This window comes from Kitasatospora sp. NPDC088134 (assembly GCF_044741705.1).
Classification (GTDB): Bacteria; Actinomycetota; Actinomycetes; order Streptomycetales; family Streptomycetaceae; genus Kitasatospora.
This window is the reverse complement of record NZ_JBIUTD010000040.1, coordinates 1-54,163: the sequence shown is the minus strand read 5'-3', so window position 1 is coordinate 54,163 and position 54,163 is coordinate 1. Positions and strand designations below refer to the sequence as shown.

The following is a 54,163-nucleotide window of genomic DNA, read 5'->3' as shown; positions in this document are numbered from 1 at the left end:
GAACCGGCCCAACGACGTCCACACCGGCGCCGCGGACCCGCTCGTCCCCAACTTTCCCGAACCCGAAAACCTGCCAACTGCTTGACGCGGGACAAGAACGACGGCTGCTGATAGCTTCGTTGCACTTCGGAGCACTGGAGTGCAGCGCCGGCCCAGGTCGGGAGATAGGTGTGCCAGATCCTCCGCAACAAGCGCCAGGAGTGGGAGGAGTACCGCTCCGAGGTCACCCCGTTCGAGCTCCGCAAGGTCCTCCAGGTCCTGTAGCGGGTACTCCTGAGCGGCCGTCGGGCCCCGGTCGAGCCGTCGTGCTCGGCCGGGGCCGCGGTCGTTCTCGGGGCGAGGGCGCCGGGTTGCGGTAGCTTCGCGCGGAGGGACCGGTGGAAGGGGAGCGGCATGCCCGGATGGGGACGCGACGAGCTGGAGTGGAACGAACTCGTCGAGGCGGCGCGGGAGTTCCTGATCGAGGTGGCAGCCCGGCGGGGCGGGACCACCTACGGCGAGCTGAGCGCGGAGCTGGTGGCGCGGACGGGGCTCCCAGGGTTCGACTTCTCGCGGCCGGACGGCCGGGCCGCGATGGGGCACCTGCTGGGGCTGGTGGTCGAGCGGGACGCGAGCGAGAACCCGGACCTGATGCTGTCGGCGCTGGTCGGTTACGCGGGCGGGAACGACGCCGGGTCGGGCTTCTACCAACTCGCCCAGGAGCGGGGCCTGTTGTCGAAGGGCGCGTCGAAGGACGAGCGGATGGCGTTCTGGGTCCGGCAGACGAACGAGCTGCACGCGCGCCACGCCCGGGGCCGGGACGCCGTCAGCGGGTGATCCGGGCGCGGAGTTCGGCCGGCGTGGGCCACGGGGCCCGGCGGTGGATCATCCGGTGGCAGTTCGCGCAGATCAGGGCGAGGTCGGCGAGGCGGGTGGTGCTCTCGTCGGCCAGGTGCAGCGGGACGACGTGGTGGCACTCGATGTAGCCCTCGCCGCGTTCGCCGTAGACGGTGGCGAAGTCGAAGTCGCAGACCTCGCAGGCCAGGGGGCGGCCGGCGGCCAGGACGGCGGCGATCTTGCGGCGGCGCAGGCCGCGGTCGCGCTCGCGGGTGAGGTGGGTGCGGAGCAGCAGGCGGCCCTCGGGGGTCTCGTACTCGTCGCTCCCGGGCTCGTCCGGCGGGAGTTCGACGAAGGCGCCGGTGCGCAGGCCGGTCCGGAGGAGTTCGGCGGCGGCCGCCAGCTCCAGCGGGCTGTCCCGGAAGGCGCGGACGACCTGCTGTTCGAGCGTGGCGCCGGTACCGGTGCCGGGGGCGACGTCGGCCGCGGTCGCGGCGAGGGCCCGGCCGGCGGAGGCGACGGCGGCGGGGCTGCGGAGCCGTTCGTCGCGCAGGGTGTCCGGGGGCAGCGGGAGGGCGGTGAGCAGCGCGGAGAGTTCGGCGACCGCCGGGTCGTCGGCCGGCGCGGGCCGCCAGCCGTTGGCGTCCAGGAGCGCGCAGAGCAGCAGAAGTTCGTCCCGGGTCCAGTCGGGTCGCTGCGGGGAGGAGACCTGGAAGCCGAGGCGCCGGAGCCAGTGGACGGCGGCGGCCCGGCCGCCGGAGAACTCGTCCGGGTTGAGCGGTCGGCCCTCGGTGTGCCGGTGGGCGACGCCCGCGACGGCCTTGGAGTCGTACCGGCGGCCCTCGTGCACCAGGAAGTAGTCGCGGGCCGGACCGTAGCCGTAGTGGGCGCGGAAGGCCGCCGGGCCGCGCCGGTCGTACTCCTCGATGGTGCGCAGGACCGCGTCCCGGCTGATGTTCCCCCGTCGCATGGAGGAAGGGTAGCGGCGCGCCCACTGATGGCGGAAGGTGACGGAAATATGACTATCGGTTGGTTTTGATGGGAGGTGGACGACTGTCCGACCGAGAGAGGACGAGAGGGAGACATGGGTTCCACTGCACGTCGGATCGGCATTTCTGGTGCCGTGCTCACGACGCTGGCCGCGCAGGTCCTGCTGGGCACGGGGAGCGCGGACGCGCGGGGCTCGGGGCGGGCGACGCACCGGGCGGAGACGCTGGCCTCCAATCCGTTGCCGTTCACGACGCGGTTCTCGGGGGACTTCCACGGGTCGATCACCCGGATCAGCAACACACTGATGACCTGCGACGAGACCAAGGCCCCGCTGGACCCGGCGCAGCCGCCGTGCACCGAGGCGCGGACGGGCGCGGGCACCCGGCCGATCAACAACAACTACGAGATGAAGTACGTCAACATCGACCCGGGGACGATCGGGCCGCTCGGTGACCCGATCTACTCGGCGAGCTCGGCCGACCTGGGCCTGATCGACGGCTCGACGGTGAAGTACGCGCGGCTGTACTGGGGCGGCACCCGGGGCATCGGCGACACGGTATTGCCGGAGAGCCAGATCGACGAGGTGTACCTGAAGCTGCCGGGCGACGCCACGTACACCAACATCGCCAACGACCAGCCGTCGATCGGCTACATCACCACCAGCGAGGAGAGCAGCTACCAGGCCTCGGCGGACATCACCGAGCTGGTGAAGGCGCACGGCAACGGCACCTACACGGTGGCGAACATGGACTCGGTGGTGAAGCCGCACAGCTGGGGCGGCTGGACGATCGTGGTCGCGTACGAGAACCCGTGCAAGCCGCTGCGGCACATCAACCTCTGGGACGGCTTCCAGGTCGAGCTGCCGGACAGCCCCGAGCGCGCGTTCAAGCTGGACGGCCTGAAGACGCCGACCGACCTGGCGAAGGTCAGCGGCAAGCTCGGGTTCGTGGTCTACGACGGCGACCTGAAGTGGACCGGCGACACCCTGAAGGTGAAGTCGACCAACGGGCCGGAGACGCCGTTCAGCGACCCCAACCACCAGCCGGACGACGCCTTCAACTCGACCATCGAGGAGCTGACGCCGGCCGACCAGTTCGTCCGCACCCCCTACTACCGCAACAACTTCGGCTACGACTCCAACCGCTGGGACATCTCGAACTACCTGCGCCCCGGCGACACCGACCTGACCATCAAGTTCGACACCGACAAGGACGGCTACGACCTCGGCGTGTTCTACGCCTACGTCAACGAGGACGACTCCTCGGACATCTGACCGCCCCGCCGGGGCCGCACCACCCGCCCGCCCGGCGGACGGTGCGGCCCCGCCGCGCGCCCCGGCCGGTCGCGGAGCAGCCGCTCCAGCGGGCGCTCGACCCAGCGGTACAGGGCGCCCGCGAGCAGGAGGGAGGCGGTGGCGAGGAGCAGCCAGGCGGCGGCGGTGGGCAGGCCCGGGGCGGGGTGGCCCCAGCGGTGCAGCCAGCAGCGGAACCCGATCTCGTGGACCAGGTACCAGGCGAAGGACCACTCGCCGAGCCGGACGAGGAGGGGGCGCCCCAGCAGCCCCCGGCCGCGCAGGTCGGACCGGGCGGCCGCGGCGATCAGGGCGGCGAACAGCGGAGCGGAGAGGAGCTGGGAGGCGCTGTAGGGGCCGTACCAGGAACCGTCGGGGACGGCGCGGTGCCACGGGACCAGCGCCAGGTGGAAAGCGGCGACGGCGAGGGCGGCCGGGAGCAGCGGGACGGCGGGCAGCCGGCCGTGGCGCAGCGCCAGGCCGAGCGCGACGCCGAGCAGGAACTGCGGGGTGCGGGTCAGCGGCAGGTAGTCGAGCAGCCAACTGCGCAGCGACGGGTCGGCGACCGTCGAGCCCGCCAGCCAGAGCAGCGGGCCGGCGGCGCAGCACAGGGCGGCGGTGCGCAGGCCCGGCCGCAGCCGCAGCAGCAGGGGGAACAGCAGGTAGAACCAGGCTTCGTCGCCGAGCGACCAGCCCGCCGGGTTGCCGCCCATCACGGTGCCCCGCCCCCAGGGGTGCAGCAGCGGCAGCGACCACAGCGCGGCGGTGACCGGGACGGTCACGCCGATCGCCGCGTACACCGCCAGCGAGACCCCGGTGGTCAGGGCGTGCAGCGGCCAGATCCGGGCCAGCCGGCGGCGGTGGAAGCGCAGCGCCGGGACGGGGGAGTCGGCGTACGTCCAGGCGAGCACGCAACCGGACAGCACGAAGAAGAAGGTCACGCCCGAACGCCCGTACCAGGCCAGCGGGCTGAGCACCGGCAGCGGTCCGACCTGGCGGGACAGGTGGTAGCAGACCACCAGCAGCGCGGCCGGGAAGCGCAGCCCGGTGAGCGAGGGCAGCCGGGCCGGGAGGGAGCGGGAGGGCGTCACCCCGTGGCCAACGACCCCGGACGGCGCAACGTCACGCCGCGGGGGAGGGGCGGGAGAGCCGCGGGGGAGGGGCACCGGGGCTGACGGGCCGTCACGGGGCGCGGGGCGGGCGGCCGGGAACGTACGCTTCGGAGCAGGGAACGCACTCTTCGGGGGGCGGGGGCGAGCGACGGGAGGCGGGCAGCGGTGGAGGAACGGGCCGGGAGCCGGATCAGCCGGTTGGAGACCCGCCTGGTGCGGCGGGGGTTCTCCGACCCCGACCAGGCGGTGCGGCTGCTCGACGAGCCCGCGCTGCACGGCCTCGCCGCCGACCCGGTGCTGCTGGACGCGCTCGGCGCCGCCGCCGACCCGGACCAGGCGCTGTTCGGGCTGGCCCGGCTGCTGGAGGCGCTCGACCCGCACGAGCGGCACACCCTGCGCGACACCCTGACCACCTCCAAGCCGCTGCGCGACCGGCTGCTCGGGGTGCTCGGCGCGTCCGGCGCGCTCGCCGACCACCTGGCCCGGCACCCCCGGGACTGGCACGCCCTGGTCGCCTTCGAACTGCGCGACATCCACCCGGGCCGGGGCGAGTTCCTCGGCGAACTCGCCCGCCGGGTGCGCTCCGAACCGGACGCCGACCGGGCCGACGCGCTCCGGGTCGCCTACCGGCGCTGCCTGCTGGCCATCGCCGCCCGCGACCTGTCCGGCACCACCGACCTGCCGCAGGCCGCCGCCGAACTCGCCGACCTGGCCGGCGCCACCCTGCAGACCGCCCTGGACCTCGCCGCCGCCGAGGACCCGGAGGCCGCGGCCGCCTGCCGGCTCGCCGTCATCGGCATGGGCAAGTGCGGCGGCCGGGAGCTCAACTACGTCTCCGACGTCGACGTGGTCTTCGTCGCCGAGGCCCGCGAGGGCGCCGAGGAGCACCAGGCCCTGCAGGCCGCCACCCGGCTCGCCGCCCGCACCATGCGGCTGTGCTCCGACACCACCGGCGAGGGCACCATCTGGCCGGTCGACGCCAACCTCCGCCCCGAGGGCCGCAACGGCCCGCTGGTGCGCACCCTCGCCAGCCACCTCGCCTACTACCGGCGCTGGGCCAAGACCTGGGAGTTCCAGGCCCTGCTGAAGGCCCGCCCGATCGCCGGCGACGCCGAACTCGGCCGCGCCTACGCCGAGGCGATCGCCCCGCTGGTATGGCAGGCCGCGGCCCGGGAGAACTTCGTCGCCGACGTCCAGCAGATGCGCCGCCGGGTGGTCGACGCGATCCCGGCCGGCGAGGTCGACCGGCAGCTGAAGCTCGGCCCCGGCGGCCTGCGCGACGTCGAGTTCGCCGTCCAGCTGCTGCAGCTGGTGCACGGCCGCACCGACGAGTCGCTGCGCAGCGGCAACACCCTGGAGGCGCTGGCCGCGCTCAGCGCCGGCGGCTACGTCGGCCGGGCCGACGCCGCCTCGCTGGACGCCGCCTACCGCTTCCTGCGCGCCCTCGAACACCGCATCCAGCTGCAGCGGCTGCGCCGCACCCACCTGATGCCCACCGACCCCGCCGACCTGCGCCGGCTCGCCCGCAGCATGGCCGCGCCGGCCAACGGCGACACCAAGGACGACCCGGTCGCCGCCCTGCAGCGGGAGTGGAAGCGGCACGCCGTCGAGGTCCGCCGGCTGCACGAGCGGCTGTTCTACCGGCCGCTGCTGGACGCCGTCGCCGAACTCCCGGTCGCCGAACTGCGGGTCACCGGCGCCGGCGCCGCCGGGCTCTCCGCCGGGGCCGCCAAGCAGCGGCTGGCCGCCCTCGGCTTCGCCGACCCGGCCGCCGCGCTGCGGCACATCTCGGCGCTCGCCTCCGGGGTCAGCCGGAAGGCCGCGATCCAGCGCACCCTGCTGCCGGTGCTGCTCGGCCGGTTCGCCGACTCCGCCGACCCCGACGCCGGGCTGCTGAACTTCCGCCAGGTCTCCGACGCGCTCGGCCGCACCCCCTGGTACCTGCGGCTGCTGCGCGACGAGGGCGCCGCCGCCGAACAGCTCGCCCGGGTGCTCTCGGCCGGCCGGCTCGCCCCCGACCTGCTGCTGCGCGCGCCCGAGGCGGTGGCCGTGCTCGGCGACCCGAACGGTTTGGCCCCGCGCGGCCGGGCCGCCCTGGAGGCGGAGGTGCTGGCCGCCGTCGGCCGGGCCGGCAGCCCCGCCGCGGGCATCGCCGCCGTCCGCGCTGTTCGCCGCCGGGAGCTGTTCCGGACCGCCGCCGCCGACGTGCTGGGCCGGCTCGGCGACGACCCCGCCGAGGCGCTGGACGCCGCGGGCGAGGCGCTGACCGCGATCACCGCCGCCGCCCTGCAGGGCGCGCTGCGGGCCGCCGTCAACGGCTGGGAGGCCCGCAACGGCGAACTCCCCACCAGGCTCGCCGTCATCGGCATGGGCCGGTTCGGCGGCCACGAACTCGGCTACGGCTCGGACGCGGACGTGCTGTTCGTCCACGAGCCGCGGCTCGGGGCGCTGGACGAGGACGCGGCGAAGGCCGCCCGGGAGGTGATCCACGAGCTGCGCACCCAGCTGGCCGCGCCCTCGGTCGAACCCCCGCTGGAGGTCGACGCCGACCTCCGCCCGGAGGGCCGCAACGGCCCGCTGGTGCGCACCCTGGCCTCGTACGCCGCCTACTACGCGCGCTGGTCGCACGCCTGGGAGAGCCAGGCGCTGCTGCGGGCCGCGCCGATGGCCGGGGACGCCGAGCTGGGGGAGCGGTTCCGGCGGCTGGTCGACCCGCTGCGCTACCCCGGGCAGGGCGTCCCGGAGCGGGACCTGCTGGAGATCCGCCGGATCAAGGCCCGGATCGAGGCCGAGCGGCTGCCGCGCGGCGCCGACCCCACCACCCACACCAAGATCGGCCGTGGCGGGCTGGCGGACGTCGAGTGGACGGTGCAGCTGCTCCAGCTCCGGCACGGGCACGAGGTGCCGGAGCTGCGCACCACCCGGACCAGGGCCGCGCTGGCCGCCGCCGCCCGGGCCGGGCTGGTCGACCGGGAGGACGCCGAGGTGCTGGACGCGGCCTGGGTGCTGGCCTCCCGGGTGCGGGCCGCGGTCATACTGGTCCGCGGCCGGGCCGGCGACTCCTTCCCCGGCGACGCCCGGGAGCTCGCGGGCGTGGCGCGCTACCTCGGCTACGGCGTCGGGCACTCGGGCGAGCTGGTCGACGAGTACCGGCGCACGACGCGCCGGGCCCGGGCGGTGGTGGAGCGGCTGTTCTACGGCGGCGAGGAGTAGGCCGCGGGCGCCCGCGCGCTACGCGCTGACCTTGGTGTCCCACTGGACGGGGACGGTGAGCTCCTGGCCGACCGGGCCGCCGGGCTCGCGGGGGAGGCGGTACGTCCAGGTGTGGTAGAGCAGGCGGGCGGCGAGGAAGCCGACGGCCAGGCAGATCAGGCCGCCGACGGCGTCCAGCCAGAAGTGGTTGGCGGTGGAGACGATCACGCCGAGGGTGACCACGGGGTAGGCCAGGCCGAGGGCGCGGACCCAGGGGCGGCGGGCCAGGAAGAAGATCGTCAGGCCGCACCAGGTGGACCAGCCGATGTGCATGGACGGCATGGCGGCGAACTGGTTGGAGACCTGCGCGCCGGCGCCGGAGGCCATCGAGCCCCAGGTGTGGTGGGCCGTGACGGTGTCGATGAAGCCGCCGTCCGTCATCAGGCGGGGCGGGGCCAGCGGGAAGCAGTAGAAGCCGACCAGGGCGATGCCGGTGGTGACGAAGAGCACGGTGCGGGCGGCGGCGTACCGGCCGGGGTGGGAGCGGTACAGCCAGACCAGGACGCCGATGGTGACGATGAAGTGCAGCGTCGCGTAGTAGTAGTTCATCCCGACGATCAGCCAGGTGACCGAGTCGACGCCGTGGTTGATCGAGCGCTCGACGGCGATCCCGAGAGTGTGCTCGAAGTCCCAGACCCAGCGCGCGTGCTTCTGGGCGACCACGGCCTGCTCGGGGACGGCGTTGCGGACCAGCGAGTAGAGCCAGTAGCTGAGGCCGATCAGGGCGAGCTCGAAGACCAGGAGCGGTCGGCGCGGTGTGCGCCGCTGCTCGCGGACGCGGCCGCGGAGCGCGGCGCTCCGGGAGCGGGCGACGCGGGTGGCTCCGCCGGGCGCACGGGCGGTGTGGTCCGTGCCCGGGTCGGAACCGTCGCGCGTGGTCCGGCCGGCGCGGTCGGCGCCGGCGGCGTGGATCTCGGTCGGTTCCCCCATGGACGAAGAGTCTGCCAGACCGGATGTGGTCGCCTGCTCATCCTGTGGTCGGGGATTCTTCACCGACCGTCCCCCTGCGGGGCTAGGGGTCGGTCGGTCGTCGGGGCGCATGCGCTCCATTGTGACCCGCGGGTTACCGGGGGTCGAACCGGGGTCTCGTTCGTGTCCCCACGGTGCGGGGGCGAAGCACCGGCCGAACGAACGGGGCGTTTCGGGCGGGCAGGTCACGACTCGGTACGACTCGGGCCCGAAACAGCTTTCACATCTTGCTGAAACATCTTGCAGGGCGCTAGGTTCCACGCCACCCACCCCTGCCCGAGCGCCCCTAGGGAGAGCCCAGCCGTGGCCGACGCCCAGTCCCGAACCCCGCGCCGCACCACCCCCTACCGCCGCCCCGGACGCGCCTCCGTCCTGGTGGCCGCCTCGCTGATCGCCGCCACCCTGGGCGCCGTCCCGCTGGCGGCGGCCGCGCCCGCGACCCCGCCCGCCCCGCCCTCCGACAAGGCGCTGGCGGCCACCGCGGCCCGGCACGACCTGACCCGGGAGCAGTTCTACTTCGTGCTGCCGGACCGCTTCGCCAACGGCAGCACCGGCAACGACACCGGGGGCGTCACCGGCGGCCGGCTGGACAACGGCCTCGACCCGGCCGACAAGGGCTTCTACCACGGCGGCGACCTGCAGGGCCTGATCGACAAGCTGGACTACATCCAGGACCTCGGCACCACCGCGATCTGGATGGCGCCGATCTTCAAGAACCAGCCGGTGCAGGGCGCGGGGGCGGACGCCTCGGCCGGCTACCACGGCTACTGGATCACCGACTTCACCCAGGTCGACCCGCACTTCGGCACCAACGAGCAGCTCAAGCAGCTGATCGACAAGGCGCACAAGCGCGGCATCAAGGTCTTCTTCGACGTCATCACCAACCACACCGCCGACGTGATCGACTACGCGGAGAAGACCTACGACTACCGCACCGAGGGCGCCTACCCGACCCTGGACGCGGACGGCAACCCGGTGGACGAGACCGCGGTCGCCGACGCCCGGGCGCAGTGGCCGAGCACGAGCAAGGACTCCTTCCCCTACACCCCGGTGTTCCGCGACCCGGCGGGCACCACCGCCAAGACGCCGTCCTGGCTCAACGACCCGTCGCTGTACCACAACCGGGGCAACTCGACCTTCGTCGGCGAGTCCGCGACCGAGGGCGACTTCTCCGGCCTGGACGACCTGGACACCCAGAACCCCAAGGTCGTCGCCGGGATGGAGAAGATCTACCAGAAGTGGGTGGCCGACACCGGGGTGGACGGCTTCCGGATCGACACCGTGAAGCACGTCAACCTGGCGTTCTGGGAGCAGTGGGCGCCCGCGCTGAAGCAGTTCGCGGCGCAGCAGGGCAACAAGAAGTTCTTCATGTTCGGCGAGGTGTACTCGGGCGACCCGGCGGTCACCTCCCCGTACGTCACCAAGGGCAAGCTGCAGGCGACGCTGGACTTCGCGTTCCAGGAGGCGGCCCGCACGTACGTGTCGCAGAACGGCTCGGCGAAGGCGCTGTCCGAGCTGTACGCGCAGGACTACCGCTACACCACGGCCGACACCGACGCGTACGAGCTGCCGACCTTCCTCGGCAACCACGACATGGGCCGGTTCGGCTCCTTCCTGCAGAGCGACAACCCGGGGGCGTCGAACGAGGCGCTGCTGCAGAAGGACCGGCTCGCGAACGAGCTGCAGTTCCTCACCCGCGGCCAGCCGGTGGTCTACTACGGCGACGAGCAGGGCTTCACCGGCGCGGGCGGCGACAAGGACGCCCGACAGGACATGTTCGCCTCGAAGACCCCGTCGTACAACACCGACGCGGTGATCGGCGGCACGTCCGGGTCGAAGGACCGCTACGGCACCGACGGCGCGCTCTACCAGGGCATCGCGGGCCTGGCGAAGCTGCGCAAGGACAACCCGGCGCTGGCGGACGGCGCGCAGGTCGAGCGCTACGCGGCGGACGGGCCGGGCGTGTACGCGTTCTCCCGGATCGACGCCAAGGAGCAGGTCGAGTACCTGGTAGCGGTGAACAACGCCGCCGAGGCGAAGACCGTCACGCTGGACACCTTCTCGGCGGGCATGGACTTCGACGGCCTGTACGGCTTCAAGGGCAGGGTCACCAGCGGCGCGGACGGCAAGGTGACGGTCACCGTCCCGGCGATGTCCTCGGTGGTGCTGAAGGCGGCGCACAAGCCGGCCAAGCCCGCCGACGGCCCGTCGATCACCGTGAACGCGCCCGCCGACGGCGCGTACGGCACGGCCACGCTGGGCGCGAGCGTGCCCGGCGGCGGATTCCACCGGGTGACCTTCGCCGCGCAGGCCGGGGACGGCGAGTGGAAGACGCTCGGCACCGCCGACAACGGCGTGGACAAGGTGACCCAGGACCTCGGCGGGGTCGCGCCCGGCACGGTGGTGCGGTTCAAGGCCGTGGTCGAGGACTCGGCGGGCCGACTGGCCTCCGCCACCGGGCAGTTCACCACCGGGCAGCAGCCCGCCACCCCGGTGCCGAGCGCGGTCTCGCGGCCTTACGCGGTGGTGCACTACCAGCGCAAGGACAACGACTACGACGGCTGGAACCTCTACACCTGGGGCGACATCGCCGACGGCGAGTCGACCACCTGGCCGGCCGGGCACGGCTTCGTCGGGCGGGACGCCTACGGCGCGTTCGCGTACGTGAAGCTGAAGGGCGGGGCGTCCGACGTCGGGTTCGTGGTGGAGAAGAACGGGACCAAGGACGTCGACCAGGACCGGCACATCGACATCTCCGCCACCGGCGAGGTGTGGATCAAGGAGGGCGACGCCGCCGTCCGGACCGCGAACCCGGACGGGGCGCAGCCGGTGCCCGAGGGCAAGGCGGTCATCCACTACCGGCGGGCCGACGGGAACTACGCCGGCTGGGGCCTGCACGACTGGACCGGCGCGGCCACGCCCACCGACTGGGGCAACCCGCTGCTGCCGGCCCGGCAGGACGCGTTCGGCGCGGTCTTCGAGGTGCCGCTGGCGGCGGGCGCGACCAGCCTCAGCTACATCATCCACAACGGCGGCGACAAGGACCTGCCGCAGGACCAGTCGCTGAACTTCGCCGCCTCCGGCCGCGAGGTGTGGGTCATCGGCGGCCAGGAGGGCTACCTGCTGCCGCAGGCCGGCGGCACCTCCTCGCAGCTCGACCTGGGCTCGGCCAAGGCCCAGTGGATCGACGCGCGGACCGTGGTGGTTCCGGCCAACTACGGTGCGGCGGACGCCCAGTTGAAGGGCGGCACCAGCGCCCAGCTGATCTACGACCCCGCGGGCGGGCTGACCGTCGACAAGGGCGTGCTGTCCAAGCCCGGCCACTGGCTCCGGCTGAACCCGGCCGCCGGGCTGACCGACGCGCAGAAGGCGAAGTTCCCGCACCTGGCCGGGTACCGGGCCTTCACCGTCGACCCGCGCGACGCCGGCCGGATCACCGCCGCGCTCCGCAGCCAGCTGGTCTTCACCGAGCACCTGCCCAACGGCGCCGCGCTGGCGGCCACCGGCGTGCAGATCCCCGGCGTGCTGGACGACCTGTACGCGGCCAAGGCGGCGACCGCGCAGCTCGGCCCGGTGTACTCGGTGCAGAAGGGCCACGGCTGGTTCGACCGCGACCGGCGCAAGGTGACGCTCTCGCTCTGGGCGCCGACCGCGACCGAGGTGTCGGTGCAGCTGTTCGACGAGGCCACCGGCGGCAGCCCGAAGACCGTCCCGCTGAAGCGTGACGAGGCGTCGGGCGTCTGGTCGCTGACGAAGGACGCCGAGGAGCTGGACGGCAGGTACTACCTGTACCAGGTGAAGGTCTGGGCGCCGAGCGTCGGGCAGAACGTGGTGAACACCGTCACCGACCCGTACTCGACCGCGCTGTCGACCGACTCGAAGCGCAGCCTGGTGGCGGACCTGTCCGCCGACGCGACCAAGCCCAAGGGCTGGGACCGGCACCGCAGCCCGGAGGCGATCCCGGCGACGCAGCAGCAGATCCAGGAGCTGCACGTGCAGGACTTCTCGGCGGCCGACAGCACCGTGCCCGCCGACGAGCGCGGCACGTACCTGGCGTTCACCCGGTCGAAGTCCGCGGGCATGCAGCACCTGAAGGAGCTGGCCAAGGCCGGGGTGACGACCGTTCACCTGCTGCCGACCTTCGACATCGCCACCATCCGGGAGAACCGGGCCGACCAGAAGCTCCCCGCCTGCGACCTGGCCGCGCTGCCCGCCGACTCGGACCAGCAGCAGGAGTGCGTGGCCGCCGTGCAGGCCGACGACGCCTACAACTGGGGCTACGACCCGCTGCACTACAACGTCCCCGAGGGCTCCTACGCCACCGACCCGAACGGGACGGCGCGGACCGTGCAGTTCCGCGAGATGGTGCAGGCCATGCACGAGGCGGGCCTGCGGGTGGTGCTGGACGTGGTCTACAACCACACCGCGGCCGCCGGGCAGGACGACAGGTCGGTGCTCGACAAGGTCGTTCCGGGCTACTACCAGCGGCTGAGCGACAGCGGGAAGGTCACCACCGACTCCTGCTGCGCCGACACCGCGCCCGAGCACGCCATGATGAACAAGCTGGTCGTCGACTCGGTGGTCGGCTGGGCCAAGCAGTACCGGGTGGACGGCTTCCGGTTCGACCTGATGGGCCTGGACCCGAAGTCGACCATGCTGGACGTGCAGTCCGCGCTGCGCGCGCTGACCCCGCAGAAGGACGGCGTCAGCGGCAAGGACGTCTTCCTGTACGGCGAGGGCTGGAACTTCGGCACCGTCGCCAACGACGCCCGGTTCGTCCAGGCCACCCAGGCCAACATGGCCGGAACCGGCATCGCCACCTTCAACGACCGGATCAGGGACGCCGGGCGGGGCGGCAACTTCATGCTCTCCTCGGCCCCGCAGCAGGGCTTCGCCTCCGGCCTGTTCACCGACCCGAACGGCTCGGCGGACAACGGCACCCCGGCCGAGCAGAAGGCCCGACTGCTGCACCAGATGGACCAGATCAAGGTCGGCCTGACCGGCAACCTGGCGGGCTACGGGTTCACCGACAGCGCCGGGAAGGCCGTCACCGGCGCCGGCGTCGACTACAACGGCTCGCCGACCGGCTACGCGGCCAACCCCGGCGAGGCCGTCGAGTACCTGGACGCGCACGACAACGCCGACCTGTACGACGCGCTGGCCTACAAGCTGCCGCAGGGCACCTCGCCCGCCGACCGGGCCCGGATGCAGGCGCTCGGCCTGTCGCTGACCGCGCTGAGCCAGGGCCCGGGCTTCGCCCAGGCCGGCAGCGACCTGCTGCGCTCCAAGTCGCTCGACGCCAACTCCTTCGACTCCGGCGACTGGTTCAACGCGATCTCCTGGGACTGCACGCAGGGCAACGGCTGGGGCCGCGGCCTGCCGATGGCCGCCGACAACAAGGCGATGTGGGACCGGGCCAAGCAGCTGCTGGCCGACCCGAAGCTGCGGGCGGGCTGCAACGAGACGGGCAGCTCGACCGCGATCTACCAGCAGTTCCTGAGGATCCGTCAGTCCTCGCCGCTGTTCGCGCTGTCGAGCGCGGCCGAGGTGCAGCGCCGGCTGTCCTTCCCGCTGTCCGGCACGGCGGGGGAGAACCCGGGCGTGATCACCATGCACCTCGACGGCACCGGGCTGAAGGGCGCCGAGAAGGGTCTCACGGTGGTCTTCAACGCCACGCCGACCGCGCAGACCCAGACCGTGGCGGCGCTCCGCGGCACCCGCCAGGAGCTGCACAAGGTCCAGGCGAAGGGCGCCGACCCGGTGGTGAAGCAGGCGGCCTTCGACCCGGCCACGGGCACCTTCACGGTGCCGGGCCGGACGGTGGCGGTGTACGTCCAGAACTGATGGTTTCCCCGCGGTAACAGGGGCCTCACCTCCGGGTGGGGCCCCTTGCCGCATTGGCCGAAAATCGCCCCTCGCGGCCGGGTGCCGGTGGGGGCCCCGTCGACGGCGTCCCACCTGCCGGACCATGAGCGGCGGTTGAACAGCTGTTGGCCGAGTCGTGGCGCGGTCATTAATCGGTCATTCAGTGGCATGCATCTGTCATTCGCCCGGCCTTTGCTGCCAGGATTCCCCCGGTTGCGGACGGACAGGTAGCCCCAACACCCGCCGGTGGAGCCCTCCCCAGGCCACCGGCAGCCCGCAGCCCTGAACCGCGCACGTGCACCGCACCCCGCGCCGCGAACCGGCGGCAAGGGGCCCCCGCTGCGCCGCAACCGCGGCCAGATTCTCTCCACCGCTCGTGACCCCGCGACGGTCGGTAAAGGAGTCCCGCATGTCTCGCTACACGCATGCCCGCGTGAGCATGGCCGCCCTGGCCGCCACCACGGCCCTGCTGGTCACCGCGATCCCGGTGGCGGTGGCCCAGGCCGCCCCCGCCGCGCCCGCCGCCGGAGCCCAGGTCGCGGACCAGCAGGCCGCCGCCGGGCACGCCCAGCTGATCTCCGACGCGGGCACGCGTTCCGCGCAGTTCGCGCAGAACCTGGGCCTGGGCTCCGCCGAGAAGCTGGTCGTGAAGGACGCGTTCAAGGACGCCGACGGCACCCAGCACTTCCGGTACGAGCGCACCTACAACGGACTCCCCGTCCTCGGTGGCGACCTGGTCGTCCACCAGGCCGCCAACGGCACCACCAAGGGCGTCGACCGGGCCTCCACGGCCGCGCTGACCGGCCTGTCCACCACTCCGAAGCTGGCCGCCGCCAAGGGCCAGGCCACCGCGCTCGCCGCGCAGTCGGGCTCCGCCCTGGAGACCGCGCCCCGCCTGGTGGTCTGGGCCGCCGACAACAACCCGCGGCTGGCCTGGGAGACCGTGGTCTCCGGCGTCGAGGCCGACGGCACCCCGAGCAAGCTGCACGTGATCACCGACGCCACCACCGGCGACGTGATCAACAAGTTCGAGGGCGTGCAGACCGGCACCGGCAACGGCGTCTTCGTCGGCAACGTCACCATCGGCACCTCGCTGTCCGGGTCGACGTACCAGATGAAGGACCCGACCCGCGGCAACATGTACACCACCAACCTGAACAACGGCACCAGCGGCAACGGCACCCTGTTCACCAAGTCGACCGACAGCTGGGGCGACGGCACCGCTTCCAACAAGGAGTCCGCGGCCGTCGACGCCCACTACGGCGTCTCGATGACCTGGGACTACTACAAGAACACCTTCGGCCGCAACGGCATCCGCAACGACGGCAACGGCGCGTTCAGCCGGGTCCACTACGGCAGCAACTACGTCAACGCGTTCTGGGACGACACCTGCTTCTGCATGACCTACGGCGACGGCTCCGGCAACACCCACCCGCTGACCGAACTCGACGTCGCGGGCCACGAGATGACGCACGGCGTCACCTCCAACACGGCCGGCCTGAACTACTCGGGCGAGTCCGGCGGCCTGAACGAGTCCACCTCGGACGTGTTCGGCACCATGGTCGAGTTCTACGCGAACCTGCCCAAGGACAACCCGGACTACCTGATCGGCGAGCTGATCGACATCAACGGCAACGGCACGCCGCTGCGGTACATGGACAAGCCCTCCAAGGACAGCTCCTCGGCCGACTCCTGGTACAGCGGCGTCGGCAACCTGGACGTGCACTACTCGTCCGGCGTCGGCAACCACCTCTTCTACCTGCTGTCCGAGGGCAGCGGCGCCAAGGTGATCAACGGCGTCTCCTACAACTCGCCGACCGTCAACAGCATCACCGTCACCGGCATCGGCCGGGACAAGGCCGCCGCGATCTGGTACCGCGCGCTGACCACCTACTGGACCTCCACCACCAACTACGCCAGCGCCCGGGCCGGCATGCTGTCCGCCGCGACCGACCTGTACGGGGCCAACTCGGCCGAGTACAACGCCACCGCGACCGCCTGGGCGGCCGTCAACGTCGGCTCGCTGCCCAGCACCGGCGGCCCGACCGTCACCAGCCCCGGCAACCAGTCGACCGCGCTGAACGGCACGGTCAACCTGCAGATCGCGGCCACCGGCGGCACCGCGCCGCTCAGCTACTCGGCCACCGGCCTGCCCACCGGCCTGTCGATCAACGCCTCCACCGGCAAGATCACCGGCACCGCCACCGCGGCCGGCACCTACAACGTGACCGTCACCGCGAAGGACGCCGCCAACAAGACCGGCACCGCCTCCTTCACCTGGACCGTCACCTCCGGTGGCGGCGGCGGCTGCACCCCGGCGCAGCTGCTCGGCAACCCCGGCTTCGAGACCGGCACCGCCGCGCCGTGGACCGCCTCCTCCGGCGTGGTCGACAACTCCTCCTCCCAGGCCGCGCACGGCGGCACCTGGAAGGCGTGGATGGACGGCTACGGCTCCGCCCACACCGACAGCGTCTCGCAGACCGTCACCATCCCGGCCGGCTGCAAGGCGACGCTGAGCTACTGGCTGCACATCGACACCGCCGAGACCGGCACGACCGCGTACGACAAGCTGACCGTGACCGTCAACGGCACCTCGGTCGCCACGTACTCGAACGTCAACGCCGCCACCGGCTACGCCCAGAAGAGCATCGACCTGTCGGCCTACGCGGGCCAGAGCGTCACGGTGAAGTTCAACGCGGTCGAGGACTCCTCGCTGCAGACCTCCTTCGTGATCGACGACACCGCGATCCAGACCAGCTGACGCACCCTCAGGGCCCGGGCCCGGCAGCCGCTCCGGCTGCCGGGCCCCGGCACGTCCCCGGCCCGGCGGCCGGATGTCCGGACGGTGAGGTCCCGGAAACGCGCGGGCAACACGAAACACCCCGGAAACACCCGTGACGGCGGAGCGAAATCCGGCCCGGCGACACTCCCCGCATGCTCCTCGCTGACTCCCCACCCACCCCGGACAGCGGCGACACCGCCTGGCTGCTGGCCTGCACCGCGCTCGTCCTGCTGATGACCCCGGGCCTCGCGCTGTTCTACGGCGGCATGGTGCGCACCAAGAGCGTGCTCAACATGATCATGATGAGCTTCGTCTCGATCGCCGTGGTCACCGTGGTCTGGCTGCTGGCCGGCTACAGCCTGGCGTTCGCCCCCGACGCCGGCTGGGGCCTGATCGGCTCGCTCGACCACCTCGGCATGGCCGGGATCACCCCGCGCAGCCTCACCGGGCACGTCCCCACCCTGCTGTTCGCCACCTTCCAGCTGACCTTCGCGATCATCACCGCCGCGCTGATCTCCGGCGCCATCGCCGACCGGGCCAGGTTCGGCTCCTGGGTGGCCTTCACCGCGGTCTGGACGCTGCTGGTCTACGTCCCCGTCGCGCACTGGGTGTTCGCCCCCGACGGCTGGATCCTCAAGTACCTCGGCGCCCTCGACTTCGCCGGCGGCACCGTGGTCGAGGTCAACTGCGGCGCCAGCGGCCTCGCCCTGGCGCTGCTGCTCGGCCCCCGCCTCGGCTTCCGGAAGGAGGCCATGCGCCCGCACAACCTGCCGCTGGTGCTGCTCGGCGCGGGCCTGCTCTGGTTCGGCTGGTTCGGCTTCAACGGCGGCTCCGCGCTGGGCGCCAACGGCCTCGCCGCCGCCGCGGTCCTCAACACCCAGGCCGCGGGCTGCACCGGCCTGCTCGGCTGGCTGGTGGTGGAGAAGCGGCGCGACGGCCACGCCACCACGCTCGGCGCCGCCTCCGGCGCGGTGGCCGGCCTGGTCGCCATCACCCCCTCCTGCGGCAGCGTCGACCTGCTCGGCGCGCTGGTGATCGGCCTGGCCGCGGGCGTGGTCTGCTGCTACGCCGTCAGCTGGAAGTTCCGCTTCGGCTACGACGACTCGCTCGACGTGGTCGGCGTGCACTTCGTGGCCGGCGTCATCGGCACCCTGCTGATCGGCGTGTTCGCCACCGCCGTGATGACCGGCGGCCCCGCCGGGCTGCTGCACGGCGGCGGACTCGCCCAGGGCGGCAAGCAGCTGGTCGCGGTGCTGGTGGTGGCCGGGTACGCGTTCGGCATGACGTACGGCATCGGCCGGGCGATCGACCGGGTGATGGGCTTCCGGGCCGCCCCCGAGCACGAGCGCACCGGCCTGGACCTCGCCGTGCACGCCGAGACCGCGTACGATCACGGCGTCCTGGGCCTCGGCTCCGCCACCGCCCACGCCAGCGTGCACCCGCACGGTGCGCCCGCCTCCGACAGGACCCGCCCCGCATGAAGCTGATCACCGCCGTCGTCAAGCCGTTCAAGCTGGACGAGGTCAAGACCGCGCTGCAGGAGCTCGGCGTGCACGGACTGACCGTCACCGAGGCCAGCGGCTACGGGCGGCAGCACGGGCACACCGAGGTCTACCGGGGCGCCGAGTACCGGATCGACCTGGTGCCGAAGGTGCGGATCGAGGTCGTGGTCGAGGACGAGGACGCCGAGCGGGTGCTGGAGGCGATCGTGGCCGCCGCCCGCACCGGCAAGATCGGCGACGGCAAGGTCTGGGCGGTGCCGGTGGACACCATCGTCCGGGTCCGCACCGGGGAGCGCGGCCCCGACGCCGTCTGACGGCAGGTCAGGGCCACTGCGGCCCCCGCCCCTTTCCACCGGGGCGGGGGCCGTTGCCGTGCCCGGCTCCGGGACTCTTGACGGGTGCCCGGGCGGACCCTATGGTCATGCCACTGAAAGTTTCCAGCAAGTTTCAACGCCTTTGCAGGGACTTGCAGTAGCGACCGTTCCCCGTCGCGCTGACGGCACCACCGGCGCCGTCGCGGCCCCCCACCCAGCCGCCTCCCGTTCCGCGCCCTGCGCCCGCGGTCCGGGCTTCCCCCAGGAGTGCTCCCTTGCCCGTCTCCGCCCCCGGACGGCGCCTCGCCGCCGCCAGCACCGCGCTCGCCGCGCTCGGACTCTCGATCGGCGCGGGCCTGACCCTCGCCCCGACGGCCACCGCCACCCCGCCCGGCACCAAGGACGTCACCGCCACCCTCTTCGAGTGGAAGTTCGACTCGGTGGCCAGGGCCTGCACCGACACCCTCGGCCCCAAGGGCTACGGCTTCGTCGAGGTCTCCCCGCCCCAGGAGCACATCCAGGGCGCCCAGTGGTGGACCTCCTACCAGCCCGTCAGCTACAAGATCGCCGGCCGGCTCGGCGACCGCGCTTCCTTCCAGAACATGGTCAGCACCTGCCACGCGGCCGGCGTCAAGGTGATCGCCGACTCGGTGGTCAACCACATGAGCGCGGGCAGCGGCACCGGCACCGGCGGCACCAACTACACCAAGTACAACTACCCCGGCTACTACCAGGACCAGGACTTCCACTCCTGCCGCCAGGCGATCAGCAACTACAGCGACCGCTCCAACGTGCAGAACTGCGAACTGGTCAACCTCGCCGACCTCAACACCGGCTCCACGTACGTCCAGCAGACCATCGCCAACTACCTCAGCGACCTGCTCTCGCTCGGCGTGGACGGCTTCCGGATCGACGCCGCCAAGCACATCGACGCGGGCGAACTCGGCGCCATCAAGGCGAAGATGAGCAACCCGAACGCGTACTGGGTGCAGGAGGTCATCTACGGCGCGGGCGAGCCGATCCAGCCCGCCGAGTACACCGGCAACGGCGACGTCGACGAGTTCCGCTCCGGCACCTGGCTGAAGAGCGCCTTCAACGGCGGCAGGCTGGCCGACCTGCAGAGCTGGGGCAGCGGCCTGCTCGGCTCCGCCCAGGCCCGCACCTTCGTCGACAACTGGGACACCGAGCGCAACGGCTCCACCCTCAACTACAAGTACGGCTCCGCCTACACGCTGGCCAACGTCTTCATGCTGGCGAACCCGTACGGCTCGCCGAACGTCTACTCCGGCTACGCGTTCAGCTCCAACGACGACGGCCCGCCGAACGGCGGCACCGTCAACGCCTGCTACCAGGACGGCTGGAACTGCACCCACGCCTGGCGGCAGGTCGCCAACATGGTCGGCTTCCGCAACGCGGTCTCCGGCACCGGCCTCACCAACTGGTGGTCCAACGGCAACAACGCGATCGGCTTCGGCCGCGGCAGCAAGGGCTACGTGGCGATCAACCGGGAGTCCGGCGCGATCACCCAGACCTTCCAGACCTCGCTGCCGGCCGGCAGCTACTGCGACGTCCAGCACGGCGACCCGGTGAACGGCGGCTGCACCGGCCCGACCTACACCGTCGGCGCGGACGGGAAGTTCACCGCCACCGTCGCCTCCGGCGAGGCCGTGGCGCTCTACGTCGGCGCCGGCGGCAGCAGCACCGCCACGCCGACGCCCACGCCGACCTCCCCGGCCGGGGGCAACAGCGCCACCGTCTTCTACTCGACCGACAAGAACTGGGCGGCCTACGACCTGCACTGGGCGCCCACCGGCGGCAGCTGGACCACCGCCCCCGGCGTGGCGATGGCCGCGGCCTGCACCGGCTGGGTGAAGAAGACCGTCGACCTCGGCACCGCGACCGGGCTCGCCGCCACCTTCAACAACGGCAGCGGCACCTGGGACAACAACAACGGCGCCAACTACGCCCTGGGCACCGGCAACGTGACCGTCAAGGACGGCGCGGTCGGCAGCGGCGACCCGTGCGCCACCGCGAGCCCGACCCCGACCCCGACCGCCAGCGCGACCCCCGTCGCCACCGGCGCCTCCTTCGCGGTCAACGCGACCACCGTGGTCGGCCAGAACATCTACGTGGTCGGCGACGCCGCCGAACTCGGCGGCTGGGACACCGCGAAGGCCCTGCCGCTCTCCTCGGCCGCCTACCCCGTCTGGAAGCTGGACGTGGCGATCGGCGCCGGCACCGCGATCCAGTACAAGTACTTCCGCAAGGACGCCGCCGGGACCGTCACCTGGGAGAGCGGCGCCAACCGCACCGCGACCGTCCCGGCCGGTGGCAAGGTCGCGCTGAACGACACCTGGCACAGCTGACGCCCCGTCGACGCCGCCGCGGCCGATGTACGGCATGGCGGTGGCCAGCACCGTGGCGAACTGCACGTTCGCCTCCAGCGGCAGCTCCGCCATGTGGCGCACCGTCCGGGCCACGTCCGCGACGTCCATCACCGGCTCCGGCGCGGTCCGCCCGTCCGCCTGCCGGACCCCGGTGGACATCGCCGCCGTCATGTCGGTGGCCGCGTTGCCGATGTCCAGCTGCCCGCAGGCGATCCGGTACGGGCGGCCCTCCAGCGAGAGCGCCTTGGTCAGGCCGGTGACGGCGTGCTTGGACGCGGTGTAGGCGATCGCGTGCGGGCGCGGCGCGTGCGCCGAGACCGAGCCGTTGTTGACGATCCGGCCGCCCTGCGGGTCCTGCTCCTTCATCCGGCGGAAGGCGGCCCGGGCGCACAGGAAGGCGCCGGTGAGGTTGAGGTCCAGCACCGCCCGCCAGTCCGCCGCCGCGACCTCCTCCACCGGGGCGGTCGGGCCGAACGTCCCGGCGTTGTTGAACAGCAGGTCGAGCCGGCCGAAGTGCGCCGCCACGGCGTCGAACACCTCCTCCACCCGCCGCTCGTCGGTGACGTCGGCGGGCAGCACCAGCGCCCGGTCCGGGCCGAGCCCGGCGGCGGTCTCCGCCAGCGGCCCGGGCCGCCGGCCGACCAGGGCCAGCCGCCAGCCGGCCGAGGCGAGTTCGCGGGCCACGGCGCGGCCGACGCCGCTGCCCGCCCCGGTGATCACGGCAACCTGCTGGGACACGCGCACACTCCTCGGTCGGTCCGGAGCCCCATGATCGCCGCGGCCGGGCCGCCCGTCAGTAGGAGGACCCTCCAAAGCCGCAGGTCGCCGTCCGCGCCGTGGCCCGCTCCGCCCCTGCCCGTCGCTCTCCGTGCCCGACCCCCGCCGGTCGGCCGGAGCGACCCCCGCCGACCGGCGGGCAGCCGGACCCGCCGCAACCGGGGGTGTCTCCCGCACGTCGTAAGATCCCGGATGGCCGGACGTTCGCACACCGCGGCGGAGGGCCGATCCCGGGGCTGCCGGTGACCAGAGCGAGGCCGCCCCGGACCGCCACTGAACAGGGCTCGGACCCGGCCGCCGGGCCGGCCCCCGCCCGGAGAGACCGACCGTGCTGCCGCAGCCCCGATCCGCCGCCGCCCGCCGCCCGCTGGCGGCCGCCGCCCTGCTCGCCCTCGCCGTCCCGCTCGCCGCGTGCGGCAGTTCCGGCGGCGGCGCGAACGACGCCCGGGCGGCGATCTCCACCGGCCAGGGCGGCGCCTCCGGCTCCGCGAGCGGCAGCCCGTCGTCCGCGCCGCCGTCCCCGTCCAAGCCGTCCAAGGTGCTGCTGCCGACCGGCCCGGCCGCGCAGTTCAGCAAGGCCCGCGACACCGGCGCCGGGCCGATCCTGGTCACCACCGTGGCCGGCCCGAAGTCCGGGGTGAGCGGCAAGGTCTGGGTCTGGCTGCCACCGCAGTACAACGACCCGAAGTACGCGAAGACCGGCTTCCCGGTGCTCACCCTGTACGCGGGCGGGCAGAGCGCCGGCTACAACACCTGGACGGACAACCAGCTGCCGATCCAGGAGGTCAACCAGCAGCTGGTGGCCGAGGGCAAGGCCCACCCGTTCATCATGATCATGCCGGTGCAGAACCTGGACTCCAACGAGGCGAAGGCGCTGGAGTGCGCCGACATCCCCGGCCAGCCGAAGATCGGCACCTGGATGTCCCAGGACATCCCGGACTTCGTCCGCGCCAACTTCCGCACGGTGAAGGGCCGGGACGGCTGGTCCGTGATGGGCGCCTCCACCGGCGCGTTCTGCAGCGCCAAGCTCGCCCTCCAGCACCCCGACGTGTTCCGGGCCGCGGTGCCGATCGACGGCTACTGGAACCCCGACTCGCCGCTCTGGAAGGGCCACGAGCAGGAGCGCCTGGCCAACAGCCCCGACCAGCTGATCGGGGCCGGCACCGCCGACGTCAAGATGCTCGCCACCGCGGGCGGCGCCAACCCGTACGAGATCAAGCTGGTGAAGAACTGGGTGGCCAAGGCCAAGGCGCCCACCACCGTCGAGTACTACGAGCAGCCCGGCGGCAAGCACCTCACCTCCGACTTCAAGAAGATGATCCCGAACACCCTGGAGTGGCTCTCCGCCAACACCGCCGGGCCCGAGGCCGACTGATCACGGACGGTCGTGGGTGATCTTCGGAAAGTGGCCGCGACCGGGGCTGGAACGCGCTGACCTGCGCATCAATCGGTCGTTCATTCGCCCCTGATGCACTGGGGTCACCCTGGAGCCGTGAACCGGAGTACTGGACCGGGGTGCCGCGCCGCGGCCCCCCGCTCCGGCCAGCCCCAGCCAGTCGTGAAGAGAGCGCCATGTCCCGTCACCTGCTGCCCGTAGTCCCCGCGATCCCCGCCCAGCGGGCCGTCGAGCCCACCGCCCCGGCGGTCGAGCCGATCCCGTTCGCCGGACTGCGCCTGGTGCACGCCGCCGTCCGGCGCGACCTCGCCCGCCTCCCGCAGGCCCTGCGGCTGCTCCAGCCCGACGACTTCGAGTCCGCCCGGGCGCTCAAGCGGCACTGGGACTTCGTCACCGCCATGGTCACCTGCCACCACGAGCAGCAGGACACCCGGCTCTGGCCGGTGCTGCGCCGCTTCGCCCCCGAACTGCGGCTGCTGCTCAACTGGTTGGAGTCCGACCACCACAACCTCGACCAGTGCTTCACCCGCACCACCACCCTGGTCGGCATCGCCACCCGCGACCCCGCCAGCGCCTGGCCGGTCTCCTACGCGGTCGAGGAGCTCGCCGCCCGGGTCGAGACCCACCTGCGGATCGAGGAGCGCCAGCTGCTGCCCCGGATGGCCGGCGTCTTCCCGCCCGGCTCGCGGATCGGCACCCTGCCCGAACTGCTCGACCTGCTCCGCTCCGCCGACGGCCCGGCCTCCTCCGACGCCCTGGTGTGGCTGCTGGAGGGCGTCGACCCGGCCCAGGTCGAGCGGCTGCTCGCCGACTGCGACGACGAGACCGCCCGCCACTGGCCGCACTGGCGCGACACCTACGCCCGCTGCACCGACCTGCTCTGGGGACCGTCCGCCCAGTAGACCCCCGCAGCAGGCCGGTCCGGGACGTGAGCAGCACGCCCCGGGCCGGTGTCGGCGGACCGTTCTACACTCGCCCGCATGGAGACCTACATCGCCTTCCTGCGGGCGGTCAACGTCGGTGGCCGGACGGTGAGGATGGACCGGCTGCGGGAACTGTTCGTCGGGCTGGGGCTGGCGGACGTGCGGACGTACATCCAGAGCGGGAACGTCTTCTTCCGGACGGCGGAGACCGACCGGGCGGCGCTGACCGCGCGGATCGAGGCCGGGCTCGCGGAGGGGCTGGGCTGGCCGGTGCCGGTGATGCTGCGGACGGTCGAGGAGGTCGAGGCGCTGCTCGCGCTGGACCCGTTCGCGGGGGTCGAGCCCGGCGAGGACAAGCGGCTGTGCGTGCTGTTCCTCTCCGAGCCGCTGCCCGAGGGCGTCGAGCTGCCCGCCGTCTCACCGAAGGGTGACTGGGAGATGATCGGCGCCACGGCGGACGCCGCGTTCGTGGTGATGCACGTGCGCAACGGGCGACTGAACGGGAATCCGGCCACCGCCTTCCCCAAGTCCTACCGGGGGCAGGCGACTTCGCGGTTCTTCCACACCACGGCGAAGATCGTCGCGGCGGCCCGCAAGGGCTGATGGAAGGTCAACTGTCGGGTTCGGCAGTCGACTCGGCCAGTCGTTCGGCCAACTCACTCACCAAACGGCGTAGTTCGGCAGGCTCCTCGATCCGGAACGGCCGGTCCAGGGACGCCAGCACCCCTGGGAGCCAGTCGAGTGCGGCGACCCGCAGTTCGACGGTGCGCCAGCCCTCGGCGTCCGGCCCGGAGACCACGGCCAGTCCCGCCGGGACGTGCGCGCCGATCAGCTCGGCGTCGGCCCGGACGCGCAGCCGCACCCGGTGGCGGTGCGGCGCCCTTGCCAGCGCGCGCAGCACCCGGGTGGCCGGGTCGGGGCCGCCCGGCGCGGCGAAGGTGCCCGGCAGCGGACGGGGCGCGGCCAGCCGGTCCAGCCGGAACAGCCGCTCGGCGCCGGCGGCGGTGTCCCACCCCGTCAGGTACCAGCGGCCCGCGTGCGCGACCAGCCCGTACGGCAGCAGCGAGCGCTCGCTGCCGCGCCCGTCGGCGGAGGTGTAGTGGAAGGCCAGCGGGCGGCGGTGGCGCACCGCGTCGGCGACGGTCAGCAGCACCTCCGGGTCGGGCGCCGGGGCGGGCGCGGGCGCGGCGGTGAACGCCACCGCCTCCAGCAGGGCGTCCAGCCGGGCCGCGAGCCGCCGGGGCAGGACGCGCCGGATCTTCGCGGCGGCCGTCCCGCCCGCCGTCCCCGAGGCCGCCGACAGCCCGGCCCGGTGCGCGGCCGCCAGCCCGAACAGTGCCGCCAGCGCCTCCTCGTCGGTGAGCATCAGCGGCGGCATCCGGTGCCCCGGGGCGAGCCGGTAGCCGCCGTGCCGGCCGCGCACCGACTCCACCGGCAGGTCCAGCTCGACCAGTTGCGCGACGTACCGGCGGACGGTCCGCCCGTCCACCGCCAGGTGCTCGGCCAGCTCGGCGACGGTCCGGACGCCGCCGGACTGCAGCAGCTCCAGCAGGGTCAGCAGGCGGCTCGCCGGGCGGGTCATGGCGCCATTCTCCTCCGGAGCCGGGCGTGTGCCGGGCGAGTACCGGGTGTGCGCCGGGGTGTACCGGACGAACGGCGGGCTAATACCGGGCGGATTCCGTCCGGTATTCGGCCTAGCGTCGGACCCGACCGCACCGGAACCACCGCACGGGAGCCCCCGCCATGAACCTCGTCTCTGTCCGCCTGATCACCGCCGACGTCGACCGCCTGGTCGCCTTCTACCAGCACGCCACCGGCCTGACCGCCGACCGCCCCACCCCCGACTTCGCCGAACTCCGCACCCCCGCCGGGACCTTGGCGATCGGCAGCGTCCGCACCGTCCCGCTGTTCGCCCCCGGCGCGGCCGAGCCCGCCGCCAACCGCAGCGCGATCGTGGAGTTCCTGGTCGAGGACGTCGACCTGCTGGCCGCCCAGCTGGCCGCCGCCGGCACCACCCCCGTCAGCGGCCCGGCCACCCTGCCCTGGGGCAACCGCTCGCTGCTGGTCCGCGACCCGGACGGCAACCTGGTCAACTTCTTCGCCCCGGTGACCCCCGCCGCCCGGGCCCGGCTCGCCCGCTGACGTCGGACCGGTGACGTTGAGCCGGTGTGCCGGGTCAGTGCGGGAACGGCCGGGCCGGGCGCTGCCGGGGCAGGTCCTCGCGGAAGTCGGCGATCACCGAGGCGATCTCCCGGACGGTGCCGGTGCCCGCCAGTCGGTCGAGGTACAGGTGCCGGGCGGCCAGGGCCTCGACCGTGACGCCGAAGTACAGCGCCATCAGCGGATTGACGAACAGGTCGCCGCCGCCCGTGCGTTCGGCCAGGACGGCGTCGCCCGGTTCCCCGCGCAGCGCCGCCGCGACCGACCCCTGCACGATGCTGGCCCCGGCCGGGTCGGCGGCGCGGGCGTGGGCGACGGCGTCCAGGTAGGCGGCGGCCTCGGGGGAGTCGGCGGGGATCGAGAACGCGCCGAGGTAGCCGTCTTCGCGTTGCAGGGCGGCGAGGTTCTCCAGCACCAGGCTGTGGCTGACGCCGTGGTGGGCGTCGATGCCGAACCCGAGGCAGGCGACCAGTCGGGTCGGAACGGTGGTCAGCCCCGCGACGGCCGCGAGCGAGGCCATGTCCTCCTCCGGCGTGCCGAGCCCGGCCTCGTCGCCGCGCAGCAGGATGTCCGTCCCGCCGTCCACCAGCAGGATCGCGTCCACGCCGAGCCGCCGCACCAGCGAGCGGTAGGCCGCGCGCAGCGGCTTCACCCCGACGGAGGCGAACGCCCAGACGGTGTCCGGCAGTTGGCGCCCGTGCAGCCAGCGGGCCAGCGACCGTTCCGGGAACGCCGGTTCGGCGGCCCGGGTCTCCGGCGTGATCCGGGCCAGGTGCGGGCCCACCCAGGCGCCCGACTCCAGGCCGTAGCGGTGGCTGAACGAGAGGTTCGCCAGGTGCACCTCCCGCCCGGCCGCGTGCAGTGCCAGGGCGATCGGCAGTCCCGCGTACACGTCGAACCCGCCACCGGCCCCGGCGATCAGCACCCGCTCGGCCCCCAGCAGGCGCTCCAGCAGCGGAGGGCACAGAAGACTCGTCACCGGCGGAACCTACCAAGGAACAGCCCTGCGGCACACGAGACGGCATTCAGGGGCTGGGGAAACTTTGCGGCAGACGCTGAGTAATCAGGGGCCCGGGGAACGGCGGGGCCGAGGGGCGGTGCGCCGGGGCACAGTGGGGCGCTACGGGGCGTCGGCCGAAAGACCTTCGGCCCGAAACGGGGTAGCGCCCCGCGGCCCGTCGGTCACCAGCCACTCGGCGCCGCCGTTCCCCGGGCCCCTGGTTGGAGCTTCGCTCCCCAGCGCGTGCCCGAGGGTCGTGCCTCTCAGGTGTGGTCGTCCAGGACGGCCCGGAGGGCTTCTTCGGTGCGGCCGATCACGGTGTAGCCGTCGTCGGCGGTGATGATCGGGCGCTGGATCAGGATCGGGTGGGCGGCCATGGCCGCCGTCCAGCGGGCCCGGTCGGCGGGCTCGCGGGGCCACTCGGGCAGGCCGAGTTCCTTGGCGGTCGGCTCGTCGAGGCGGGCGACGTCCCAGGGTTCCAGGCCCAAGCGGCCGAGGACCTCGGTGAGTTCGGCGGCGGTCGGCGGGTCGTCCAGGTAGCGGCGTACGGTGTACTCCACCCCGGCGGCGTCCAGTTCGTGCTGCGCGGTACGGCACTTGCTGCACCGCGGGTTGATCCAGATCTCCATGACCGGCCACCCTAACGGGCGCCCGTCCGCCGGGAACCCGGGCGCGCCGCCGGGCCGTTGCCGGGACGGTACGCAGGACGAGGGGGAGCGGGATGGAGCTGGCCGAGGTCGTCGGGGAACTGCTGGGGACGGCGGGACGGCGCGACCCGTACCCGCTGTACGAGCGGTTGCGCGGGTTCGGGCCGGTGGTGCCGGTGGACGGGTCGCTGCTGCTGGTGACGGGGTACCAGGAGGCGGACGAGGTGCTGCGCCACCCGGGGTTCGGGGTGGCGGACGCCCGACTGCGGGCCGAGCTGGAACCGGACTTCCTGGACCACCCGGGCAAGTACCTGCTGGCCCCGTCCGTGCTGCAGCGCAACGCGCCCGACCACGGCCGGATGCGCTCGCTGATCGCCTCGGTGTTCACGCCCCGCCGGGTCGCCGCCCTCGCGCCCGCCGTGACCGCCGCCGTCGAGGAACTGCTCGACCGGCTCGCCGAGTCGGCCGCCGCCGACCCGGAGCGGCCGGTCGACCTGCTGGAGGCGTTCGCGTTCCGGCTGCCGATCGGGGTGATCTGCGAACTGCTCGGCGTCCCGGCGGCCGACCGGCACCTGTTCCGGCCGCTGGCCGCCGACCTGACCGTCACGCTGGAGACCATGTACGGGGACAGCGAACTGGCTGCCGCCGACCGTGCGGCCGTCGAACTCGCCGGGTACTTCGACCGGTTGACCGCCGAGCGGCGCGCCGACCCGCGGGACGACCTGGTCAGCGCGCTGGTCGCGGTCGCGGACGCCGACCCGGGACGGCTCTCGCCACGCGAACTGGTCGCCAACCTCGCCCTGTTGCTGATCGCGGGCTTCGAGACCACCGGCAACCTGATCGGCAACGCGCTGGTCCGGCTGCTCGCCGAACCCGCCACCGCCGAGGCGCTGCGCACCGGCGCGCTCGACCCGGCCCCGTTCACCGAGGAGGTGCTGCGCCACGACTCGCCCGTGCAGCTCACCTCCCGGGTCGCCCTGACGGACGGCCTCACCGTCGCCGGGGAGCCGGTGGGCCGGCACACCGACGTCCTGCTGCTGCTCGGCGCCGCCAACCGCGACCCGCGCCGCTTCGCCCGCCCCGAGCAGTTCGACCCCGCCCGCTTCGCCCCCGAGACCACCGCCCCCGACGCCGCTACCTCCCACACCGCCGCCCTCGACACCACCGCCCCCGGCCGGGCACCCGCGCGGGCGCTCAGCTTCGGCAGCGGCCCGCACTACTGCCTGGGGCCCGGCTCGCCCAGCTGGAGGCCGTCACCGCGCTGCCCGCCCTGCTGCGCCGCTTCCCCGGACTCGCCCAGGCCGGTCCGGCCGCGCCCGGCGGACGACTGGTGCTGCGCGGGCCCCGCCGCCTGCCCGTCACCCTCACCACCACCCGGTGACGCAGCGCACGGCCCACCCGGTGACGCAGCTCACGGCACGCCCGGCGGTGCGGCGGAACGGGCCGAAGGTCCCCGGCCGTCGGGACCTTGGCACGCAGTGGGCCGACCGGGGCGGGGACGACGATGGGGGAGAACCGTAGCCGCACCCGACAGCCGCACCCGTCGCCGAGGAGGTCCGGATGGCCGCGTCCGCCGCCCCAGCAGCCCGCCCCGCCGCCACCGCCCGCCCTGTCCCGGGCCGCCCCGCCGGAGCAGCTCGTCCCACCGCGGCCCGCCACCGGCCCGACCCGGCCTCGGAAGGCGCGGGCGGGACCGGCCGGCGCCCCGGCGACCGGTGGGCCGCCGCGATGGCCGAGGCGCTGCGCACCCCCGTCTGGGTGCGGCTGCTGCCGGTGCTGCTGCTGGTCGTCGACCTGGCGCTGGAGTGGGCGGTCCCGTCCTCGGTCGCGGCGGGCGTGCTGCTCACCGTCGTTCCCGTGGTGGTCGCGTTCAGCGCGGGGCCGGCCCTGGTCGCGGTCCTGACGGTGGGGACGGTCGCGCTGCAGGCGCTGCTCGCCCTGCGGGTCGGGCACCTGACCGAGCAGCACCACGTCTGGACGTACCTGGCCACCCTGCTGGCGGGCGCGGTCGGGGCGGGGCTGGCCCGGCAGCGGCGCCGGCAGGCCCGTGACCTGGTCCGGGTGCGGGCCGTCGCGGAGACACTGCAGCACACCGTGCTGCGCCCGGTCCCGGCCCGGGCCGGCGGGCTGCGGGCCGCCGGGCTGTACCACCCGGCGCAGGCCGAGGTCGGGGTGGGCGGCGACCTGTACGAGGTGGCGGAGACCCGCTGGGGGACCCGGATCCTGCTCGGCGACGTCCGGGGCAAGGGGCTGGACGCCGTCCGCACCGTCGCCGACGTGGTCGGGGCGTTCCGGGTCGCCGCCCACGAGACCGCCGAACTCGGCGAGCTGGCCGACCAGTTGGACCGGCAGGTGGGCCGGGACGCGGAGCACTCGGGGGACGGCGAGCTGTTCGTCACCGCGGTACTGGTGCAGCACCGCGCGGACACCGGCCGGCTGGAGGTGGTCAACCGGGGGCACCTGGCGCCGCTGCTGGTCGGGCCGGGCAGCGTCCGGCCGGTCCGCTGCGCCGAGGAACTGCCGCTCGGGCTCGGCCACTTGGCCGCGGGCGGCGCCGCACCGCCGACCGAGGTCGAGCTGCCGCCGGGGCGCACCCTGGTGCTGCACACCGACGGCGTCACCGAGGCCCGCGACCGGGCCGGCGCGTTCTACCCGCTCGCGGCCCGCCTCACCACGCTGGCCGCCACCGACCCGGACAGCGTGGTCGCCTTCCTCGACCGGGACGTGCGCCGGTACGCCGGGCCGCTCACCGACGACATCGCGGTCCTGGCCCTGGCCGCCGACCGCCAGACCCCGGCCCCGACCCCGGCCTTGGCCCCGACCCGTCCGGCCCCAGCCCGTCCGGCTACGAGCCGTTGATCACCGAGTTCTGGATCGCGCCGACCGACAGGCCGTGGTCGTTCAGCACGTCGTCGTAACCACCCTCGGTGATCAGCCGGTTCATCGCCCGCATCAGCACGTCGCGCAGCGCCTGGTCGCCCTTGCGCAGCGCGATCCCGTACGGGCGGGGCTGCAGCTGCGGGCCGCCGATCTCGAACAGGCTGCCGTTGCCGGCGGTCTGCGCGGCGTACTGGGCCTTGGGGTAGTCGGTGATGAACGCGTCGGCCGGGCCCTTGAGGTTGTCCAGCGAGGCGTTGTCGGAGTCGGTCTCCATGACCGTCAGCGGCTTGCCCGCGTGCTCGCAGACCGGCTTCTGGCGGAGCGCCAGGTCGTCGTGGGTGGTGCCCTTCTTGACCGTGACGGTGCGCCCGCAGAGGTGGTCGATGTCGACGATGCCCTTCGGGTTGCCCTTGTCGACGGCGATGCCGATGCCGGCCATGAAGTAGTCGACGAAGTCCACGCCCGGGTTGGCCTGCTTGCCCTCCTTGTCGAGGCCCTCCTCGCGCTCCCGGGTGTCGGTGATCCCGGACATGGCGATGTCGTACTTGCCGGCCAGCAGCCCGGGCAGCACGTTGGCGAACTGCCCGGCGTCCTGGAACTCCAGCTTCACGCCCAGGACCTGGCCGAGCCGCTCGGCCAGGTGCGGGTCCAGCCCGTCCGGTTCGTTGCGGTCGTTGCGGTACACCACCGGCGCGGCGGTGAACGAGGCGCCGACCGTCAGCACCCCCGCCTTGCGGACCGACTCCGGCAGCAGCGCGTGCAGGTCGTTCCGGTCCCGCCCGGAACCGCCGATGCCGCAGCCGCTGAGCAGCAGCGCGCCGCCGATGACGGCGACGAGCGCGGTGCGCCCCCGCCCGGCCAACTGAGCCATGGTCGTCTCTCCCCGTGGTCGACGCGGAACACGACGGCCCGAGGGCGGCGGACGGCACGGCGGCATGACGACGGAACGCGGCATGGCAATACCGAGGAAGCACCCCTCGGCCGGCCGCCGTTCCGGCTAGATCATTCCGACTATAGCCAGCATGGTCACGACAGCCCAGAGCACCCCCCGTCCCGAACCGCGGGACGACGGGCCGTCAGGACCAGGCCGGGTCCTCGAACCGGGGCATGGTGTCCGGGCCGCCGTCCTTGCCGGTGGGCAGCGGGCTGGGGGCGGGGCCGAACGGCTCGGTGCTGCCGGGGTCCTTCACCAGGGCGTCGGCGACCACGGTGACGTTGCCGGGGACGCCGATGGTGACCGAGACGCCCAGGCCGTCGGGGGTGCGGGCGCCCGCGGCGGTGCTGGAGGACTCGTCGGAGAGGGTGTAGCCGCGGCCCTTCCAGTACGCCCGCAGCTGGGCCAGCAGCTGCGGCTGCTTCCCGGCGGCGATCTTCGTCAGCACGTACCGGCGGAGCGTCAACTGCGCGGTGCCGTCGTTCTTCCGGCTCAGCCCGCCCTCGTGCGGGACGGACCGGAACGCGTCGTCGGCGGACCGCACCGCCGGGGTCAGCGCCCCGGTGGTGCCGTCCACCAGCTCCTGCAGCTGCGTCCGGGCCCGGTCCGCCGCGAGCACCGGCCGGTCGGAGCTCCCCGCCCCGCCCGACCCGCCCGACGAGCCGCAGCCCGCCGCGCCGACGCCCAGCACCAGCGCCGCCGCCGCGCCCGCCACCCGCACCCGCACCTTCATCCGACTCCCTCTCCCCTCGCACCGACGACCCCGGACGCTTCCGGACCGCCCCTGGACCGACCGGTCAGACCGACCAGTGCGGGTCCCGGTGCCGGGGCACCGTGTCCATCGTCCCGTCCGGGGCGATCGGGACGGTGCTGTCCCCGCCGAACGGGTACGAGGTCCCGGTCGCCGCCAGCCCGTCCACCCGGCCCAGCAGGGTGCCGTTGCCCGCGAAGCCGATCCGGAACTCGACCGTCCCGTACGGGGAGCGGGCCCGCAGCACCGGCAGCTGCGGGTCGTCCTCGCCGGACACCGCCCAGCCGCGGGCCCGCCAGGCCCGGTCCAACTGGCCCAGCAGCTCGGGGTAGCGGTGCGCCGCCAGCGCCGTCAGCAGGTACCGGCGCTTCTCCAGGTGCGCGGTGCCGTCCGGCTCCCGGGTGTAGGCGTGCTCGTGCTCCACCGCCAGGTACGGGCCGTCGGCCCAGACCCCGGCGGGGGAGAGCGCGGCCGGCCCCGAGTCCAGCAGCTCGTCCAGCGCGGCGCGCGCCGTCAGCAGGTCGATCGGACGGTGTTCCGCCGCCGTGTGGTCGTTCATCGGCCCTCCTGCCCGAACACCCGGTCACCGTGACCGGAGACGATCAGGCCCATGTTGCGCAGCGAGTGGCCGTCCCGGCCCTCGCCCTGGTTCCAGTAGTCGGAGTGCGACTCGAAGCCCAGCGGGCCGTCCGCGACGTCGAAGCGGTGCGCGCCGAACTCGGTGCTCGCCGGGTCCTGCCCGAACCACAGCTCGTGCGGATCGCCGTGCCCGCCGATCTTGTCGCCGATGAAGCCGCCGGCCACCGCGCCCAGTGGGCCGCCGATCAGGCCGCCGACGCCCGCGCCGATGCCGATGCCCTTGGCCTCGTTCTTGCTCGGCAGGTGGGAGACCGGGTCGTGCTCGGCCGCGCCCACCCACACGTGGTCGGCGCCGACGCCGAGTTGGGACGCCTGCTGGGCGCCGGTGCCGGGCGAGCCGACCAGGATGATGTCGTCGGCGGGGATGCCGCCGGGGCGCTGCGCGGCCTGGCCGACGGTGAACGAGCCGTAGGAGTGACCGAGCGCGGTGAGGTGCGCGGGCTGCCCCTCGTGCGAGGCCCGCAGGCCCTGCAGGAAGCCCTGGTACGCCTCGCCGCCCTGCTTGGCCCGGGCGTCGCCGGCCACCGCCAGCGCGTCCGGGCTGATGCCCTTGGCCTGCGGGGTGTCGTAGCCCAGCCAGGCGATCGAGGCGGTGGACCGGCTCGGGTCGGTGTCGTGCGCGGACTGCCACAGGTCGCGGGCCCGGTCGGCGTCGCCGCCGCCCATGTTCTTGACCTCGGTGTTCAGGCCCGGCACGTACGCCACCACGTCGTCCGCGGTGTCCGGGTTGCCGTAGGCGATGGCGGCCCGGCCCTGCCCCTGGTCGCCGATCAGCATCAGGTAGGCGGGGGGCTGCTTGCCCTGGTCCTCGCCCAGCCGGTGCTGGATCGAGCGGAAGCCCTCCAGCTTCTTCTTCTCCTGGTCGGAGAGGTTCGGCCGGGACGACAGGTCGTCGACCAGCCGGTCCAGGTTGATCCGGTTGGCCTGGTCCCGGGCGGGCGTCGGCAGGCCGTCGCGGCCGCCGAGCTCGGCCGGGTACTCCTTGATCAGGCGCTGCTGCTCGTCCACCGGCAGCGCCTTCCACCAGGCGTTGACCTCGGTCGGCGGGGCGTCCTTGCCGGGCATCCCGGCCTTGACCAGGTCCTCCGGGCCGCCGAACGGGTTGATCGCGTCCAGCACCGCGCTGTTGAGCCGCATCGCGGCCGTCGCCGGGTCCAGCCCGGCGCCGGTGCGGGCGTCGGTGGTGTACTGCCGCAGCCGCTCGGCGGTGACCTGGTCGGCGTGCGCGGCCTCGGTCAGCGCGTCCCCGATCCGGTCGCGGATCTCGGTGCCCTGCCGGGAGCGGTTCGGCGCGTCCGGGTCGTGCCGCTCGGCGGCGCTCGGCGGCGGCCAGGACACGCCGCCGTCGTCCGAGACCTGGAAGCCGTTGGCGGAGGCGTCGGCGAGCGCGGCCCGCAGCTTCGCCTGGGCCAGCACGAACGCCTCCGCGCCCTCCCGCAGGACGGGCGCGATCCGGGCCAACTCCATCTGGGCGGCGGCGAGTTTGCCGGTGGTCCGGGACAGCGACTGCTGGGCGCCGTCGGCCGCGGAGCCCGTCCAGCCGGAGTTGCGGACCCGGTTGTCGACGCCGTCGCGCCAGCCGTCGGCGTGCCCGCCGAAGGCCGTCGCCAGCGCGCCGTACGCGTCGGCGGCCTCGAACAGCCGGTTCGGGTCCGCGTCGCGCAGGGTGGGGACGTCCATGCTCACCTCCCCGCCGGGGCGGCCAGGCCGCGGCCCGCCTCCTGCTCGGCGCGGCGGTAGTTCGCCGCGGTCTGCTTCAGGTTGTCGCCCTGCTTGTCCATCTCGGCGGACAGCTCGTCCAGCAGGCGCTTCCACTCGTCGGTGCAGGAATTCAATTCGCTGCCCGTCAGCCACCCGCGCAGTCCGGCCTCGGCCCCGTCCGAGGCGCCGAGCACCCGCGAGGTCTCCCCGGGCACCTGCGCGGCGAGGCGGCCGGCGGTCTGCCCGGCCCCGTCCAACTCCTCGGGCGCGACCCGGAATCCGCCGCCGCTCCCGCCTGGCTCCACACTCCGCACGCCAATCCCCCGTACCGGTGTCGCTCCGACCGCTTGAGCGGGTCATGCTAGCGAACCGGAACGACGTGAACCCACCCGTTCACCGGATTCGCACCCGTCGCCCGAAGACTTCGCTTGGTGTCGCCTTTGGGTTTCCTTTACCGCGGGGGGCGGGGACGGGCCCCGCTGCGGGGCCGGGGAGGGGACGGGCCGCCGGTTAGGCTGGTGGTCCGCCCGGCAGGGGCCACCGCACGGAACAGGGACCATGGCTGCGCACGCAGGTTTGACGGTCGACCGGATCATCCGGGCCGCGGCCGAACTCGCCGACGAGGTCGGCATCGAGAAGGTCACCGCCTCCGCCCTGGCCCGCCGCTTCGGGGTCAAGGACGCCAGCCTCTACTCGCACGTCAAGAACCTGCGCGAGATCCGCACCCGGGTCGCCCTGCTCGCCTCCGAGGAGCTCAACCGGGAGCTCGCCGCCGCCATCGCCGGCCGCTCCGGCCAGGAGGCGCTGACCGCCTTCGCGGACGCCTACCGGAACTACGCGCTGACCCGTCCCGGCCGCTACGCCGCCACCCAACTCCCGCTCGACCCGGCCGAGTTCACCGACACCGAGGTGTTCGCCCGGAGCGTCGAGCTGACCTACGCGGTGATGCGCCACTACCGCCTCGACGAACCCGACCTGACCGACGCCGCCCGCCTGCTGCGCGCCTCCTTCCACGGCTTCGCCACCATCGAGGCGGCCGGCGGCTTCAACCACCCGCGCGCCGCCGCCGACTCCTGGCGGAGCATCACCACGGGCCTGCACCGGCTGCTGGAGACCTGGCCGCGCACCGCCGCCCCCGACCGGGGCTGAGCCCGCCCCGTTCCCGTTCCCGCAACCGGAGCCGAAGCCGAGCCCCATTCCGATTCCGAAGCCGAACCGGACCATCGTCCGACGGGCCGTCAGGGGTGCAGGACGCGGGCCAGGAAGGCGTCCAGGTTGGCCCGGGCGCGGGCCGCCTTCTGCTCGGCGCTCAGGCTCTCCCGCATCCGGAAGCCGCCCGCCCCGGCCCGCTTGAGGCCGCGCACGTACAGCGAGCAGGCCAGGTCGCCGCAGAAGTACTCGCCCGCCGAGGCGTACCCGTCGCCGCCGGTCCGGCCGGCCCGGCGGGCCGTCATCAGGGCGACGCCGGAGGCGGGGTGGGTGGTCAGGCAGATCGAGCACATCGAGCCGTGCCGGGCGCCGGGGCCGCGCGGGGCCAGCCGCAGCGCGACGCCGACCGTCCGGCCCCCGTGCTCGGCCACCAGGTAGCCGCGCTCCGGTGCGCCGCGGTCCCGCCAGCCGAGGAAGTCCAGGTCGTCCCAGGGGAGTTCGGCCAGATCGCGGGGGAGCGCGGCCCGGCCGGCCTCGCCCTTGGTGCAGTTGACGAAGGACGCCCGGATCTCCGGGTCGGTCAGCGGCTGCATGAGGTCCTCCTCGCTCTCGCGCCTAGGGGTCCTAGGCATTGGCCAAGCTAGCCTAGGCAGGCTGGAGCGCCAAACGATTTGTCGACCGTCCGGTTGTGAAGAATCGATGAGGGCTGTTGCACCTTCAACTAAAAATAGGCAAGGCTTGCCTAAGTTTCAGCTTGTTGTGTGCACGCCCCGACCGGAGGTTCCCCATGCCCCTCGCCGCCCGCGAGACCCTCGACGCCGCCCGCCCCTGGCTGGTCGGCCTGTCCCGCGCCGCGATCGGCCTGCTGTTCGCCTGTCACGGGGCGGCCTCGCTGTTCGGCGTACTCGGCGGCGCCCACGGCGGCGGCACGGTCCCCGTGCTCAGCTGGCCCGGCTGGTACGCGGCGGTGATCCAGCTGGTCGGCGGCGCCCTGGTGCTGGTCGGCCTCGGCACCCGCACGGCCGCACTGGTCTGCTCCGGCTCGATGGCCTACGCGTACTTCAGCGTCCACCAGGCGGAGGGCCTGTTCCCGATCCAGAACGGTGGCGAGGCCGCCGCGCTGTTCTGCTGGGCCTTCCTGGCGCTGGCCGCCACCGGCCCCGGCGCCCTCGCCCTGGACGGCCTGCTCGCCCGCCGCGCGCCCGCCGCCGTGCGGCCGGTCACTGCCTGACGCTCCGTCAGACCGCCTGTCGGGGAAGTTCGTTGATCCGGCCGATCGGGATGTGCACGCTCGGCGTGGTGCGGGCGGTGCTGTCCAGGTGCACCTGCTGGTCGTCGAAGAAGATGTGCGGCCGGAGCACCGCCATGATCGTGCCCTTGTCGATCCCGCCGAGGAAGAACGCGTCGTTCACCCGCACTCCCCACCGCTTGAGGCTGCGCACCGCGCGCTCCTCGGCGGGGGAGTTGCGGGCGGTGACGATCGAGACGTGCACCCGCAGCCGGTAGTCGGCGTTGCGGCGGAGCTCCTCCTCCTCGCGCCGCTGGATGCGGTTCACCCCGGCCAGGAACTCCTTCAGCGGGCCCGCGTCGTGCGGGACGTCCGCGTGCGCCACCTCGTGGTCGCGGAACTTCTCGATGCCCTCCCGCTGGTACACCTGCTCGGCGGCGTCGCTGGCCAGCACCCCGTCGAAGTCGAAGGCGATCCGCAGGTCCGGGTCGCCCTCGTCGTCCGCCGCCCCGAGCGGCCCCAGCACCCGCCCGGCCGGCAGCCCGGCCGCCACCGCCTCCCGGACGTCGCCCTCGTTCGCCGACAGGAACAGCGACATGTTCAGCGCCGGGATGTACGCGTACGGCGCCCGGCCCTGCTGGAAGATCGCCCGGGAGATCGGCAGCTTGTGCGCCCGGATCGAGCGCATCACCCGCAGCCCGGTGTCGGGGTCGTTGCGGGACAGCACGATCACCTCGACCAGCGGGTCGTCCGCCGTCGCCAGGTCGTTCAGCGACAGCAGCCGCTTGACGAACGGGAACGCCGTCCCGGGGGCGAAGGTGACGTCCAAGTTCCGTTCCTGGTACGCCCGGTAGGCTTCCTCGCCGTCCTCGCGGAACACCCGGTCGGACTCCGCCAGGTCGAACAGCGCACTGGAGGCGATCCCGACCACCAGCCGTCCGGCCAACTCGTACGGCACCGCACGGCCCCTTCCGGAGGACATCATTCCGACCGTCGCATTGTCGCACCACGCGTTCGAGCGCCGGTCGACCCGCAGGTCGACCGGCGCTCGACGCCGCCCGGAGTCCGGGCCGATCGGGTGTCAGGGGACGGTCAGGGGACGTAGGAGTGGCTCGGGCCGGGGGCGGGCTCCGGCGCCGGGACGGTCCGGGCCGGGGCGGGCTCCTCGGCGGTGGCAGCCTCGGCCGCCGCTCCGGCCGCCGGGCGCAGCGGCCACCACAGGCCCCGGCCGAGCAGTGCCGCCAGCGCCGGGACCAGGGCCAGCGACAGCACCACCGCCGAGAGCAGGATGCCCAGGGTCAGCGAGAAGGCGATCTGCTCGCTGCCCGGTGTGGCCGCCAGGGTGGCGAAGGAGCCCGCCAGCACCAGGCCGGCCGTGGCGATCGCCGGCGTGGTGTGCCGGACGGCGCGCGCCACCGCGGCCCGGGCCGGACCGGGGCGGCGCATCTCCTCGCGGATCCGGTCGGTGATCAGGATGTTGTAGTCGGTGCCCAGCGCCACCACGAACAGGAACAGCACCAGCGGCAGGGTGAACGACACCCCGGGCTTGTCCAGCCCGTGCTGGAACAGCAGTGCCGCCGCGCCCAGCGTGGCCGCGAAGCCCAGCCCGACCGCCAGCAGCAGCACCGCCGGGGCCAGCAGGCTGCGCAGGAGCAGCAGCAGGATCAGCGCGATCAGCGCCGCCGCGACCGGGAACACCACCGTCAGGTCGTGGTCCACCGCCGTCGAGATGTCCGCGAACACCGCGGCCGTCCCGCCGACGTGCGCCCGCGTCCCGGCGGGGGTGTGCGCGGCCACGGCCGCCCGCAGCGGGCCGGAGACCAGCGCCCGGGCCTGCTCGCTCTGCGCGTCCGCCACCGGGTAGACGTCGATCCGCAGCGCCCGCCCGTCCGGGCTGGCCACCGTCGGCGCGACCTGTCCGACCCCGGCCACCCCGGCCAGCGCCCGGGACAGGCCCTCGGCCCGGCCCGGCTCCACCCGGCCGCCGTCCGTCGCCGCCACGTACACGCTGGTCGGGTCGGAGACGCCGGCCGGCAGCGCCCGGGCGATCTCGGCGGCGGTCGCCGCCGCCGCGGTCCTCGTGTCGCCGCCGAGCCCGTAGTCCATCCGGACCCCGACCGCGCCCGCCGCCAGCGCGCCCAGCAGCGCCACCGAGGCCACCGCCACCGCGGCCGGCCGCCGCGCCACCAGCGCGCCCCAGCGGGCCGCCACCCCCGGACGGGGCGTGCGCAGCAGGGCCTTGGACGGCCAGAACATCCGGCGGCCGCACACCGCGAGCAGCGCCGGCATCAGGGTCAGGCTGCTCAGCAGCATCACCAGGACGGCGACCGCGATCGCCGGGCCGAGCGAGCGGAACTGCCCGAAGGTGGCCACGCCCAGGGTGGCGAAGGCGGCGACGATGGTCAGCGCGGCCGAGGCGATCGCGGTGCCGACCCGGCCGGACACCTCGGCGGCGGCCTCCCGGGCGGACTGCCCGGGCCGGGCCCGCAGGTGCTCGCGGAACCGGAACAGCAGGAACAGCAGGTAGTCGATGCCGATGCCGAGCAGCACCACCGAGATCAGGCCCGGCGTGGAGGCGTCCAGCTTCAGTCCGGTCAGCGAGGCCGCGCCCGCCACCGCGCCGCCCGCCACGCCGCCGATCAGCGCCACCGCCAGCAGCGGCAGCAGCGCCGCCAGCACGCTGCGGAACACCAGCACGTTCAGCAGCACGATCAGGCCCATGATCAGCGCCCCGCCGACCGTGGTGGCGGTCCGGTTGTCGTCCACGCTGTCGACGGTGCCGGCCAGGCTGCCGGTGAAGCCGGTGCGCATCCCGTCCTCGGCGAACCGCTCCCGGGCGGAGTCCCGGAACGCCCGGTAGACGTCCTGCACGCCGGTCTCGCTCGGGTTGCCGGTCAGCTCCACCGCCAGCAGCTCGAAACCGCCGTCCGGCGCGGTCGTCACGGGGGAGACCTTCGGGGTCTGCGAGTGGTCCGGCAGCAGGAAGTCCGGCTCGTCCTTCATCCGCGGCATCACCACCCGGTGCCGGCCCAGCTCGGCGGCCCGCTGCTCGACCTTCCGGTGGTCGGCCGGGGACAGCGGCGCCCCGTCGGCGCGGGCCACCAGCACCGTCACGGTGGAGGCGTCCGAGCGGACGCCGAAGTGGTCCTCGGCGATCCGCAGTGCCGCCGCCGAGTCGTACTTGGCGGGCAGGAAGTCCGCCGTCCCGGAGTCGGTGACACGGGCGAACAGCGCCGGGGCGAGCCCGGCCAGCGCCACGCCCGCCACCGCCCACACGGCGATCACTTTCCAGGCGTGTCTGGTGGCGAAGCGGGTCAGTGCGCGGATCACGGTGGATGCCCTCCGGCTGTGGTGCGGTCCGTGGGCCGGGGGATCCCCGACCCGTGGGCCGGTGTTCCGACCCGGGTACCAGCCCACCAGCCGGACCCCGCCCCGGGCGTCGGGGCGAGGGACGATCCGCACCGGGGCCCGCGCTCCTCCCGCCGCCCCCGACTGGGACCGTGCTCCCGGGTCCGCCCTCCCCGCCTCGCCCCCGAGGAGCACGACCGGGCCGCGCCGCCGGTGCCAGAATGGACGCATCGGGGCTGGTCGGCAGGGGCGGGCCGACAGGCGGAGGGGCGGGCACGGATGGACGGCGGGACGGTTCGAGGCGTGGTCGCGGGCCCGCCGGGGGCCGACCGGTCCGCGGCGCTCTGGACCCAGACCGACGCCATGATCGCCGTCGCGGCCGCCCTGCTGGACGTGCTCGGCTTCCTGCTCCTCGACGCGATGGGCGACGGCGCCGCCGCCGGCCTGCCCGCCTTCCTGCTGCTGGTGCTGTCCGCGCTGCCGCTGCTCGCCCACCGCCGCGCCCCGCTCCCGGCGCTCGCCGCCGTCCTGCTCCTGCAGGGCGCCGCCGACCTGCTCGGGCCCGGCACCCCGCACTTCGGCGCCGTCATGGCGGTCGCCCTCTACGCGGTGGCCCGGGCCGGCAGCATCGGGGTCACGGCGGCGGCCGCGGCCGCGACGGCGCTGACCGCGGTGGTCGCCCAGAGCCACTTCCGGGCGCCGTCCTGGGAGGTGCTGCTGTCCGCGCCGTTCTCCGCGCTGATGGTGGCCTGCGCCGGGTACGCCTTCGGCCGCTGGCAGCGCGAGGTCGCGGCCAACCGCAGCCTGCTCGCGGACCGCGCCGTCGCCGAGGAACGGCGGCGCATCGCACGGGAGTTGCACGACATCGTGGCCCACCACATCACCACCATGCAGCTGATGGCGGGCGGCGCCCGGGCCAACCTCGCCGACCCCGAGGTGGTCCGCGACGCCCTGGTCACCCTGGAGTCCTCCGGCCGCCTCGCGCTGCGCGAGATGCGCCAACTCCTCGACGTCCTGCGGGCCGGCGACGAACCCGACGCCGCCCCGCCCGCGCCGCAGCCCGGCGCCGACGACCTCGACCGGCTCGCCGAGGACTCCCGCCGGGCCGGCCTGCCGACCGCGCTCACCGTCACGGGGGAGCGGCGGGCGCTGCCGCCCACCCTCGGCCTGACGGTGTACCGGATCGTCCAGGAGGCCCTCACCAACGCCCGCAAGTACGCGGGGCCGGGCGCCCGGGCCACCGTCGAACTGGCCTACCGCCAGGACCACTTGACGCTCACCGTGCAGGACGACGGCCCGGGCGGCGCCCCCTCCGCCGGGGGCGGGCACGGCCTGATCGGGATGCGCGAGCGCGTCGCCGTGCACGGCGGCACCCTGCACGCCGGGCCCGGCCCGGGCGGCGGTTTCACCGTCCGCGCCGAACTCCCCCTGACCCCGACTCCCCCTGACCCCCGAGGAAGCGGCCCCGCCATGACACCCATCCGCATCCTGGTCGCCGACGACCAGCCCCTGGTCCGCCGCGGCCTCACCCTGATCCTCTCCCCGGACCCGTCCTTCGAGGTGGTCGGCGAGGCCGAGGACGGCGCGCAGGCCGTCGAGCTCGCCCACCGCCTGCGGCCCGACGTGGTCGTGATGGACATCCGGATGCCCCGCCTCGACGGCGTCGAGGCCACCCGCGAACTCGCCCGCACCCTGCCCGACTGCCGGGTGCTCGCGCTCTCCACCTTCGACCTCGACGAGTACGTGGTCGCCGCGCTCCGGGCCGGCGCCCACGGCTTCCTCCCCAAGGACGTCTCCCCGGAGGAACTCGCCACCGCGGTCCGCACCGTCCACACCGGCGAGGCCGCCGTCGCCCCCCGCCTGCTCACCCGCCTCCTCTCCACCTACGTCCGCACCCCGGGCCCCACCGCCCCGACCCCGCCCGCCGTCAACCCGGACCTCACCCCCCGCGAGATCGAGGTCTGGCGCCTGATCGCCATCGGCCTCGACAACGCCGCCATCGCCGCGGCCATGGACATCAGCCACTCCACCGTCAAGAACCACATCACCAACCTCTTCGCCAAACTCGACGTCCGCGACCGCGCCCAGGCCGTCATCGCCGCCTACGAATCCGCCCTCGTCACCCCGGGCCCCTGACCCGCCCGGGAAGCCGGGGCGAAATATCCGCCCGCTCCGGCCCCGGGGCTGCTACAGTCGACGTAGTTGCAGTAGTGGTTCCCATGAACTTTGTGTGCGCCTGCTGATGTATCGCAGGCGCATTTCTGTTTTCCGGACATTCTCCGGACGGGTCATCATCGCGGCGACTCGGGGTCCGCACGGTGCGGGCTCCGGAAAGCCCCCTGAAGGAGATTTTTTATGGCTAATGGCACTGTGAAGTGGTTCAACGCGGAAAAGGGCTTCGGCTTCATCGAGCAGGAGGGTGGCGGTCCGGACGTGTTCGCCCACTACTCGAACATCAACGCCAACGGCTTCCGTGAGCTGCTCGAGGGCCAGAAGGTCGAGTTCGACGTCACGCAGGGCCAGAAGGGCCCGCAGGCCGAGAACATCCGTCCGCTGTAGTTTTATTCCGCCCGGGCATCCGCCCGGCGGCGAGGGGCCCGCACCGCGTACACGCTCGGTGCGGGCCCCTCGGCCTTGCGCTACGACGCACATCCCCGGCCGTTCAGGCCCCTCGGCCCCGCCACCGGCGGCCATCCCCACGCGAGACGCCCGGCGCCGCGTCCGGGTCGCCGCCCCGCCGTGACATCCCACGGTTCGAGGTTCTTCGCTCCCGCCCCGCTGCGGTGGGCGCCCACCCGCAGGTGACGTGCCGCACGGTTCCACCGTCCACGCCCCGCCCGTCACACCCCCGGCCGTTCCCTTGCGAGCTCCGCCCGGCGCCCCGCGCTGCGGAGCCCCCCTCGTGACGTGCCGCTCCGAGGAAGGTTTCCCGCATGAACCGCTCCAGTCGTTCCTCCCACCAGAACTCCCGCTCCCGCTCCGGCGGCAGCTCCTTCTACGGCGACCGGCCCACCGGCGGCCGCAGCTCCTCCGGCCGCGGCTCCTCCGGCCGCGGCGCCCGTCAGGGCTCCTCCGCGCAGGGCGAGTTCGCGATGCCGGTGAGCACCACCCCGGCGCTGCCGCCCGTCGAGTCCTTCGGCGAACTGGACATGCCCAAGGCGCTGCTGAGCACGCTGACCCGACAGGGCGTCACCTCGCCGTTCCCGATCCAGGCGGCGACGCTGCCGAACGCGCTGGCCGGCCGCGACGTGCTGGGCCGGGGCCGGACGGGCTCCGGCAAGACCCTCGCGTTCGGCCTCGCCGTGCTGGCGCGCACCGCCGGGCGGCAGGCCGAGCCCCGCCGGCCGCTGGCGCTGGTCCTGGTCCCCACCCGCGAGCTGGCCCAGCAGGTCACCGAGGCCCTCACCCCCTACGCCCACGCGGTGCGGCTGCGGCTGGCGACCGTGGTCGGCGGGATGTCGATCGGCCGCCAGGCCCAGGCGCTGAACCGCGGCGCCGAGGTCGTGGTGGCCACGCCCGGACGGCTCAAGGACCTGATCCAGCGCGGCGACTGCCGACTGGACGAGGTCGGCGTCACCGTCCTCGACGAAGCCGACCAGATGGCCGACATGGGCTTCCTGCCGCAGGTCACCGAACTCCTCCAGCAGGTCGCCGAGGGCGGCCAGCGGATGCTGTTCTCCGCCACCCTGGACCGCAACGTCGACCGCCTGGTGCGCCGCTTCCTCCAGGACCCGGTCACGCACTCGGTGGACCCGTCCGCGGGCGCGGTCAGCACCATGGAGCACCACCTGCTGCACGTGCAGAACTCCGACAAGGCCGCCACGATCGCGCACATCGCCTCCCGCGAGGGCGGCGTGATCATGTTCACCGACACCAGGCACGGTGCGGACCGCCTGGTGCGGGACCTGCTCGCCAGCGGCGTGAAGGCGGCGGCCCTGCACGGCGGCAAGTCCCAGCCGCAGCGCAACCGCACCCTGGAGCAGTTCCGCACCGGCCAGGTCACCGCGCTGATCGCCACCAACGTCGCCGCCCGCGGCATCCACGTCGACGGCCTCGACCTGGTCGTCAACCTCGACCCGCCCACCGACCACAAGGACTACCTGCACCGCGGCGGCCGCACCGCCCGGGCCGGCGAGTCCGGCACCGTCGTCACCCTGGTCCTGCCCAACCAGCGGCGCGAGGTCGACCGGCTGATGGCCACCGCGGCCATCACCCCCGTCACCACCCGGGTCAGCGCCGGCGACGCGGAACTGGCCCGGATCACCGGCGCCCGCGTCCCCACCGGCATCCCCACCGTGATCGCCGACCCCGTCGTCGAACGCCCGCGCCGCAGCGCCTCCGCGAACCGCAACCGCCGCCGCCGACCCGCCGGCGCCGCCCGCACCGCGCAGGCCGCCACCGGCTCCCGCGGCGCGGCGCCCAGGCGGGTCGTCCTCGCCGCGTAGCCCGCACCGCGCGGGCCCGGCCCGCGCCGGCGGCCGCCGCCGGTCCACCCCACCCGTGCTCAGACCGCCGCCACACCGGCGGGAGCGACCCGGAGGAATTCGCCCATGACCGTCACCTTTGAACGCCCCGCGACCGCCACCACGGTCGGCGACCTCATGAAACGCCCGGAACTGCAGATCAGCGACGACGTCACCGCCGACACCGCGATGGACATCCTGCACGGCTCCGGTGCGGACCACCTCCTGGTCCGCACCGACGACGGCCGCTGCGCCGGGCTGCTGACCCGGCTCCACCTCGCGCCGTTCCAGACCCGGTCCTGGTACACCGAACGCACCCCGGTCCGCGACATCGTCCACGACCGGGCGCCGTTCGCCACCGCCGGCATGCCGGCCGCCGACGCGTTCGCCGCCATGCGCGCCCGCGGACTGACGGCATGGCCGGTGGTGGACCACGACGGCCACGCCGTCGGCCTGCTCGACGGCTAGTGCCGCGCCAGGCAACCTTCGCCCGTCGCGGCGCCCGGCACGCCCTCTCGCCGCACCGGCCGAAAACCCAAGTACACCCAGTACGAGGGCTTCCGCCCGGCACACCGAGAGCACGCACCGACCGCCGCTCCTTGACGGCAAAGGTTGCCTGACGCGGCACTAGGGCCTGTTTTAAAAGTGCTGATCACAGCCACTCGTTGATGGCTGCGACCAGCACGGTCGCTTCGTAGCGAACGGCGAGTTTGTCGTACCTCGTGGCGACCGCGCGGTGGCGTTTGAGGCGGTTGATCCCGCACTCGACCGCGTGGCGCTCCTTGTAGTCGTCCTTGTCGAACTTCGGTGGCCGCCCGCCGTGGGAGCCGCGTTTCTTGCGGTTCGCGACCTGGTCGCGCTTCTCAGGGATCGTGCAGCCGACACGGCGTCTGCGCAGGTAGGCTCGGTTCGCACGGGACCCGTACGCCTTGTCGGCGCGGACCCTGTCCGGCCGGGTGCGTGGGCGTCCGGGGCCCAGGCGCGGCACGCGGATGCGGTCCAGGACGGCCTGGAACTGCGGGGAGTCGCCGCGCTGTCCGGCGGTGATCACGAGCGATATCAGCTTCTGCGCCTGCTCGACCGCCAGGTGGATCTTGGATGTCAGTCCGCCGCGGGAACGCCCGAGCCCGTGGTCGTCGGGCTCGGTGAAGACGCCGCCAGGTGACTCGACCTGCAGGTCCCCCTTTTACGCGCACCAGCCGCTTGCTGGTGCGCGCGGACGATCGTGGAGTCGACGGAGATGTCCCAGGTGATCAGGCCCTTCGCATCGGCCCGGACCTGGAGCTGCTCGAGAATCCGGTACCACGTACCGTCGCGCTGCCAACGGCGGAACAGCCCGTAAACCGTCTCCCACGGCCCGTACCGCTCGGGCAGGTCCCGCCATGGCATGCCCGTGCGGGTGCGAAACCGTATGCCGTTGATCAGCTGCCGCTTGGCGTGCAGTGGAGGCCGGCCGGGCTTGACACCCAGGGGCAGCAGCGGTTCCAGCACTGCCCACTGGGCGTCCGTCAGATCTCCCCGGGCCATGGAAGGTGATCATCGCATGACCTTGATCCACTTCTGGGAGCGGGCTGCCTCCTTCAGCCGGTCGTCGGAGACGGCTCCACCGGTGGCGGCTCGGATGAGTAGCGAGCCCGGTTGGCGTTGAAATGAGCCAGGTAGTAGGTGACACCGTCGAGGTGCAGCTCCATGGGCGGAGGATCGGTCACCAGACGGGTCCAAATGGACCGGCCGTCTGGCTGCGCCTCCAACTTCGGAGTGTTCCAGGAGCGCGCCCACCTCTCCGCCTCTTCCGGAGACCACAGGAAGCGGGCGGCGGACTCCTTCTCCTTACCGGGCTCCGCCGCTGTCAACGCCCTTACCAGCGCCGGACTGTAGACGGCGCGGACCCGGAAGTTCACGAGGAACCGCCTCCTGATCACGATTCGCGCGTAACGACGGCTGTTCCCCCGGTGGCGTCCGGCCACGATGACGCTTTCACCGCCGTCGCCCCAGCCCGGCGGCGCGACCCACACCTTCGCCCCCGCCGCGAAGTGCCGATGCCCCTGGCGAATCTCCAGCCCGCCTTCGCCCTGGCTGGTCTCCGGGGCGATGTTGGCCACGATGCACAGGCCCAGCGGCTCAGGTCCGGTTCCATCCGTCATGGCTGCCATCATCGCCAGGCCCACGCATGGTGTCGCGTCCTTTTTGTAGGCCAAGCTCGCGGTATAGAGCCATCGCGACACGGGACAGTTGCTGGTCGCAGCCATCAACGAGTGGCTGTGACCAGCACTTTTAAAACAGGCCCTAGCTCCCGCGGGACCAGGTGTCGGCCGCGGCTTCCGGATCGGTCCGGAAGCCGCGGCGTTGTTCATTGATGCGCCGGGCCGCTTCGAGCCGGTTTTCGAGAATGATGATGTGGCAGGCCGCGTCGATCGCGGTGGTGCCGGTCGTCGAGGCGGCGCGGCCCATGGTGCAGGCGGGTTATTCGTCGTCGAACCATCCACCGGCGTGCGCCGGGTTCCTTTTCCGGTTCCGGAGTGCGGCGAACCGCCGTCACCGCTCCCGCCGGTTCGTGTCCGGCGAGCCGTGTCGACTACCGGCTACGAGAAAAGCACTGGCCCCACCCCGCAGTAATTCCTCCTCCGGGCGGCACAGATTTTTCCCCTCCAACAGGAAAGACAGTCTTTCCCCTCGTGTAGGGGCCGGGGCGCGCCGTGCACAACCGGAGGCTGCGGGGCGGCCTACCGGGGGTCCGGCCGCCGGTCGCGGTGGCGCCGGGGGTCGAGCGCGTCGCGCAGGGCGTGCAGGTCGGCGAGGGTGACCTGTTCGGCGAGGCGGGCCAGCAGGCGGCGCAGGCCCCGCTCGTCCCGGTCGCGGACGGCTTCGGCGAGCGCGGCCACCAGTGATGTCCGCCCGTCCAGTGTTGTCCGCCCGTGCGGATCGGCTGCGCGCCCCCGTTCCGCACTCCGAGGCTCTTCCACCGGTCGCCCTCCCGTCCGTCCTGCCGCCCGTGGCCCTGGTCGGGCTCCTGCACACCTCGTCCCACGTCCTGCGGAGCGCAGACTACCTCCGCCCCGGGCGCGGAAAAATCTATGCTCGCCGAAGTAGACATTGCCCCACTGCGTGGTTAGTGTTTCTCTCGTAGGACGCAGTCAGGAAGTAGCCCGACAGACACGAACTGTCGGGAGCAGTTGCAGGAGTTCGCAGGTCGGAACGGTCGTGGGGCACTGAAGCCGGAGCTTGTGCAGGAAGGCGACAGGGTCGATGACCGGGCCGGGCCGCCCGCGGGTATCAGGGGCGGCCAGTGAGCGGTACCAGCAGTCGCGTGACGCGGTATCCCAGCAAAGGCGCCAGGCTGCGGGCGCGCGTGCGGGGAGTCCGGCAGCGGGGTTCCAAGCCGAGCAGGTGAGCAGGACGGGCGACGGGGCTGGTTGTCGGACCGGACGGTCCGTCAGGGCCGTAGCAGGACAAGCAGGTTGGCAGTACCAGTCCATACAGAGGATGAACGGAGGGACAGAGCGCCATCAGGATCGCCCGGCCCGTGATGACTTCACCCGGGCGGACACCGCAGACCCCCTTTTGAGTACGAGGACGGTGGTTTCCGGTCACGCATACGCGATCCCCGCAGGTCCCCTCGCCGGGGGCGGTGCGGAACAAGGAACCCGGCCCAGGCCGGTAGATGGTGTTGTTTCCCCTTCGGGGCCCCGGAGCCGCAATGGCGCCGGGGCCCCTCGACGCGTTCCCCGGGAACCAAGAGAGGTGCAGTGACTACGACGACCGACAAGACCCAAACCCCCGACCCCGTCAGCTCGTTCGACGACGACGACTACCCCGCCTACACCATGGGCCGCGCCGCCGCGATGACCGGCACCACCCCCGGCTTCCTACGGACCCTGGGCGACCAGGGCCTGATCACCCCACTGCGCTCCGAGGGCGGCCACCGCCGCTACTCCCGCTACCAACTGCGCATCGCCATGCGTGCCCGCGACCTCGTCGACCGGGGCACCGCGATCGACGCCGCCTGCCGCATCATCATCCTCGAGGACCAGCTCGAAGAGGCCCTGCGCATCAACGAGGAACTCCGCCGCGTCCGGACCGACCCGGACACCACGGCCGACACCTGACCGGCCGGCCCACCGCCCGGCGCTCCCCGCCGGACCGCACGGTGCCCATGATGCGGGGGGCACGTCTGCGGCCGCCGGGCCCCGGCGGCGCACTGGCCGGGGAGGGGCGGGCCTCCCGCCCGCCCGGGCCGTGCCTGTCGCCCGCCCGGGCCGTGCCTGTCGCCCGCCCGGGCCGTGCCTGCCGCCCGCGCCGCCGCGTTCGTCACCTCCGTCGCCGGGACGGGAGGTACTTCTGGGGGCGAGACGCCGTCAGGCATCGGGGGCGGTACCGGCTTCCCCGGTGTCGCCCCCGATGTGTTTCGGGCGAAGTGCCAAGAAACCGACCGCAGTTGCTCGGCCCAGGGAGTCGAGCAGCGGGTCGAGCAGCTTGACCTCGGTGACCTTGTCGGGCTTGGTGGCGCGCAGGGCCTTGAGGGCCCGGCCGATCCGGCCGTCGAGGAAGGTCCGGGCCTGCTGGTCCTCGGGTTGCGGGGTGGACCGGTCGCCGTCCGGGCCCGCTCCAGGTCGGCGATCCGGGCGCTCGCGCCCGCCGGATGCCGCGGAGCCGCCGGACGGACGCGGTCAGTTCTGTTCGCCCCTGCGGTAGTCGAGGACGACGGTGCCGGAGCCGAAGGCGGTCGTGGCCGCGAGCGTCCAGGTGGCCGCGCCGGCGCCCTCGGGGAACAGCCGCTTGCCCTGGCCGACCACCACCGGGTGGATCCACAGCTTCAGCTCGTCGAGCAGGCCGAGCTCCATCAGCGAGTGCGTCAACTCGGCGCTGCCGTAGACCAGGACGGTCCCCGCGTGGCGTTCCTTGAGGGCGGCCACCTCGGTGCCGAGGTCGCCGCTGACGACCGTGGCGTTCCAGGTGGCCTGCTCCGGCCGCAGGGTGGTGGACGGCACGTACTTGGGGAGGGTGTTCATCCGGACGGCGAACTCGCCCTCGCTCTCCTCCATCCGCGGCCAGGCCGCGGCCATGCCCTCGTACGTGGTCCGGCCGAGCAGCAGGGCATCGGCGGCGAACAACTGCCCGTGCGCGTAGGCGGCGTGGTCGGCGTTGAAGTACGGGCCGGTCCAGACCGGGTTCTCCATCACGCCGTCGAGGGTCAGGTAGGTCAGGGCGACGATCTTGCTCATGCGGTGGCTCTCCAGCTGAGGTGTGGTCGGTCGCGTGCGGTGATGCGGGCCGCATCCCGCCGCGTCCACGAGCCTCGCCAGGGCCGCCGCGCCGAACAACGCCCGATCGGAGAAGGAGGGTTTAGCCCCGCTCAACACCGCGGGCGGCGGCCGGCCGGTCCACCGCAAAGGGCTTGCGCGGCGCCGCCGTGCGTACCCGATACTGGCTCCTCATGATCGACAGCATCCGACACGTCACGACCACGGTGGACCCGAAGAGATGATCGAACGTCTGGAGCTGGAGGCGTTCCTCACGCTCGCCGAGGAACTGCACTTCGGCCGCACCGCAGCCCGGCTCCACGTGACCACGGGCCGGATCAGCCAGACCATCAGGGCCCTGGAACGGCGCATCGGCGCCCCGCTGTTCGACCGGACCAACCGCAGCGTCCGGCTGACCGAGCTCGGGCACGCCCTGTACCAGGACCTGCGGCCCGGGTACGAGCAGATCCAGGCCGGCCTCGACCGCGCGACGGCCGCCGTCCGGCGGGCCACCGAGGAGCTGACGGTCGGCTACGTCGGCGCGGCGGTCGGACAGGTGGCGCACCAGGCGGCCGTCCTGTTCCCCGAACGCCGCCCCGGCTGCCGGGTCCAGGTCCGCGAGGTGCAGATCGTCGAAGCCCTCGACCGCCTCCGGGCCGGGGAGGCGGACGTGCTCCTGCTGAGCCTGCCGCTCGACGAACCGGACCTGGTCACCGGCCCGGTCCTGATCTCCGAACCCCGCATGCTCGCCGTACCCGCCGACCATCCCCTCGCCCGGCAGGACCGCGTGACCACGGAGGACCTGGCCCGGATCCCGCTGCTGCGCATCGCCGGCTCCCTGCCCGGCGCCTGGCCCGCCGACCGGCGGCTCGAACGGACCCCGAGCGGCAGACCGATCGCCGACGGGCCGAAGTTCACCACCTTCCAGGAAGCCCTGCAGCTCATCGGCGCCGGCGCCGGGGCGTACGTCGTCGGGGCCCAGGTCACCCGCTTCTACACCCGCCCGGACACCGCCTACCTGCCCTTCTCCGACGCCCCGCCCATCGAGTGGGTCCCCGTGTGGCTCAAGGCCAACAACACCCCCCTGCTGCGCGCCTTCGCCCGCACCGCCCAGGAGGTCGCCCACCGCATCTACCTCGCGGCCACCCACCACTGACCGTCCGGTAGCGGCCGACGCCTCTTCCCGACCACCTGGGCCTCCCGACCTGGGAAGACGGGCGGGAGCCCTGTTATGGTGCGCCGGTGTCAACGATCAAACAGTTCCAAGTGACCTTCGACTGCGCGGAGCCGGTGCGCCTCGCCACCTTCTGGTGCGAGGTGCTGGGATACGTCCTGCCGGCGGTCCCGGAGGGCTTCACCACTTGGGAGGAGTGCTTCCGCTCGCTCCCGCCCGAGGACGCGGTCTACTTCGCCTGCACCGACCCCGCGGGCGTCGCCCCGCGCCTGCTCTTCCAGCGGGTCCCCGAGGGCAAGACCGTCAAGAACCGGGTGCACCTCGACGTGCGGGCCGGCGCCGGGCTCGTCGGCGACGAGCGCCTGGCCACGCTGGAGGCCGAATGCGCCCGGCTGATGGCGCTCGGCGCGAAGCACGTGCTGACGCAGCGCGCCGACGGCGTCAACGAGTCCTGCATCACGATGCAGGACATCGAGGGCAACGAGTTCTGCCTCGCCTGACCCCGCCGGGGCGGTGAAGCGCCGACCTGCGGAAACGAAAGCCTAACGGAAGATCATTTCACAATCGGTGCACACGCGGCGGCGATGACGATGAGATGTGGTGAGAGGCGCCGAGCGGAGACCACGAGGTCGAGTCGGCAGCCCTCCGTGTGGCGCTACGCGGAGCTGCGGAACCTGGCTCGACGTCACAGATGTAAACGAGGCCGGGCCGTAGCGGTTGGGTGGACAACGACACCCGGCGACCTTGTCCGGGGTTGCTGGTATACATGGCGCCTGACGTCAATTTCTGGGGGTACGAACCACTGATGCGAGTCTTCCTTCAGCCCGCGAAGCTCTCGAAGAAGCTGATCATGGATCACTACCGGGAGACTGTTCTCAGCCCGGTTGATATCGAGAAGCACGCCGACCTGCTGGACGAGCAGGTGAGGAAGCGCTTGAACGATGAGTTCCCTCGGGGTGTAGCTCAGATGTGGGGTGTTGTTCCCGGCAAGGGCGAGCGGAACGTCCATTTCTACCGACAGTTGAAGCCAGGCGACTGGGTGTTCTTCACCGGTGACAACCATCTGTACTTTGGCTGCAGGGTGCGGGTGGTGTGGCGAGACCGTCTCCTCGCAACTCGGCTCTGGGGTACGGACGAGGGAGGCAGCACCTGGGAGTGCATGTACGCGTTCTCCGACGGCAGGACGTTCGACGTCCCTATGGTCGAGATTCGCCGGGTTCTCGGGTGGGAGAACGAGAACCGGCACGTCCGGAACTTCCAGGCGCTGAGTGACAGTGCGAGTGAGCTCCTGCATGATCTGCTCAACCTTGACCGCGCGACCGGCGAGCTGTCAGCGAAGGAGCGGGAAGATGCAGAGAGTGCGCTCAAGGAGTATGACGGGCCGCTCGAGCGAACCGCCCAGCGGGCTTACCGGGCTGAGCAGTCGTTGCTCAAGCAGCAGCTCCTCCCCGGTGCAGAGGGTGAATGCGCACTCTGCGGCCGGACGCTTCCTCGGGCCTTCCTCGTCGCTGCGCATATCAAGAAGCGTTCGGTCTGCACGGACGAGGAGAAGCGAGATTTCCGCAATGTGGCTATGCTGGCCTGCTTGCTCGGGTGCGACGGGCTCTTCGAGCGGGGATTCATCAGTGTCGGAGCGGGCGGCCAAGTCCTGGTGAGCCCAGCAGCCGAAGCCTCAGCTGCGGTTCTGCAGCATGTCAACCAGATCCTCGCGAATCGCACCGTTTCATGGTGGAACCCGGACCGTGAGAAGTACTTCGCATGGCACCGCACCCACTCGTTCAAAGAGTTCACTGTCCGCTGACCCGTCGACCGCCTGGAGGGCTGAGGGCCCGCGTTGACGGGTAGGTTGCCCGTTTGAGGAGATGAGGCAGCGTCGGTAAGTGCAGTACGGTTCCACGATGGAGATCTTGGGCCCGTAGCCAATCCGCCAGCTCGTCGAGGTGTTGGCGGATTGGCAAACTCTCAGCAGTATGTGGCTCAAATGTTCGCTAGATTCCAATCGCGCCCTGGTGGTCCAGGTGTTCAGGGGTGCGCTTCGAGCTTCGCGGCGAGCTCGAATTCATTTCACTTCCATTTCGCGCTGTGAGCCCGCCAGTCCTCGATGCCCGTTCTCGCGTAGACGTCGGAGGGGTGTCTGCGGGTGGTAGTAATGCTCGAAAATGCCTTTGACCTGCGGAAATTCTGGCCCAAGAGGAGATCGCTTCACAACCACTGCGCACGAGGCGGTCTTAACGAATGAAATGCGTCGAGAAGCACCCGAGTTATGACGAAGGGGTCGCGCTGGATGCTCACGGAAGGGCGCGATGTAGTGTTGCCAAGCTTCGAACAGGTTCGTGTTTGGATCCAGGTCGGTCACGTCACCCAGTGAGCCGACTCTTAGCTTGACGTTTAACCTCGAACGTCACCCGACCTGCTGATTTGTAGTTCTTCCGGGGACGGCGGACGCGGCCGTTCTCCATGCTTCGAGATGTCG

At 73.0% G+C, this 54,163-nt stretch carries 43 protein-coding genes and 3 pseudogenes; 26 read left to right on the top strand and 20 right to left on the bottom strand.

Going from position 1 to position 54,163, the window contains the following annotated elements; translation table 11 throughout:
• Window positions 1-180: 180 nt before the first annotated feature.
• Window positions 181-264, top strand: a pseudogene (locus tag ACIOHG_RS35865) (glutamine synthetase); the annotation flags it as partial.
• 129 nt (window positions 265-393) lie between these two features.
• Entirely contained in the window at window positions 394-816 is a 423-nt protein-coding gene (locus tag ACIOHG_RS35860) for a hypothetical protein (RefSeq protein ID WP_400957375.1), read from the top strand.
• Here ACIOHG_RS35860 and ACIOHG_RS35855 read toward each other — a convergent pair.
• Window positions 806-1,786 (bottom strand): HNH endonuclease, encoded by a 981-nt coding sequence (locus tag ACIOHG_RS35855; protein ID WP_400957372.1) that lies wholly within the window; start codon window positions 1,784-1,786, stop codon window positions 806-808. The two genes, ACIOHG_RS35860 and ACIOHG_RS35855, sit on opposite strands and share 11 nt — an antisense overlap.
• A gap of 114 nt (window positions 1,787-1,900) precedes the next feature.
• Here ACIOHG_RS35855 and ACIOHG_RS35850 point away from each other — a divergent pair, with 114 nt between their 5' ends.
• Window positions 1,901-3,079 (top strand): hypothetical protein, encoded by a 1,179-nt coding sequence (locus ACIOHG_RS35850; RefSeq protein ID WP_400957370.1) that lies wholly within the window; start codon window positions 1,901-1,903, stop codon window positions 3,077-3,079.
• On the opposite strand, the gene ACIOHG_RS35845 is transcribed toward ACIOHG_RS35850, so the two are convergent.
• Complete coding sequence (locus ACIOHG_RS35845; protein ID WP_400957367.1) at window positions 3,046-4,188, bottom strand: acyltransferase family protein; 1,143 nt, start codon at window positions 4,186-4,188, stop codon at window positions 3,046-3,048. The genes ACIOHG_RS35850 and ACIOHG_RS35845 overlap by 34 nt on opposite strands.
• A 186-nt stretch (window positions 4,189-4,374) precedes the next feature.
• On the opposite strand from ACIOHG_RS35845, the gene ACIOHG_RS35840 reads away from it, so the two are divergent.
• Window positions 4,375-7,422, top strand: a complete 3,048-nt coding sequence (locus ACIOHG_RS35840) for a bifunctional [glutamine synthetase] adenylyltransferase/[glutamine synthetase]-adenylyl-L-tyrosine phosphorylase (protein WP_400957364.1) — start codon at window positions 4,375-4,377, stop codon at window positions 7,420-7,422.
• Window positions 7,423-7,440: 18 nt separating this feature from the next.
• Here the strand turns inward: ACIOHG_RS35840 and ACIOHG_RS35835 are convergent, their stop codons facing one another.
• Window positions 7,441-8,391, bottom strand: a complete 951-nt coding sequence (locus ACIOHG_RS35835; protein WP_400957361.1) for a phosphatase PAP2 family protein — start codon at window positions 8,389-8,391, stop codon at window positions 7,441-7,443.
• 342 nt (window positions 8,392-8,733) lie between these two features.
• Here ACIOHG_RS35835 and pulA point away from each other — a divergent pair, with 342 nt between their 5' ends.
• The 5 genes from pulA (at window position 8,734) to ACIOHG_RS35810 (ending at window position 21,259) form a co-directional block, all read left to right on the top strand.
• A complete protein-coding gene (pulA, locus tag ACIOHG_RS35830) occupies window positions 8,734-14,274 on the top strand; it encodes a pullulanase-type alpha-1,6-glucosidase (RefSeq protein WP_400957358.1) in 5,541 nt (1,846 codons plus the stop codon).
• A 430-nt stretch (window positions 14,275-14,704) separates the two neighbouring features.
• Entirely contained in the window at window positions 14,705-17,056 is a 2,352-nt protein-coding gene (locus ACIOHG_RS35825; protein WP_400957355.1) for a M4 family metallopeptidase, read from the top strand.
• Window positions 17,057-17,229: 173 nt separating this feature from the next.
• Window positions 17,230-18,558 (top strand): ammonium transporter, encoded by a 1,329-nt coding sequence (locus ACIOHG_RS35820; RefSeq protein ID WP_400957352.1) that lies wholly within the window; start codon window positions 17,230-17,232, stop codon window positions 18,556-18,558.
• Window positions 18,555-18,893: a P-II family nitrogen regulator gene (locus ACIOHG_RS35815; RefSeq protein ID WP_400957350.1), complete on the top strand. Its 339-nt coding sequence runs from the start codon at window positions 18,555-18,557 to the stop codon at window positions 18,891-18,893. The genes ACIOHG_RS35820 and ACIOHG_RS35815 overlap by 4 nt, the downstream gene beginning before the upstream one ends.
• 275 nt (window positions 18,894-19,168) lie before the next feature.
• Complete coding sequence (locus tag ACIOHG_RS35810) at window positions 19,169-21,259, top strand: carbohydrate binding domain-containing protein (protein ID WP_400957347.1); 2,091 nt, start codon at window positions 19,169-19,171, stop codon at window positions 21,257-21,259.
• Between the two features lie 15 nt (window positions 21,260-21,274).
• Here the strand turns inward: ACIOHG_RS35810 and ACIOHG_RS35805 are convergent.
• Window positions 21,275-22,018, bottom strand: a pseudogene (locus ACIOHG_RS35805) (SDR family oxidoreductase); the annotation flags it as partial.
• Window positions 22,019-22,385: 367 nt separating this feature from the next.
• Here ACIOHG_RS35805 and ACIOHG_RS35800 point away from each other — a divergent pair.
• The 3 genes from ACIOHG_RS35800 to ACIOHG_RS35790 all read left to right on the top strand — a co-directional run bounded on the left by ACIOHG_RS35800 (window position 22,386) and on the right by ACIOHG_RS35790 (window position 24,979).
• On the top strand, window positions 22,386-23,432 hold the full coding sequence (locus ACIOHG_RS35800) for an alpha/beta hydrolase (protein ID WP_400957344.1): 1,047 nt from the start codon (window positions 22,386-22,388) through the stop codon (window positions 23,430-23,432).
• 197 nt (window positions 23,433-23,629) lie between these two features.
• A complete protein-coding gene (locus ACIOHG_RS35795) occupies window positions 23,630-24,355 on the top strand; it encodes a hemerythrin domain-containing protein (RefSeq protein WP_400957341.1) in 726 nt (241 codons plus the stop codon).
• A 78-nt stretch (window positions 24,356-24,433) separates the two neighbouring features.
• Complete coding sequence (locus ACIOHG_RS35790) at window positions 24,434-24,979, top strand: DUF1697 domain-containing protein (protein ID WP_400957338.1); 546 nt, start codon at window positions 24,434-24,436, stop codon at window positions 24,977-24,979.
• Window positions 24,980-24,986: 7 nt separating this feature from the next.
• Here the strand turns inward: ACIOHG_RS35790 and ACIOHG_RS35785 are convergent, their stop codons facing one another.
• Complete coding sequence (locus ACIOHG_RS35785) at window positions 24,987-25,958, bottom strand: helix-turn-helix transcriptional regulator (protein WP_400957335.1); 972 nt, start codon at window positions 25,956-25,958, stop codon at window positions 24,987-24,989.
• Window positions 25,959-26,119: 161 nt separating this feature from the next.
• On the opposite strand from ACIOHG_RS35785, the gene ACIOHG_RS35780 reads away from it, so the two are divergent.
• Window positions 26,120-26,518 carry a VOC family protein gene (locus ACIOHG_RS35780; protein WP_400957332.1) on the top strand — a complete coding sequence of 133 codons (399 nt, stop codon included), beginning with the start codon at window positions 26,120-26,122 and terminating at the stop codon, window positions 26,516-26,518.
• A 34-nt stretch (window positions 26,519-26,552) separates the two neighbouring features.
• On the opposite strand, the gene ACIOHG_RS35775 is transcribed toward ACIOHG_RS35780, so the two are convergent.
• Window positions 26,553-27,515 carry a DUF1152 domain-containing protein gene (locus ACIOHG_RS35775; protein ID WP_400957330.1) on the bottom strand — a complete coding sequence of 321 codons (963 nt, stop codon included), beginning with the start codon at window positions 27,513-27,515 and terminating at the stop codon, window positions 26,553-26,555.
• Window positions 27,516-27,799: 284 nt separating this feature from the next.
• The gene (locus tag ACIOHG_RS35770) at window positions 27,800-28,165 is read right to left on the bottom strand and encodes an arsenate reductase family protein (protein WP_400957327.1); all 366 of its coding nucleotides are present in this window, start codon (window positions 28,163-28,165) and stop codon (window positions 27,800-27,802) included.
• 92 nt (window positions 28,166-28,257) lie between these two features.
• On the opposite strand from ACIOHG_RS35770, the gene ACIOHG_RS35765 reads away from it, so the two are divergent.
• Both ACIOHG_RS35765 and ACIOHG_RS35760 read left to right on the top strand, forming a co-directional pair.
• Window positions 28,258-30,234: a cytochrome P450 gene (locus tag ACIOHG_RS35765; RefSeq protein WP_400957325.1), complete on the top strand. Its 1,977-nt coding sequence runs from the start codon at window positions 28,258-28,260 to the stop codon at window positions 30,232-30,234.
• Window positions 30,235-30,244: 10 nt separating this feature from the next.
• Window positions 30,245-31,042, top strand: a complete 798-nt coding sequence (locus ACIOHG_RS35760) for a PP2C family protein-serine/threonine phosphatase (protein ID WP_400957382.1) — start codon at window positions 30,245-30,247, stop codon at window positions 31,040-31,042.
• On the opposite strand, the gene ACIOHG_RS35755 is transcribed toward ACIOHG_RS35760, so the two are convergent.
• The 5 genes from ACIOHG_RS35755 to ACIOHG_RS35735 all read right to left on the bottom strand — a co-directional run bounded on the left by ACIOHG_RS35755 (window position 31,029) and on the right by ACIOHG_RS35735 (window position 35,402).
• The gene (locus ACIOHG_RS35755) at window positions 31,029-31,934 is read right to left on the bottom strand and encodes an ABC transporter substrate-binding protein (RefSeq protein WP_400957322.1); all 906 of its coding nucleotides are present in this window, start codon (window positions 31,932-31,934) and stop codon (window positions 31,029-31,031) included. The genes ACIOHG_RS35760 and ACIOHG_RS35755 overlap by 14 nt on opposite strands.
• A gap of 205 nt (window positions 31,935-32,139) precedes the next feature.
• On the bottom strand, window positions 32,140-32,730 hold the full coding sequence (locus ACIOHG_RS35750; RefSeq protein ID WP_400957320.1) for a hypothetical protein: 591 nt from the start codon (window positions 32,728-32,730) through the stop codon (window positions 32,140-32,142).
• 64 nt (window positions 32,731-32,794) lie between these two features.
• Window positions 32,795-33,307: a hypothetical protein gene (locus tag ACIOHG_RS35745; protein ID WP_400957317.1), complete on the bottom strand. Its 513-nt coding sequence runs from the start codon at window positions 33,305-33,307 to the stop codon at window positions 32,795-32,797.
• Complete coding sequence (locus ACIOHG_RS35740) at window positions 33,304-35,067, bottom strand: alpha/beta hydrolase (protein ID WP_400957315.1); 1,764 nt, start codon at window positions 35,065-35,067, stop codon at window positions 33,304-33,306. Before ACIOHG_RS35740 ends, ACIOHG_RS35745 begins: the two co-directional genes overlap by 4 nt.
• Window positions 35,068-35,069: 2 nt before the next feature.
• Window positions 35,070-35,402 (bottom strand): type VII secretion target, encoded by a 333-nt coding sequence (locus tag ACIOHG_RS35735; RefSeq protein ID WP_400957312.1) that lies wholly within the window; start codon window positions 35,400-35,402, stop codon window positions 35,070-35,072.
• Window positions 35,403-35,646: 244 nt separating this feature from the next.
• Between ACIOHG_RS35735 and ACIOHG_RS35730 the strand changes: the two genes are divergently transcribed.
• On the top strand, window positions 35,647-36,237 hold the full coding sequence (locus ACIOHG_RS35730; protein ID WP_400957308.1) for a TetR/AcrR family transcriptional regulator: 591 nt from the start codon (window positions 35,647-35,649) through the stop codon (window positions 36,235-36,237).
• Between the two features lie 89 nt (window positions 36,238-36,326).
• On the opposite strand, the gene ACIOHG_RS35725 is transcribed toward ACIOHG_RS35730, so the two are convergent.
• Complete coding sequence (locus ACIOHG_RS35725; protein ID WP_400957306.1) at window positions 36,327-36,830, bottom strand: FBP domain-containing protein; 504 nt, start codon at window positions 36,828-36,830, stop codon at window positions 36,327-36,329.
• 194 nt (window positions 36,831-37,024) lie between these two features.
• On the opposite strand from ACIOHG_RS35725, the gene ACIOHG_RS35720 reads away from it, so the two are divergent.
• The gene (locus ACIOHG_RS35720) at window positions 37,025-37,468 is read left to right on the top strand and encodes a DoxX family protein (RefSeq protein WP_400957304.1); all 444 of its coding nucleotides are present in this window, start codon (window positions 37,025-37,027) and stop codon (window positions 37,466-37,468) included.
• Window positions 37,469-37,475: 7 nt separating this feature from the next.
• Here the strand turns inward: ACIOHG_RS35720 and ACIOHG_RS35715 are convergent, their stop codons facing one another.
• Together ACIOHG_RS35715 and ACIOHG_RS35710 are read right to left on the bottom strand one after the other, a co-directional pair.
• A complete protein-coding gene (locus tag ACIOHG_RS35715; RefSeq protein WP_400957302.1) occupies window positions 37,476-38,423 on the bottom strand; it encodes a 5'-nucleotidase in 948 nt (315 codons plus the stop codon).
• A gap of 134 nt (window positions 38,424-38,557) precedes the next feature.
• Entirely contained in the window at window positions 38,558-40,795 is a 2,238-nt protein-coding gene (locus tag ACIOHG_RS35710; protein WP_400957300.1) for an MMPL family transporter, read from the bottom strand.
• 297 nt (window positions 40,796-41,092) lie between these two features.
• Between ACIOHG_RS35710 and ACIOHG_RS35705 the strand changes: the two are divergent.
• From ACIOHG_RS35705 to ACIOHG_RS35685, 5 genes and pseudogenes are all read left to right on the top strand, one after another.
• Window positions 41,093-42,187, top strand: a pseudogene (locus tag ACIOHG_RS35705) (sensor histidine kinase); the annotation flags it as partial.
• 96 nt (window positions 42,188-42,283) lie between these two features.
• Complete coding sequence (locus ACIOHG_RS35700; RefSeq protein WP_400957380.1) at window positions 42,284-42,949, top strand: response regulator; 666 nt, start codon at window positions 42,284-42,286, stop codon at window positions 42,947-42,949.
• A 219-nt stretch (window positions 42,950-43,168) separates the two neighbouring features.
• Entirely contained in the window at window positions 43,169-43,372 is a 204-nt protein-coding gene (locus ACIOHG_RS35695) for a cold-shock protein (protein WP_030918248.1), read from the top strand.
• 374 nt (window positions 43,373-43,746) lie between these two features.
• Window positions 43,747-45,258, top strand: a complete 1,512-nt coding sequence (locus tag ACIOHG_RS35690) for a DEAD/DEAH box helicase (RefSeq protein ID WP_400957297.1) — start codon at window positions 43,747-43,749, stop codon at window positions 45,256-45,258.
• Between the two features lie 105 nt (window positions 45,259-45,363).
• Window positions 45,364-45,744 carry a CBS domain-containing protein gene (locus ACIOHG_RS35685; RefSeq protein WP_400957295.1) on the top strand — a complete coding sequence of 127 codons (381 nt, stop codon included), beginning with the start codon at window positions 45,364-45,366 and terminating at the stop codon, window positions 45,742-45,744.
• 184 nt (window positions 45,745-45,928) lie between these two features.
• Here the strand turns inward: ACIOHG_RS35685 and ACIOHG_RS35680 are convergent.
• The 4 genes from ACIOHG_RS35680 to ACIOHG_RS35665 form a co-directional block, all read right to left on the bottom strand.
• Window positions 45,929-46,803 (bottom strand): IS5 family transposase gene (locus ACIOHG_RS35680; RefSeq protein ID WP_400957292.1). Its coding sequence is split into 2 segments (ribosomal slippage): window positions 45,929-46,411 and window positions 46,414-46,803, totalling 873 coding nucleotides; the frame shifts between segments, so codons are not numbered across the junction.
• 53 nt (window positions 46,804-46,856) lie between these two features.
• Complete coding sequence (locus ACIOHG_RS35675) at window positions 46,857-47,525, bottom strand: hypothetical protein (protein ID WP_400957289.1); 669 nt, start codon at window positions 47,523-47,525, stop codon at window positions 46,857-46,859.
• A 37-nt stretch (window positions 47,526-47,562) separates the two neighbouring features.
• Complete coding sequence (locus ACIOHG_RS35670; RefSeq protein ID WP_400957287.1) at window positions 47,563-47,727, bottom strand: hypothetical protein; 165 nt, start codon at window positions 47,725-47,727, stop codon at window positions 47,563-47,565.
• Window positions 47,728-47,999: 272 nt separating this feature from the next.
• Window positions 48,000-48,158 (bottom strand): hypothetical protein, encoded by a 159-nt coding sequence (locus ACIOHG_RS35665; RefSeq protein WP_400957284.1) that lies wholly within the window; start codon window positions 48,156-48,158, stop codon window positions 48,000-48,002.
• A 942-nt stretch (window positions 48,159-49,100) separates the two neighbouring features.
• Between ACIOHG_RS35665 and ACIOHG_RS35660 the strand changes: the two genes are divergently transcribed.
• Window positions 49,101-49,382, top strand: coding sequence for a MerR family transcriptional regulator (locus tag ACIOHG_RS35660; RefSeq protein WP_400957378.1), 282 nt, complete (start codon window positions 49,101-49,103; stop codon window positions 49,380-49,382).
• 561 nt (window positions 49,383-49,943) lie between these two features.
• Here ACIOHG_RS35660 and ACIOHG_RS35655 read toward each other — a convergent pair.
• Window positions 49,944-50,498, bottom strand: coding sequence for a dihydrofolate reductase family protein (locus ACIOHG_RS35655; RefSeq protein ID WP_400957281.1), 555 nt, complete (start codon window positions 50,496-50,498; stop codon window positions 49,944-49,946).
• A gap of 259 nt (window positions 50,499-50,757) precedes the next feature.
• On the opposite strand from ACIOHG_RS35655, the gene ACIOHG_RS35650 reads away from it, so the two are divergent.
• The 3 genes from ACIOHG_RS35650 to ACIOHG_RS35640 all read left to right on the top strand — a co-directional run bounded on the left by ACIOHG_RS35650 (window position 50,758) and on the right by ACIOHG_RS35640 (window position 53,491).
• Window positions 50,758-51,672 (top strand): LysR substrate-binding domain-containing protein, encoded by a 915-nt coding sequence (locus tag ACIOHG_RS35650; RefSeq protein WP_400957279.1) that lies wholly within the window; start codon window positions 50,758-50,760, stop codon window positions 51,670-51,672.
• Between the two features lie 86 nt (window positions 51,673-51,758).
• On the top strand, window positions 51,759-52,190 hold the full coding sequence (locus ACIOHG_RS35645; protein ID WP_400957277.1) for a VOC family protein: 432 nt from the start codon (window positions 51,759-51,761) through the stop codon (window positions 52,188-52,190).
• A 305-nt stretch (window positions 52,191-52,495) separates the two neighbouring features.
• Window positions 52,496-53,491 (top strand): hypothetical protein, encoded by a 996-nt coding sequence (locus ACIOHG_RS35640; RefSeq protein WP_400957274.1) that lies wholly within the window; start codon window positions 52,496-52,498, stop codon window positions 53,489-53,491.
• Window positions 53,492-54,163 lie beyond the last annotated feature (672 nt).

What these genes read in the sequence shown, in the direction of transcription:
- ACIOHG_RS35860 (WP_400957375.1), top strand. Translation starts at nt 394, where the DNA reads ATGCCCGGATGGGGACGCGACGAGCTGGAGTGGAACGAACTCGTCGAG.
- ACIOHG_RS35855 (WP_400957372.1), bottom strand. Translation starts at nt 1,786, where the DNA reads ATGCGACGGGGGAACATCAGCCGGGACGCGGTCCTGCGCACCATCGAG.
- ACIOHG_RS35850 (WP_400957370.1), top strand. Translation starts at nt 1,901, where the DNA reads ATGGGTTCCACTGCACGTCGGATCGGCATTTCTGGTGCCGTGCTCACG.
- ACIOHG_RS35835 (WP_400957361.1), bottom strand. Translation starts at nt 8,391, where the DNA reads ATGGGGGAACCGACCGAGATCCACGCCGCCGGCGCCGACCGCGCCGGC.
- ACIOHG_RS35825 (WP_400957355.1), top strand. Translation starts at nt 14,705, where the DNA reads ATGTCTCGCTACACGCATGCCCGCGTGAGCATGGCCGCCCTGGCCGCC.
- ACIOHG_RS35820 (WP_400957352.1), top strand. Translation starts at nt 17,230, where the DNA reads ATGCTCCTCGCTGACTCCCCACCCACCCCGGACAGCGGCGACACCGCC.
- ACIOHG_RS35815 (WP_400957350.1), top strand. Translation starts at nt 18,555, where the DNA reads ATGAAGCTGATCACCGCCGTCGTCAAGCCGTTCAAGCTGGACGAGGTC.
- ACIOHG_RS35795 (WP_400957341.1), top strand. Translation starts at nt 23,630, where the DNA reads ATGTCCCGTCACCTGCTGCCCGTAGTCCCCGCGATCCCCGCCCAGCGG.
- ACIOHG_RS35790 (WP_400957338.1), top strand. Translation starts at nt 24,434, where the DNA reads ATGGAGACCTACATCGCCTTCCTGCGGGCGGTCAACGTCGGTGGCCGG.
- ACIOHG_RS35785 (WP_400957335.1), bottom strand. Translation starts at nt 25,958, where the DNA reads ATGACCCGCCCGGCGAGCCGCCTGCTGACCCTGCTGGAGCTGCTGCAG.
- ACIOHG_RS35780 (WP_400957332.1), top strand. Translation starts at nt 26,120, where the DNA reads ATGAACCTCGTCTCTGTCCGCCTGATCACCGCCGACGTCGACCGCCTG.
- ACIOHG_RS35770 (WP_400957327.1), bottom strand. Translation starts at nt 28,165, where the DNA reads ATGGAGATCTGGATCAACCCGCGGTGCAGCAAGTGCCGTACCGCGCAG.
- ACIOHG_RS35765 (WP_400957325.1), top strand. Translation starts at nt 28,258, where the DNA reads ATGGAGCTGGCCGAGGTCGTCGGGGAACTGCTGGGGACGGCGGGACGG.
- ACIOHG_RS35755 (WP_400957322.1), bottom strand. Translation starts at nt 31,934, where the DNA reads ATGGCTCAGTTGGCCGGGCGGGGGCGCACCGCGCTCGTCGCCGTCATC.
- ACIOHG_RS35750 (WP_400957320.1), bottom strand. Translation starts at nt 32,730, where the DNA reads ATGAAGGTGCGGGTGCGGGTGGCGGGCGCGGCGGCGGCGCTGGTGCTG.
- ACIOHG_RS35745 (WP_400957317.1), bottom strand. Translation starts at nt 33,307, where the DNA reads ATGAACGACCACACGGCGGCGGAACACCGTCCGATCGACCTGCTGACG.
- ACIOHG_RS35740 (WP_400957315.1), bottom strand. Translation starts at nt 35,067, where the DNA reads ATGGACGTCCCCACCCTGCGCGACGCGGACCCGAACCGGCTGTTCGAG.
- ACIOHG_RS35730 (WP_400957308.1), top strand. Translation starts at nt 35,647, where the DNA reads ATGGCTGCGCACGCAGGTTTGACGGTCGACCGGATCATCCGGGCCGCG.
- ACIOHG_RS35725 (WP_400957306.1), bottom strand. Translation starts at nt 36,830, where the DNA reads ATGCAGCCGCTGACCGACCCGGAGATCCGGGCGTCCTTCGTCAACTGC.
- ACIOHG_RS35720 (WP_400957304.1), top strand. Translation starts at nt 37,025, where the DNA reads ATGCCCCTCGCCGCCCGCGAGACCCTCGACGCCGCCCGCCCCTGGCTG.
- ACIOHG_RS35700 (WP_400957380.1), top strand. Translation starts at nt 42,284, where the DNA reads ATGACACCCATCCGCATCCTGGTCGCCGACGACCAGCCCCTGGTCCGC.
- ACIOHG_RS35695 (WP_030918248.1), top strand. Translation starts at nt 43,169, where the DNA reads ATGGCTAATGGCACTGTGAAGTGGTTCAACGCGGAAAAGGGCTTCGGC.
- ACIOHG_RS35690 (WP_400957297.1), top strand. Translation starts at nt 43,747, where the DNA reads ATGAACCGCTCCAGTCGTTCCTCCCACCAGAACTCCCGCTCCCGCTCC.
- ACIOHG_RS35685 (WP_400957295.1), top strand. Translation starts at nt 45,364, where the DNA reads ATGACCGTCACCTTTGAACGCCCCGCGACCGCCACCACGGTCGGCGAC.
- ACIOHG_RS35675 (WP_400957289.1), bottom strand. Translation starts at nt 47,525, where the DNA reads ATGGCTGCGACCAGCAACTGTCCCGTGTCGCGATGGCTCTATACCGCG.
- ACIOHG_RS35670 (WP_400957287.1), bottom strand. Translation starts at nt 47,727, where the DNA reads ATGGGCCGCGCCGCCTCGACGACCGGCACCACCGCGATCGACGCGGCC.
- ACIOHG_RS35660 (WP_400957378.1), top strand. Translation starts at nt 49,101, where the DNA reads ATGGGCCGCGCCGCCGCGATGACCGGCACCACCCCCGGCTTCCTACGG.
- ACIOHG_RS35655 (WP_400957281.1), bottom strand. Translation starts at nt 50,498, where the DNA reads ATGAGCAAGATCGTCGCCCTGACCTACCTGACCCTCGACGGCGTGATG.
- ACIOHG_RS35650 (WP_400957279.1), top strand. Translation starts at nt 50,758, where the DNA reads ATGATCGAACGTCTGGAGCTGGAGGCGTTCCTCACGCTCGCCGAGGAA.
- ACIOHG_RS35640 (WP_400957274.1), top strand. Translation starts at nt 52,496, where the DNA reads ATGCGAGTCTTCCTTCAGCCCGCGAAGCTCTCGAAGAAGCTGATCATG.